Here is a 55,218-nt window from a genome sequence, read left to right on the forward strand (position 1 = left end):
ACGCCCGGTGCACTGAACGGACAGGCGACGAACCGCTCCGAGGTCAGCGCATGGCGACGGTGATATCCCCTCGCCAGTGCTGGGCCTGCAAGGTACAGCTCTCCGGTGACACCGACCGGGACAGGCCTCAGTCGTGCGTCGAGGACGAAGAGTTCGAAGCCGTGCACCCCCGTACCGATGGTCACCGGTCGTCCGGCTTCGAGGTGGGCCACGGTCGCGATGTCGGTTGTCTCGGTGGGGCCGTAACCATTCCGCATCTGCCGGCCGGGGGCCCATCGATCGATGAGCTCACCGGTGACAGCTTCTCCTCCGACACCGAGGACGATCAGTTCGTCGAGCCCGGTGGGATCGAGCGCTGTGAGCATCGTCGGCGTGATCAACGCATGGGTGATGTGTTCGGAGGCAAGCAGATGCGTCAATTCCTCCGGCGACAGATCCGGCGGTGAGATGACCAGTGTTGCCGCTGCCGAGAGCGCTGCGATCTGCTCGCCGATGGCCATGTCGAAGCTCGGGGAGGTGTTGTGCAAGAACCGAGCGGACGGATGCATCGTGTAGTTCAGGCGACGTTCCGCCGCGAGGTTCGCCAGGCCGCGGTGGGTCACCACAACCCCTTTCGGCGCCCCGGTCGATCCGGAGGTGTAGATCATGTACGCGGCATGATCGATGTCGACGGACACGTCGTCGGTGCTCGCCGACGCGTCACTCGCGGGCACGGGATCGTCGACGATGATCCAGTGCACCGTGCTGGGGAGGTGGGCGCGGTTGGCCGCTGTGGTGAGTCCCAGGCGAGCACCGGAATCGGCGAGCATGTGTGCGATTCGTTCCGGGGGATACGCGGGATCCACCGGCAGGAACGCGGCACCGGTCTTGATCACCGCCCAGGTGGCGCGCACCGAGTCCAGCGAACGGGGAACAGCTATGGCGACAAAAGACTCCGGAGTGGCGCCCCGCGACAGCAGGTGCTGCGCCAGCGCGGTGGACCAGTCATCGACCTCTCGGTATGAGTGTCCGACTCCCTGCCACTGCAGCGCGACGCCGTCCGGGTTCACCTGAACTGCGGCGCCGATCAGTGCACCGAACGTCTCCGGCGGCACCGCTGTGGGGCCGAGCGCGGGGACCAGGCTTTTCGTCTCGTCGGAATCGAGGATGTCGACGTCACCGATGGGTAGCTCGGGGCGATCGGTGAGCGCGGCGAGCAAGCGCACGAAGCGGGACGCCATCGACTGCGCTGTGTGCACATCGAAAATATCGGTCGCGTAGCGCAGTTCGCACTGCAGCGTGCCGTCGGCCTGTTCATCGATGTTCAGTGCCAGATCGAAATGGGTGGTCCCGTGTTCGAAGTCGAGGGCCCGGACGACCAGCCCGGGAAGTTGAACTGCGGTCCCTCCGTCGCTGGTGGTCACCGTGTTGGTCTGCACGCTGAGGGTCACCTGGAACACCGGCGAGAAGGACTGCGACCTCGGCACCGAGAGTTCGTCCACCAGTCGTTCGAACGGTACATCGGCGTTCGCATAGGCTGCGAGATCCGTCTCGCGCACCTGATCGACGAGGTCGCCGAAGCTGATCGCGGGATCCAGGATCGTCCGGAGCGGCACGGTGTTGACGAACATGCCGATCAGCTCATCCAATGCCGGGTCGGAGCGGCCGGAGATCGGCGTCCCGATGACGACGTCAGCAGTGCCGCACAGGCGCGACAACAGGGCGGCGTATGCCGCATGCACAGTCATGAAGATCGTCGCGTCATGCCGTCCGGCGATCTCGTGCAGGCGACCCGTGAGATCACGATCCACCACGAAATCGACTGCGGCTCCGCGGTAGCTGACAACCGGCGGCCGGGGCCGGTCTGTCGGCAGGGAGAGGACCGCAGGTGCGCCGCTCAAGACCTGCTTCCAGTACGTGATCTGTCTGGTTCCGGCCGCGTCGGGATCGTCCGACGCCCCCAGCCACTTGTTCTGCCACACCGCATAATCCGCGTACTGAACCGGCAAGGGTGCCCAGCCAGGGGCGACTCCCCGCCTGCGTGCCTCGTAGGCGATCGCCATGTCGCGGGCGAGTGGGGCCAGCGACCCGCCGTCCGCGACGACGTGATGCATGATCACCGCGAGCACGTGGCTGTGCGCGTCGAGTCGGAACAGCCGGAGACGCAAGCTCATCGAGCTGGTGATGTCGAATGGGGCGCCTGCCAGAGCGCCTATCGCCGACACCAGTCCGGTGCGGGAGAGTGGATGCGGGGTGAGATCGATGGTGACCTGCTCGATGGGCAACACCTGTTGCGCAGGACCAGCGTCGTCTTCCGGGAACACGGTCCGCAGAGATTCATGCCGGCCGGCGACATCGAGCAGCGCTGCTTCCAACGCCGGGGCATCCAAATCTCCGTCGAGGCCGACCACCAACGGGAGATGGTAGGCGGTGGCGGATGGATCGAAACGGTTGAGGAACCACATGCGGGTCTGCGCCGGCGAGAGAGGAATCCGTGCGGGACGGGGACCGGGGACCAGGGTGGCGCGCGCGGCCCCTGATGCCGCCGGACGTCGCGCGATCCCGCTGACCGTCGGGTTGTCGAAGATCTCGCGCACGGTGAGGCGGGTGTGCAGTTCCGCGTTCACCCGTGAGATGAGACGGGTCGCCGCAAGGGAATCACCACCGAGGTCGAAGAAGCTGTCGTCGGCGCCGACCCGGTCGAGGTCGAGCAGTTCGGCGAAGATCTGCGCGACGAGGATTTCCGCGGGTGTTGCTGGGGTCCGGAATGGGGCGGCCGATGCCAGATCCGGTTCCGGCAGGGCATTTCGATCGACCTTGCCTGCGCGGGTGGTCGGCATCCGGTCGAGCACTGTGATCACCGTCGGGACCATGTAGCCGGGAAGCGATTGCGCCACATCGGCCCTGACGAGAGCTGGTTCGACCGTCCTCCCCGGCGCGGCACAGATGTAGCCGACCAGGATCGTTTGATCTCGCCGATCCTTACGGGCGACGACCACCGCTGTGCCCACGTCGGTGCGGCGGTTCAGCAGGGCTTCGATTTCGCCGAGTTCGACGCGTTGCCCGCGGACCTTGACCTGCGAATCGCTGCGGCCCAGATACTCCAACTGGCGGTCGGCTGTCCAGCGGACAATGTCGCCGGTCCGGTACATGCGGCGGCCTTCGCCGATCGGATCGGCGACGAACCGTCCGGCGGTCAATGCGGGGCGGTCGACGTATCCGCGGGCCAGGCCCGGCCCGGCGAGGTAGAGCTCACCGGGGACGCCTTCGGGCAGCGGGCGCAACCAGCGGTCGAGCACCAGAGCCCGGACACCCTGCAGGGGGGCACCGATGGTGATCGCCTCCGGGGCGTCCAGGGCCTCGGACATGCTGACGACGATGGTGGCCTCGGTCGGACCGTAGCTGTTGAAGAACCGCATGCGGGTGCCGAACCTGGCAACGAGGTCGGGTGGGCATACATCGCCGCCGACAACGATCGCCTCGAGCGACTCGAGCCCGGTGGCGTCGAGAGTGCCCAGAACGGCGGGTGCACTGACGATATGGGTGACCGCGCCGCGGCGGATCACCTCGCCCAGGTCGTCACCTCCGACCACATCTGCGGGTGTGATCACCAGTGTCGCACCCGCGCTGAAGGCCAAGACCATCTCGAAGATCGAGGCATCGAAACTCGGCGAACTGACACGCAGCATTCGTGACGACGACGTCACGGCCAGTTCAGGACGCGCTGCTGCCGTGAAGGTCGCCAGGCCTGTGTGCGGAACGGCAACGCCTTTGGGCACGCCGGTCGAACCGGAGGTGTAGATGATGTACGCGACGTGGTCGCTGCGCAGGCTGATCCCGCGGTCAGCGTCAGTGATGGGAGCATCGGATTCGGATTCGACAGCATCGCTGACAGCGACCGAACCGATCTCGAACCACGGGATCGTCTGCGGCAGTGCAGCGGAGGAGTCGGTCAGGCCGATCGTCGCCGCCGAGTCGACGATCATGTGCTCCAGCCGCTCCGCCGGTAGGTGCGGGTCGAGGGGGAGATAGGTGGCCCCGGTCTTCGCGAACGCCCACAGGGCGCGAATGCCGGTGACGCCGCGCGGGAAGGCCGAGGCGACCACGGCCCCTGGAGTCGCGCCGAGACCGATCAGCCGGCGGGCGAGCCTGTTCGTGGACAGGTCCAGGTCGGCGTAGTCGATGCGAAGGTCGCCGGCGACGAGCGCAGACCGACCTGCGCTCACACCGCCCGTCAGGATGTCTGGGAGCATGATCGGCGAGAGCGCGGGGGCACCGAGAGCTGGTACCAGTGAACGTCTCTCCGCTGTGGTGAGCACATCGAAACCGAAGACCTGGGAGTCGGGAGAGGCTGCTGCGAATGTGCCCAGGAGATCGACGAACCGGCGGTGATGATGTTCGAGGTCGGCGTCGGTGTAGGACCGCCGGTTGGCTTCGAAATCGATACGGGTGTTGCCATCGACGCTGGGATACAGGTTGACCGAGAGATCCTGAACCGGACCGGTGGACAGGATCTGGAATCGACCGGAGACCGGGCCGAGTTTCACCTCGGAGGGAAAGTTCATGATGTTGATCGCGGGCCCGTAGAAGCCGCGCGGGTCCTCGTTGCCGCCCAGGTCGCGCCGCAGATCCTCGCTACGGTATCGCTGATGTCGGAGGGCGCCGGTCAGATCGAGCTGAACCTGTTCGACCAGCTCGGCAACGGTCGTGGTCGGCGATATCTTCACCCGGATCGGGACGACGTTCGAGACCATGCCCCCGGAACGGCGCAGTACTGCGCTGGTGCGGCCGGAGACCGGGAGGCTGAGCACCACGTCGTCCGCGCCGGTCAGGTGCGATACGTACGCCCCGAGTGCTGCGATGAGCATCGGGGTCTGGAACGACTTCGTCTGCTGGGCGGCGATGTCGAGCGCGGAGGTGAGCTGCGGCGAGAGCAGGCCGCCGATCCTTCGGGGGCAGACATCCGGCGCCGCGGTTGTCGGTGACAGGCTGACCGGGTCCGGCAGTCCCGCAGCCTTTCCCATCCAGTAGGCCCGGTCTTTGGTGAAACGCGGCGAGGAGCGGTAGGCGTCCTCTGCCGTGTTGAGCTCGGTCAGGGGTGGTACCGACGGCGGATTCGGATCGCGGCCCTCCAGCGCTGCGGTGTACAGGTCGGAGGCGCGGTTGATCAGGAGAATTGCGCCGTAGCCGTCGATGACAATGTGGTGGATGCAGGAATACCAGTAGTAGTGCTCGTCGCCGAGACGTAGGACTGCGCCCTTGATGAGCCGGTCCCGCAGGAGGTCGATCGGTGCCGAGTAGTTCGCGACCATCCAGGCCTGCGCAGCAGCTACGGGGTCGGGCTCGTGCCGTAGGTCGATTCTCTCGAACCTGTCGGTGAGCGAGTCGTCCACCAGTTGAAAAGGCGCACCGTCTATTTCGATCAATCTGAGCATGCCGCAGTCGATCTCGTGCATGCTGGCTCGCACCACGTCGTCGAGGAGGTCGACGTCCAGAGGCCCGTTGATCTCCGCGTAGTTGGCGATGACGATCGGGGTGTCGGGCAACAGGTGCTGGGCAAACCAGATTCCGCGCTGAGCCGCGGTCAGCGGAAAAGCGGCGCCGTCGGCTGCACTGGTCGATCGGGCGGCGGGGCTGATCTGCGATGGATCTACCGATTGCACGTGACGCTCTTTCGTATCTTCTCCGACCGCTTAAATCACCGGCCGGAGGCACCGTTGTACCGCCGACGTTAGGGAAAGCTTCGCTAAGAATAGTTCGGTAAGGCTAAGTTTGCATGACGCCCATTATTCGGTCAAGCTGAGCGCGATAGATGGCTGTGGCGTTGCCGTGAGGCATCGGCCCGAACGAATGAAAAGGGCAGTTCATGCGAGTTGCGACCTTCGGCTACCAAACCTGGGGCCACAAGACCCTCGACGCGTTGATCAACTCATCCCACGACGTGGTCCTGGCGGTGACACATCCGCCGAGCGAGCACTCCTACGAGAGCATCTGGTCCGATTCTGTCGAGGATCTCGCCCGAGCCAACAACATCCCCGTTCACCTGGCGCAGCGTCCCGACAACGAACTGATCGAGCGGGTGAAGCATGCCGAACCCGACATCATCGTCGCCAACAACTGGCGCACATGGCTGCCACGGGAGCTGTTCGACCTGCCCCCACACGGCACCCTGAACCTTCACGACTCCATGCTGCCCAAGTTCACCGGGTTCTCGCCGGTCATCTGGGCACTCATCAGCGGGGCGCCGGAAGTCGGTCTGACCGCCCACCGGATGGACGACGACCTCGACACCGGTGATGTTCTCCTGCAGCGTGCGGTGCCCATCGGCCCGACGGATACGGCAACGGATCTGGTCCGGGCGACGATCGACATCATCCCGGCGGTGCTGCTGGAATCTCTCGATCTCATCGAGTCCGGTACCGCGGTGTGGACGCCCCAGAACCTCGCCGACCGGACGTTCTTCCACAAACGTGCGGACCGCGACAGCCAGATCGACTGGTCGTGGCCCGCCGAGGACATCGAGCGCCTGGTACGAGCTCAATCGGATCCATACCCGAACGCCTACACACACTTTGGTGATCGGCGCATCCGCATCACCAAGGCCTCCGTGTCAGCGGGTGTGTACGGCGGTACCCCCGGCCGGGTCTTCATCCATGAAGGTGACGGCATGGTCATCGTCGCGGGTTCGGACGCGTACCGCGGCGCGAACCGGGGCCTGGTCATCGAGCGGTTGCGTACCGAAGACGGCGTCGAGCACGCGGGCAAAGACTTCTTCCCACGCGGAGGCGGCTATCTGACCTCGGTCTGACCGGGTTGGTCCGGCCTGCTGTCTGTCTTCGCCGAAGTGTTTGCGGTTCTGCCGCAGTCGGGAAAGGATACGGAGACCGAGGAAAGGGGCCGACGGGCGATGACAGCACCAGGACGACCGCATGTGGTGATCGTGGGAGGCGGGTTCGGTGGCCTGCACGCGGCCCGGCGACTCAAGAACGCCGACGTCGAGGTGACGCTCCTGTCCCGGGGAACGAGTCACGTCTTCCAGCCGCTGCTGTATCAGTGCGCGACCGGATTGCTCTCGGAAGGATCGATCGCAAGTCCGCTGCGACACCTGCTACGTCGCCAGCAGAACACTCATGTCGCGCTCGGGGAGGCGACGTCGATCGACGCAAAGGCGAAGATTCTCACCGCCAGCCGGGTCAACGGTTCGACGTTCGATCTGAAATACGACTACCTCGTCGTTGCGGCAGGCATGCAGCAGGCCTACCACGGACATGACGAATACATCGACTGGGCGCCGGGTATGAAGACCCTCGATGACGCGCTGACGATCCGCCGGAAGTTGGTCAGCGCCTTCGAGATGGCCGAGTCCCTGCCCACCGCTGAAGAACGCAAGCCCTGGCTGACGTTCGCGGTCGCCGGTGGGGGACCGACCGGGGTCGAGTTGGCCGGGCAGATCCGCGAACTCGCGGTGCACGCCCTCACCCACGAGTTCAGGTCGATCGATCCGCGCGAGGCGAGGGTGTTGTTGTTCCACGGTGGCGACCGCGTGCTGGAGAGCTTCGACAAGAACTTGTCGAAGCGGGCATTGCGCACTCTCGAAAAGGTCGGGGTGGAGACACATCTCGGTGTCCACGTCACGGACGTGACCCCCAGGGACATCGAAACCACCGCGAAGGCCGAGCCGAAGACGAAGACTCGTTACGACACCAGGACGGTCGTCTGGACCGCCGGCGTCGAGGCGGTGCCGTTCGCCAAGGCGCTCGCAACCGAACTGGGGGTGCCGCAGGATCGGAGCGGGCGGATCGCGGTGGAAGCCGATCTGTCGGTACCGGGCCACCCGAACATCTGGGTCGTGGGCGACATGTCCTCGCGCGACAACCTGCCGGGCGTCGCCGAGGTGGCAATGCAGGGCGGACGGCATGCGGGAAAATTGATCGCTGCAGAACTCGCGTCGGGGGCGAGCACGACGCGGGCGCCTTTCAAGTATCGAGACCTGGGCAATGCCGCGTACGTCGCGCGTGGTCACGCGCTGATCCAGGCCGGACCAGTGCACTTGTCGGGGAGTCTCGGCTGGATCTCGTGGGGCGTCATCCACATCGCGTTCCTGGCCGGCGCGCGAAATCGCGTCGGTACGTTGCTGAACTGGGGCGCGACCATGATGACCAACTCGCGACGAGAACGCGCCGTCACGTTCGGGGATTCGCGGATAGCCCGCAATCAGTACTTTAGAAATGCAGAAAAGGAAGCCAATCAGTAGGGGTACCGACGACTTCGACGTTGCGGACCGACGCGTCGCGTCAGGTGGCGAGCCCCAGTGAGGCGAGCATCAACGCGAACAGAAACCAGCCGGCGCCCTGCCAGATCGGCCAGCTTCCCGCTCGTTTCCATACCCGGTACGTCTGAACCAGAGCGCCGATTCCGCCGCAGAGCAGGATCACGGTGACGCCGAACGTCCACGTGAATCCGCCTGATCCGGCTGTGCGCGCGACGACCAGCCAGATGGCGGCGACCACGACGACCGCCACGACGTACAAGGCTGCGCCCCGGAATGCAGCGGGGTCGTTCCATCGTTTCTCGACGTCGTTGGTCATCAGGGTCTGGCTTTCGCGCTTCTGGTCATATCACTCTTCTCGGCCTCGGTAGATCAGTTCGGTTATGGGGTACCCGGTGAGGGTGCTCGAAAACAAACCAGCACCGGTCGGGACCGGAGACAGCAGCCTTGAGCAGGGCGTCGAGGCCACTTCATGGCTGTCCTGACAACCGCACCCACCTTCGGGGTCGAAGAGGAACTGCTACTCGTCGACGCCGAATCCGGGGCGCCGTTCATGGAGGGCACGGCTGTGCGTCACGTGGCGAACTCCCTGGGCCTGGATCTCGATCTCGAACTGACCCCGTGCCAGATCGAGACCGCCTCACCCATCCTCGATACCGCAGAGGAGTTGAACAGGTTCGTGGTCAGCAGCCGGCGGACAGCCGACCTCGCCGCGCGAGAGATGGGCGGCAGGGTGCTGGCCTGTGGGGTACCACCGGCGCCCGGTGATGCCCATCCGGTGTCTGCCAACGAACGCTATGGGCGTATCGCAGACAACTTCGGGCTGCTCGCTCGAGAACAGGGCGTGAGTGGATGTCACGTCCATGTCGCGGTTCCGGACCGCGCTCGAGCCATCGCGGTCGGCAACGGACTTCGCCCCTGGCTTCCGGTGTTGTTGGCACTCACGACGAACTCGGCGATCCACGACGGCGTCGACTCGGGCTACAGCAGTTGGCGAACGGTTCTCTGGTCGCGATGGCCCAGCGCCGGACCTCCACCACACTTCGATTCGGAGTCCGACTACGACGCCGCGGTCACCCGCCTGCTCATGGTCGGTGCAGCACTCGACAAAGGAATGATCTACTGGGACGTACGACCGTCACGGGACTATCCGACGGTCGAGGTCAGGGTCGCCGACGTGCCGGCCACCGCGTCCGAAACCGTCTTGTACGCAACCGTTGTCCGCGCATTGGTGATGACCGAACTGGCCGCGATCGAGGGGGATGGGCCTGCCCATCCGACCATTGATCGGGAGCTGTTGCGCCTCGGCAAGTGGCGCGCCGCCCGCGACGGTATCGCAGGCTCGCTGGTCGACCCTGTCGGCGGAGACATGGTTGCCGCCCGGACGGCGGTGGATGCTCTCATCGAGCATGTCTCGGACGCCCTCGATGTCCTGGACGAGGGAGCGGCTGTCCGGGACGGGGTGGCGAGCGTGTTCGCCGAGGGTAACGGAGCGGTCCAGCAGCGTCGGGTCTTCGCCGAGTCCGGGGTCCGGGCCGTCGTCGAACATGCTGCGCGGCAGACGATCGCAGCTGGGACGTGGGCTTCGTAGCGGGTCCGGGCCGCGGCGAGACGTCAGGCGGCGGTGAAGGTGCTCCGATACTCGCTGGGTGAGGTGTTCATGATGCGGGTGAAGTGATGACGGAAGGTCACGACCGAACCGAATCCGACCATTCCTGCGATGCGTTCGACCGGGAGATCTGATGTCTCGAGCAGTTCCAGGCTGGTGTCGATCCGCCGCGCGATCAACCATTTGATCGGAGTGGTCCCGGTGGCCTTGGTGAACTGCCGCAGATAACTTCGCCTGGACAACATCGCCCGGTCTGCCAGTTCATCGAGGCTGATCGGTGAATCAATGTGTGCCAAAGCCCACTTCATACTGTCGGTGATGGCGGTGTCGTCGTCGAGGGCGGGTATCGGACTCTCGACGTACTGCGCCTGACCTCCGGAGCGGTGAGGCGCGGCCACCAGGCTCCGGGCGACATCGTTCGCAATCTGTGGACCGTAGTCGCAGCGGACGAGATGTAGTGAAAGGTCGAGGCCGGCTGAACACCCGGCGCTCGTCAACACCGAGCCCTCGTCGACGTAGAGCGGTCGCGGGTCGACATCGATTGCGGGATAGCGCTCTTGGAGCATCGTGGTGTAGCGCCAGTGGGTGGTTGCCCTCTTGCCGTCGAGGAGGCCGGCGGCAGCGAGGACAAACGCACCGGAACAGAACGAGACGACTCGGGCGCCGCGGTCTGCCGCCTCCCGGACGGCGTCGACGAGTCGCGGTGAGGCGGGAGCGCGGACATCCGCGATGCTCGGGATGATCACGGTGTGCGCGGCAGCAAGCGCGCTGAGGCCGTGTGGTGTGCGCAGTGTGGCGCCCCCCACGACGCGCACCCTCTCCCTGGTCTCGGTGCACAACCGTAGCTCGTACCAGGGCTGACCGACCCCGGGCCAGAAGAGATCAGACAGTTCCGAGAGGCCGAAGATCTCCGCGGCGATTCCCATCTCGAACGCCGTCATCCCGTCGTACGCGAGAACGGCCACCTGTCGCGGCTCGGGATCATCGTTCTTGCTCATGTCACTATCTTAGCGATAGTAGGCATTGGTGCCACTGTCGGACGCGTCGGCCGTACCCGATGATCAATGCATGGGTACAGAGAACCGCCAAGCGGTACAGAAGTTCTGGAGCACGATCCGAGCGATCGCGGCAGGTGTCAGCGCAGGGAATGCGGTGCGCCACAACGTCGCGCCGGCAGCGAACTCGTCAGCAATGGCCGCCCAGCCACCGGAGCGAGGGGCAAGGCGCAGCGGATGATCAGGCGGGTCAGGGCTCCTGCGGCCGAGTGGGGTACTGCGACATCAACGTCCGCGCAGAGGCCTTGTCGCCGTTCATCGCAACGATCAGTTCGTCGATCGAATTGAACTGTTCCTGCTTGCGTACGAGGTGGGTGAGCTCGGCGATCGCGTTCGCGCCGTACAGATCCTCGTCGAAGTCGATGAGGTAGGCCTCGACCGTGCGTTCGCGGCCGTCGAAGGTCGGATTCTCACCGACCGAGACGAGGGCCGGCAGCCAGGTGCCCGGGTGCAGGGAACCCCGGGGCGGGTCGCCGTCCGCCAGCGAAAACCAGCCGAAGTAGACGCCGTCTTCGGGAATCCGGCTTTCGTCTTCGGCGGCGATGTTCGCGGTGGGGTATCCCATCGGGGCCCCGCGGCCCTCGCCACGAACGATTTCACCCGCTGCGTATCCGAGAAGGTTCACTCCCTGAGCGTAGCGGGACCGCGCTCTTCCGGTTCGAGACCATCGTCGTCGACGAATACCAGGTCGCCGTCATCGAGCGCGACTGCCCAGCGCCGCGGCCTGGTCTCGCGGCCTTCACCCAGGTCCACGGTCGAGCCTTCGACGGGAGGCCCGAAATCGTCGACGATCTTTCCGGACCGGTCCTGTTCGACCACCACTCTGGAGCCGACGGCGAAGGCAGGTTCGTGATCGCCCACGCCGGAGTGGTCGTTCGGCGCCGGGTTCGGCTTGGAGGTCATGGCACACCCTTTCTAACGTAAGTGGGCCTACCTTAAGCACAAAGCATCGCTGATTTGCTTCATTGAACCCACGAATGGGTCACATCCTAGGTGTCGAGAACCTGAGCCACCCGCTGCTCGAGTCCGTCGATGCCGGTCAAGTTGATGCCGAATCGGTGGTCGAGGAGCTCGACGACCTCGGCGGATGACTGCAGAACCGTCTTCCTTGAGGTCCCGCCGCGGCCGTGAACGGAAAGATTTCGTCCACGAAGGTTCCAGCGGGCATCGTCGGTGACCCGAGCGACCGTCATCCCGACGACAAACCCCGAGGCGGGATGAGTCGACACATACCAACTGCCGACCTCGAGGTCGATCTGCGGCACGGGGGTCGGGGCGAAGGTGTACAGGGGTCGCCACGCGTCGCGCACCAGTGCCTCGAGCATTGATTCGTCGCCGTGTCGAACGATACGGTACGGCTCGTGCCGAGTCGGCTGTGCCTCGTCGAGAACCATGCGAATCGGCGACGACAGCGTTTGACCGCCGAAACCGACGTCGACGAGATACTCGAGCCCGGTGCCCGGGACGGTCACCGACAACACCTGATGTGTGCGGGCCGGCATCGGTGCGTCCGCGGGCATCATCCACACCACGCGGCCGGCGAACGCCTCGACCGTGAACCCCAATTCCGCCAGCACGTACCGCATCAGGCCGTTCTGCTCGTAGCAGTAGCCGCCGCGACCACGGCTGACCAGCTTTTCGAACAGTGCGCCGGCACCGAGATCCATGACCGGAACCCCCATTAGTGGGTCTATGGTCTCGAACGGGATAGTGCGGGTGTGCGCGGCCACCAGTGCGTGCAGCGTCTCCAGGGTCGGTGTGGCCGATCCAGTGTGCCCGACCCGTTTGAAGTATGCATCGAGATCGATGGTGGACGAAGTCGTGCTCAGCGCAGTGGTGCTCATGTCAGTGCTGCTCATCTCTCGATGGTGGAACCTCAAGTCAACGTGAAGTCAACCCCGAGCGCACTGATTCGGTGGACGAAAGACCAAAACTCTCACGGACTCAAACCCGTGGCAACGTTCCGATGCTGTCGTAATGTCACCGACGGTTCGGCACCACCGCCGGCCGCAGAGAGTGCGGGGAGTCGTCATGCCGCTGCTTCCGACCAGTTCAGACACGGAACCGGCCCTCTACTACCGCCATTGGCCTGCTGAACAGCCACGCGCAACGGTGTTGGCGCAGGCGGGCGCACGGCTCATCGAGCATGGGCCCACCGATTTCCCGCTGGTCGTCATCGGGCACAGCCGGGGCGCCACGGCTGCGACAGTCATCGCCGACGAGACACTGGCTGCTATCGACGGTCTGGTGATCAGCGGCGGTCCGTTGGCATCGTGGGAACCCGAAGGTGAACACCTGCTCAACGATGTGGCGCATGTGCTGGTCGCGAGGGATATCGTCGAGTTCGTGTTGGGCATACAGAAATGACTCTGGAGATCTCGGAGCAGCATCGCAAGGCGCTGGCCGAACTGGGGCAGTTTCCTCTGATCGACGCGATCGTAGGTCGCCGTTCGCGGAGGTTCCCCGTTGGTGGCAGCATCCCGGACGGACCGCTGGCCTACGAGTCGACCGAGCCGTCACGCTCGATCACGGACGTCGAGCGGGCGCTCATCGTCAGTGTGCTGGCCGGCGTGACGGGCTGGAACTACGGGATAACGCGCCACCCCGGGTATGCGCCGAAGGTGCCCAACTACCCGGGGTCGGCGGGCGGAAGGACGTTCCCGTCGGCGGCGGCCTTTCACACGAGCCAGTTGTTCTTCACCGACGACTCGGGAACCTACTTCTTCGGCTCGCGCGATGCGGCGCCGCACCAGGACCTGACCGCAGGGCCGGCCGATCTCGCATCCTGGATCTCGTCGACCGCCGACAGCTATCGGCAACTGTCGTCTGAGCGCTTGGTGCTGCCGCGGGAAGAGCCGTACATGGAGGGCCACAACACCTGGATCGCGAACTGGCCCGGCAGTCTGCTGGCGTTCCCCGTCGCCGATCTCTCCGAGCATCTGGTGGCCAACCTCAATTTCTTCGCCGCCAACGGATACGTCATCTACGACGACGTGCACGACAACGCCATCCCCGGCATCGAGAAGTTCTCGTCGCTGCCGCACTTCGACGATCCGGTGCCGCTCTCGTTTGTCGAGCAGTACACGTTGGCCGAGGCGAGCGCCGAGCTGGCGACCGCCACCAACACCGGAGTACTGCTCCTGCAAGGGCTCGGCCTGGGCGGCTGGACGTTCGACGGCCTCGACCGGCTCAGCGTCCTCGGTGCCAGTGGCGACCCGAAGGCGCCGGGTCTGGGATTCTCGTACGACACCGACGATCGCTGGCCGTTCCCGAATGCGACCGGGCTCGAGGGGGTGTTCGAGACCCTCGTGCCACCCTTCGTCGACTCGGTCACCGCCGGCGTCGAGAAGTACTACCAGCGCAAGTTCGGCCCCGGCGGACCCGGACATCCGAACACCCCGGGACCGTGGTCGGACTCGCCGAAAGTACGCTCGGAATACCTTCCGGCACAGGGTCTTCAAGAGCTGGTCACCCTGCAGGCCGAGTACATCTACCAGCGGTTCGGGAAGCTGCCCGGCACCGTGCCGACCATCCATGTGCTGATGTACCTGCAAGCACAGAACCTCGACCGAGGTTTCTACGATCAGAAGTTCGGGCCCGGTGCCTACCTGCCGACCCATACCCACCACGATGAAGTCTGGAGCTGACAACCTGATGTCCGACCCTGTGAAGGTCTCTGTAGTCGTAGGAAATCCGAAGTCGCAGTCGCGGACCCGTACCGTCGCCGAGGCGCTGGTTCCGGCACTACTCGATGAGGGGACCTACGACCTCGAGGTCATCGAACTCGCCGATCTTGCCGACGAATTGTTCCAGTGGGGCTCGGAGAAGGTCACCGCCGCGAAGACGTCGGTGGCGGCCAGCCATCTGGTCATCTTCGCCACCCCCACCTACAAGGCGTCCTACACCGGCCTGCTGAAGGCGTTCCTCGACCAGTACGGCGCCGACGGCCTCAAAGGTGTGGTGGCGATCCCGGTGTTCACCGGCGGCGACCTGACGCACTCGTTGGCTCCGCAGACGACTCTCGCGCCGCTGTTGCTCGAGCTGGGTGCCGCGATACCCGGCCGTGGGCTGTACTTTGTGATCGATGATCTGCCGCAGCTCGACGACTTCATCAAGAAGGCAGCTGCGGATTACTCGGCGGTCTTCGCCTCACTCGCCAACGTGGGGCGCGCGGTCGGCTGATCCGGTTGTCGCGCCCGAACGGTGCGAAAGTGGGACGATCAACGGTGTGACCGATGTGATCGAGCCCCGCGGGGCAAAAGAGAAGCGGGAACTCTCCCCGCACGTCGTCGTGTTGTTCGGGGCCACAGGCGATCTGGCGCGCCGCAAACTCCTGCCCGGGCTGTTTCACCTGTTCATGTCCAAACTGGCCCCGCCGATGCGGATCGTCGGAACCTCGCTCGACGACATGGACAGCGAAGGCTTCCGGGCGATCGGGGTCAAGGCGTGCAGTGAGTTCTCCAGCCGGGTCTTCACCCCGGAAGCCGCCGCCGAGTTCGGTGCGACCTTGACCTACGTTCCGCAGGGTGAGGGCGCCGAGGCGCTGGCCGCAGCGGTGCGAGAGCAACTCGACGTGCTGGGCAGCGAGGCACGGATGCTGCATTATCTGAGCGTCCCGCCCAAGGCCGCGATGGCGGTTCTCGAGATGCTGCACGAGGCCAACCTCGTGAAGCGATCACGCGTGATCATGGAGAAGCCGTTCGGCACCGACCATGACAGCGCGGTGGCGCTGAATGCGTCGATCCACCAGTGGTTCAAAGAAGAACAGATCTTCCGAATCGACCACTTCCTCGGTAAGGAATCGGCGCAGAACATTCTCGCCTTCCGGTTCGCCAACGGCCTGTTCGAACCGATCTGGAACCGGAACTTCATCGACTACATCCAGATCGACGTGCCGGAAAAGCTGTCGCTCGAGGGGCGTTCACACTTCTACGAGTCGACCGGTGCGTTCCGGGACATGGTGGTGACCCACTTGTTCCAGATTCTTGCGTTCGTCGCCATGGAACCGCCGACCGCGTTGGCCCCAGGGCCCATCGGTGAGGAGAAGAACAAGGTCTTCCGCTCGATGCGGCCGCTCGATCCGCACAACGTGGTGCGCGGTCAGTACGCCGGTTACCGCGACGAGCCCGGTGTTGCTCCCGAATCGGAGACCGAGACCTTCGTGGCGCTCAAAGCCGAGATCGACAACTGGCGCTGGGCAGGTGTGCCGTTCTACTTACGCACCGGCAAGAGTCTCGGCGAAGGCCAGCGAATCATCTCCATCGCCTTCCACGAACCGCCGAAGAGCATGTTCCCGGAGGGATCCGGTGTGGGACAACATGGCCCTGATCACTTGACCTTCGACCTGGCCGATGCGTTCAAGGTGTCGCTGTCGTTCTACGGCAAGAAGCCCGGCCCGGGTATGAAACTCGACAAGCTGAGTCTGCAGTTCGCGATGCAGGACACCGATCAAGTCGGACTCGTCCTGGAGGCATACGAGCGATTGATCCTCGACGCGATGAAGAACGATCACACCCTGTTCACGACCGCGGAGGGCATCGAAAGGCTATGGGAGGTCTCGGCTCCATTGCTCGAGAATCCGCCGCCGGTGCGTAGCTACGACCAGGGCTCGTGGGGTCCGAACGCGATCCACCAGCTCATCGCCCCGCACGCGTGGAGACTTCCTTTCGAACGGATCTGGCGGGGTCGCAAGGAAACCTGAACGCCGTTGGTCAGGCCCGTTCTCGAACGCTCTCCGCTGCATACTCTTTCATCAACTCGCGCTCCTTGGCGGCGTTCGGATAGCAGAACAACACCACGAGGCCGCCGACCAGGACCACGGCGATCGCGGCGCCGTAGGCCAGGAAGTCGCCGTGTACGAAGGCTTCTCGGGCCGCGGACAAGATCTCGTCGGCGTTGTCGGGGTAGCGAGCGGCCAGATCCTCGGCGCTGGAGAACGACTTGGTCAGTGCTGCCTGCGTCTGGTCGGTGATGGTGCTCGCGTCCGGTGACCCCGCGATCTGTTTCGAGAGGTTGTGTGCGTAGCCGGCGGTGAGGATGGCACCGAGGATCGACTGCATGATGGCCCCGCCGAGGTCGCGCTGGAGATCGGACATGCCAGAGGCCATGCCCGCCCGGGACAGTGGTACAGATCCGGTGAGTGAACGCGACGCCGGAGTCCCTGCGATACCGACCCCGAGCCCGATGCAGATGTAGACGAAGGCGACCCGCCAGTAGTGTGCTGTCTCGGTCCACAGGACCATGGCCGCGACCATACCGACGGCGATGATCGCGATTCCGAGGAGCAATGTCAGCCGGGATCCGCGGGCCTCCACCAGCCGTGCCGAGAACGGTGCCACCGCCACCATGCTGATCGCAGCAGGCAGGACCGAAGAGCCTGCGGCCAGGGTCGAATAGTGGAGCACGTTCTGCAGGTACTGCTGGCCGATGTACATCGCGCCCATCAGGGTTCCGAAGACCACGACACCACCCATGGCCGCGACCCAGAACGTCGGACGAGCCGCGATGTTGAGATCGAACAGTGGGGTGCTCGCGTGGCGCTGTCGGATGAAGAAGGCGAGACCCGCACCCACCGACACCGCACCCAGAATCGCGGCGACCAGGCCTGCTCCGGCCATGGGGAGAAAGTTGAGGCACAGCACCATTGCGCCGATGAACAGGATCGAGAAGACACCGCCGAGATTGTCGACCTTCTCGCTGGCGTCTCCGCTGTCCGCGGGCACCAACTTCCACGCGGCGACCAGCGCGACCACCGCGAGCGGCAAGGTCACCAGGAAGACCGAATGCCAGCTGAAGACCTCGAGCAGCCCGCCGGAGAGCACCGGTCCGAGCGCCGAGATCGCGCCACCGAGTGCTGACCACGCGGCGATTGCCTTGGTGCGGCTGGCCCCCTGCCACAGTGCCGTGATGATCGCGAGGGTGGTCGGATAGGCCAGGCCCGCAGCTATACCGCCGAGGAGCCGACCTGCGAAAAGCACCTCGATGCTGGGCGCGAAGCCCGCGATCAGCGATGCCGGGATCGACAGGCTCATGCCGATGACGAGCATCCGCTTGCGTCCGTGCCGGTCGCCGAGCGCACCGAAGTACAGGACCGAGGCAGCGAGCCCGAGCGAGTAGCCGACGGCGACCAGGTTCAGGCCCACGGCACTTGCGTCGAACGCCTTTCCTATGTCGGGCAACGCGACATTGGCCACCGCGAGATTGATGTTGGCGACACCGGCCACCAAGATCAGGGTGCTGAGTACCATCTTCGCCTTGGGCGGCGCCCTGTCGACGATCTCGGCCGCCATCGATGACTCCCCTCGCCGGCGCTTGACGCACCACCTGAAGACCGCGCTGATCTGCACAGTTCGGAACGAGAGTATCGCGAAAGGGTTTGCGGCGAGCGTTGTTCTACCCGGTGTAGCGATTGACCGGCTCGGGCAATCCGAGGTGACCGGCGCTTTTGTCTCAGGCCTTGTCGAGCACGGCGCGGATGATGTCCGCCAGTTCGAGTGGGGCATCGCTCTGCACGGAGTGACCGGATCCAGGAACGGTGATGACGTCGATGTCGGGCAGTCGTCTCCGGTATTCGTCGACATCGGCATCGGCCACGAAGTGGGAGGCGCCACCGCGTACCAGCGTGTACGGAATCGTGCTCGCGGAGAGAGCATCCCAGAGGGGCTCGGAATCGATGCTCTCCCGCAGGCGGTCGTACCGCCACTGCCAGCGCCCGTCGGCGAGCTGGCGGGTGTTGTGGATGACTCCGCGCCGGATCGATGACCTGCTCCGGTTGGGTGCGGCCATCGCCGTCAACTCGATCAGCTCATCGAGGTCGTCAAACGTGTCCGGACCCCCGCTGGCCAGGGCGACCGTTCCCCGATCCTTGCCACTGAGCTGCTCGAATCGTCTTGGCGACTCGGGACTGACGTCGACGAGGACCGCCCGCGGGATGAGACCGGGATCGTGTGCCGCGATCGCGATCGTCGTCAGTCCGCCCAGCGACATCCCGACCACGAGTACGGCCTCGGGCGCATGTTCGCGAATCGTTGCGGCAACCAGCGGAGCGTTGGGGAGCGGGCGATAGTCATGGTCGTCGCGCCAGGCCGAATGACCATGTCCTGGAAGGTCTATGGCCAGCGCCGGTACGCCGAGGGCGAGCAGGACGCTGTCCCAGGTGTGCGCGTTCTGGCCGCCTCCGTGCAGCAGGGCGATCCGGGGTGAGTCCGCGGTCCACTTCAATGCGCTCACAAGGTGACCGTCGACCTTCGTGCCGACGCGCGTCACTGCCGGCAATGGAGACGGCGGGAGGCCGATCTCGTTCGCGTTGTCAGGTAGCAGGTCGAATTCGGTGGGCATCGGGGTCCTCTCGGCGGCGAGATCTCACCCGTAGGCTACGGGCATCGGATGCCGACGTGTCCGGTCAATTAAGGAATGCCGGCCGCAACGTCGAAAAACTCCACGCCGTCCTCTCAAGTCGGAAACTCTGGTGCGCCCATGGTGCTTCCGGGTTCCGACAACGTCGTCTCAGGAGCGGAGCGACCGCACGATCCTGCGGAGGGTGCGCCAAGCGTCCTCGGTGCTCTGAGCAGGTGTTTCCGACGCCGCGATCCACAGTGCAGCCTCGTTCATCGCACCGGTCAGAAGAGCGTTGGCCGCTGGGACCGACGCGACGTCGAGGAGACCGGCGGCGTCGAGTTCGGTGAGAACCGCCAGCAGCAATCGCCCGGAGTTGTCGGCGTCTTGGGCTCGCCAGACATCCCAGCCCAAGACCGAGGGCGCGTCGATGAGCATGATCTGTCGCCGGTCCGCTCGCACACTCGCCTCGAGGAACGTGTGGCAGCCGGTCTCCAGTGCCTCCCATGGGTCACCGATGCCGGATGTCGCGTCGTCGACCGCCTGGCCGACGCGACGCTGCGTCTCGGCGTGCACCGCCCGGAACAGACCCGACTTGCTGCGGAAGTGGTGGTAGACAGCACCTCTGGTCACCTCGGCGGCCGCAGCCACGTCTTCCAGGCTGACCGCGGTGAATCCGCGGGAACCGAAGGCGTCGATCGCGACGTCGAGGATGCGCGCCGCGGTCAGCTCGCTCTGCTCTTTGCTCGCCCTGCCCATGAACTACACCTTTCCGAATCCTCACCCGTTGCCAAACTATACATACGCCGTGTATGTATAGAAATGCGGTTATACATACACAACGTTTCTAAGGAGAATCGTCATGGCACTCACCAGCTTCTATCCCGTCCTGATGACCAGCGAGGTAACCGCGACCGCGCGCTTCTTCCGCGACCATCTGGGGTTCGACGTCACCTTCGAGGCGGACTGGTACGTGAGCATGAGACGAGATCAGTTCGAACTCGCGGTACTCGACGCCTCGCACGAGACGATTCCCGACGGCCGCCGCGGAATTGTGTCGGCAGGCGTGTTGCTCAATCTCGAGGTCGACGATGTGGACGCCGAGTATCGGCGGCTGGTGACCGACGGGCCACTCGAGGCCTTACTGCCGATCCGGTCGGAGGATTTCGGTCAGCGCCACTTCATCGTGGCCGGCCCGGAGGGGGTCCTCATCGATGTCATCACGCCGATCGAGCCGAGCGAGGACTTCGCGGCGGCGTTCGCGGTGAACGCAGCCGAGGTGCGCTGACCGCCGGCTGTGCTGGAACCCGACTATCTCGCGATCAGTCGGATCGGTTCTGCAGCAGACTCACCCAGTTCTCGGGGACGTGCCCTCGGGGGCCCGGAGCAGTTTCGTCCGCGGGCCGTGACTGCGGGGGCGCCAACGCCGGTCCGTTGTAGTAGTCGTTGGTCTCGTAGTTCCAGAACCAGTCCTCACCGGGTTCGAAGGAACGGATGATCGGGTGACCGCTCTCCGTCGCGTGTTTCGACGCATGCCGGGACAGCGAGTCATCGCAGCAACCGATGTGCCCACAACTGGCGCATCGGCGCAAATGGAACCACCACCCACCGGTACCTTCGCAGTCGAGGCAGCCGGTCCCGCTCGGCGGGACGGTGGGGTCGATGTCGGGCGTAGTCATGTCAGGCAGACCTCTCGTCTCTTCTGTCCGAACGCGGCCATGAGATGCGGTCCGGACAAATCCTTCATACAAGACCGCCGGAGTTCGCGCGTACCAGTCGGCGCGGCAGCCCTCGAGGATCGCTGGGAGCGCATCGTGCCCGATCAGGAGTGGGTCTGCGAAGTGGGACGTCGGCGAGAGGCGGCTCGATACAGGCGGTTCAGCCTGCCGGCGACCGCGTGGTCGATCAAGTCGGCGAGGTCGGCCAGATGCGTCGCGAAGGCGGCAATCTGCCGGTCATCGAACCGTAGTCCGAGTCCTGCGGTGGCCGTCTCCACGACATCGCGTGCGACGTCATCGCTGTAGCCGGTGAGGCCGCGGAGCGAAACGAACGGGCCGATGTCACGGGTGCCCGGAAATCGCCAATCGAGCGAACTACGCAGGGCTGCATATGGTTTGAATGACCTGAGGAGGTCGATCTCCGCGGCCAGAGCGGTTGTCTGCCGGCGCGTGAGCTCATCGCACATGGCTGACCGCCTCGCGTCGGTTCACCAATTCCAGTTCCAGCTCGGCGCGGCCGGAATCCGGCTCGAACCCGACGCCGTGAGGCGCCCCGAGCGACGACCGATTCTGGTACGTCGCAATCAATCCGACCACGATGGCCGGTCCGAAGATCACCAAGAGTTCCATGGCAGTAACTATCCGTTCAAAAACTTCTTGCCAACAGTGGCTGAATTGACAGTATTGGCAAACTTTCTGCCAAACCCGCTGAACCGCGATGGCTGTGCAGGTCAGGACAGTGTTGAACACCCCGGTCGGTGCGGGCAATCGATTTATTAGGCGGGTGCCGCGTCCGCTGCCGATGCGAGGGTGGGCGACTCGACGAGCTCGAGCTCGCCGAGATAGGCCGTGGTGGCGATCAAGGGGCGAGCCTGAGCGACGCTGATGCCGTCGGCGACGGTATCGGCGCGCAGTGCGGCCACGGCTTCGGCCGCTATCCTCCCCGCGGCGTCGACTCCCACCGTGCCGATCCGAGCGGCATGGGCGTCGATCACCGCACACAGTCGGGGACCGGTGCCGGCCGGGTTGGAGGTGGGGGTGAGGTCGGCGATCGAATCGGCGACGACGCGCAACCGATTGGCCCGGCTCACGGCCCGCACCACCGGGGTCCGCTTCTCGACGGCAGTTCCGGTCTCGGAAAGATATTGCCGCGCAGCGTCGTCGGCTGCCCGATAGGCCAGCAGACCTTGTTCGCGCAGGTCTGCGATCTCGGACTCGCCGGCGGGGGTGGAACCAGCGGTGATCCTGGTGGTGACCGCCACCAGGTAACGCACGAACACATCTTGGGCATTGTTGATCGCTGCCCGCGCTGTGGTCGCCACACCTCGCGGCCACATCACCACCGACACGACGACCGCGACCGCGCATCCGATCGCGATGTCCTCGACCCTGATCAATCCGATTCGCCAGCCGGTCGGGTCGAGCACGTTGAACAGTGTGATGACCAGAACGGTGAACGCCGCCTGTCCGGCAGCGAACGAGATGACCTTGGGGATGTACGCGGCGCCGAATGCCGCTATCGGCAGCGCGATCCACAGTGCGACCTCGTTCGTACCCAGTACGGTGACGATGAGAGCGCCCACCACGAAGCCGGCGGCGGTGCCGAGCACGGCGCGCGCGACATTGGATCCGGTGGTCAGCGCGCTGGTCCGCAGGACCGACATCGCACCGAGAACCACCCAGAAACCGTGTTGCACAGGCACGACATGGATGAGCGCGACAGCGGCAGCCAGGCCGAATCCGGTACGCAGCGCATTGCGGGCGATGACGGAGTTCTTGATCACCGTGGACGACACCGACATCCGGGTTGCGGCGTATTCAGAGAGGACGAGATCGGCCACACCCGTTGGCGGTAACTGACCGCCCAGTATCTTGCTCACCATGGGTCGTGCATCGGCGGTCGAGGCCCATGCGACCGTACGTCCGATCAGGGCGATCGTGCTGCAGACCGTGTGGGCGCTCAGCAACCGCACGCCGGTCGATTCGGCGTCGGCCTCACTCTTGTCGGCGACGATCAACTCGATGTGGGCCCCGAAACGATTGTGCAGCAGCGAGGTCAGTGCGCCCACTGCGTCGCTGAGCGTGGCCCGCGACGACGCGGTGTCGACGGTGAGCACGTCGGCCGAGCGTTGCAAGACCCTGACTGCGTGCTCGCGCATGGGGTCTGGCAATGGCGACTGCGGTTTGCCCACCTGCGAGGTGAGCCATTCGAGATCGTCGACCACCCGGATCAGCGCCCGACTGCCCGCGGTCAGTCCGGATGGTCGGGTATCGGTGCCGAGATATATCTGACGCAGCCGGTCCATGGCTGCGGCGATGTCAACAGGATCATCCTCGGTCGGTTGCGAGTCGAGATGGCCGGCAAGGCCGGAGCACACCTCGCGGGCCCGCTCGCGGAGTTCGTTGTGGTGCCGAGGCGGTAGTAAGAACAGCGCTGCGGGGACGCTGAAGACGAGCGCGAGTGTCCAGCCGAGCAACCGGTCCGACAGCGGTCCCGCAGGGGAGGCGACCGGCAACACGAAGAGCAACAACGCCGCTCGCTGGGCCGCCGAGAAACTCGAACTGAGAATGGCCGCGTAGGAGACGACCACGCCCACCACGAGCATCGACAGCGCACCGAGCCAGCCCGGTTTCGCCAGGAACGTGGCAGCCGAGATGAACGCGTAGCCCACCACGGCCAGTGCCGTGTAGCTCACGGCCCGGCGTCCCCGTGTGCCCGGGAAGTCCACGAGCACAAGGAGCGCGAACGAGCCGAAGATGGTGAACAGCGGGGTTTGCGCTCCGCCCACCTGCAGAGCGATCGCGGCACCGACAGGGACGACGATCGCCGGCCGTATCGCTCGGCGTAGAGCGTCGAATCCGGGGTCACGCCGACGCACGGCGTCTCCGAACGCCGGCAGGGATCGGTGGACGCGGGTGCCCATGGGCGAATCGTAACTGCAAACCAGACGCGCGTCCTCAGGTCCGACGCCGACGGGCGGCCGTATGCGGATTCGCCCGATGCAGTGGACACTTGAACGCCGCCCATTCCCAGGATTGTTGGTGGGCAGCAAACCACGGAGGTCGTGACTGTTGACAACAGTCAGTTGGCAGTTCTCGGAGGGCATTCCCGCTGGCAGCGCCGCACGCTCGATCGTCCCCTGCCCGGGCGGATTGCGACAGATGTTGCGTGATCGCCGCCGCGTCCGCATTCGATCAGTAACGTTGGAGTGCGTAAGCGATCTATCACCGGCACAACAGAATCGAGAAGCACATGAGCGACAGCATCTACCGGGTCACCGAAATCGTCGGTACCTCGACGGTCAGCACCGACGATGCGATCAAGGGTGCAGTCACCAGGGCCAACAAGTCGTTGCGCAACGTCGACTGGTTCGAGGTCAAGGAAACCCGCGGCCACGTCGAGAACGGCGAGATCGCGCACTTCCAGGTCACTTTGAAGATCGGGTTCAAACTCGAGGACTGACGTCAGTCGACGGCGCCGAGCCGGCCCGACAACCGCTCGAGCCGCTCCAGGCTCGGGCCCTCGAGTCCGACGATGGTGGCGGTCTTACCCTGTGCTCGGTACTTGCCGAGGACGGCGTCGAGACTTGCCACCGTCGAAGCGTCCCAGACGTCGGCGTCGCTGAGGTCGATGATCACTGTATCCGGGTCACCGGCGTAGTCGAACTGGTAGACCAGGTCGTTGCTGGAGGCGAAGAACAGTTCGCCGCGTACCCGATACCGGCGTACCTCGGCCGTGTCCGCACCGCTGGGGTCGATCTCTGTGGCTGCATCGACCGACGTCAGATGGGCTACCCGCCGCGCGAACATCACCATCGCGGTCAGCACACCGAGGACGACACCGATGGCGAGGTTCTCGGTCGCGACGGTGGCCGCCACGGTCACCACCATGACCGTGGTCTCGGCGATCGGCATGATGCGTAGCGTCCGCGGATGGACGCTGTGCCAATCGAATGTTCCGACCGACACCATGACCATCACGGCGACCAGAGCGGCCATCGGGATCACCCCGACCACGTCGCCGAGCACCACCACGAGGATCAGCAAGAAGACGCCTGCCAGGAACGTCGACAACCGGGTGCGGGCCCCGGATTGTCTGACGTTGATCATCGTCTGCCCGATCATCGCGCAACCGCCCATGCCGCCGAAGAAACCCGTGACCAGGTTCGCGATGCCCTGGCCCCAGCCCTCCCGGGTCTTGTTCGAATGCGTGTCGGTGATGTCGTCGACCAGCTTCGCGGTCATCAACGACTCCATCAAACCGACCAGCGCCATGGCCACGGCGTACGGCGCGATCACGGAGAGGGTGTGCATCGTCCACGGCACATCGGGCAGCAGGAGCGACGGCAGCGAATCGGGGAGCGCTCCCTCGTCCTCGACGGTCGGGACGCTCCAGCCGAAAACGGTGACGACGCCGGTGATGAGCAGGATGGCGATGAGCGGTGACGGTACCGCCGACGTGATCCTGGGCAGCAGCACGATGATCGCCAATCCGGCCGCGACGAGTGGGTAGACGAGCCACGGTATGTCGTCGCCGAACAGGTGAGGTAGTTGTGCGATGAAGATGAGGATGGCGAGAGCGTTCACAAATCCGGTCATCACACTGCGCGGCACGAAGCGCATCAGCTTGGCGATGCCGATCAGACTCAAGACAATCTGTAGAAGCCCTGCGAGCAGCACTGTCGCGATCAGGTAGTCGAGACCGTACTTGCTGACCACCGGGGCGACGACCAGCGCGACGGCACCCGTCGCCGCGGAGATCATCGCAGGCCGACCACCGACGAACGCAATGGTCACAGCCATGGTGAAAGACGCGAAGAGACCGACCCGTGGATCGACCCCGGCGATGATCGAGAACGAGATCGCTTCGGGGATCAGCGCCAGTGCGACAACGAGTCCGGCAAGGATCTCGCGACGCAGCTGAGACGGGGAGCGGAGTAGTGAACGCACTGTCGCCGGAGGCATCTGCGAATGCAGGACAGGCTTGGAAGTGGGCACGGCAGAACTTAACCCTTGAGGCGTCGCCGGTGCGAACCGAGCAGTTCCGATTCCGCCCTGAAAACCGGCAGATATGAGATCGCCGAGGGGTATCTTCCCTTGGGCGCTCGGTATTTGCCGGTTTTCAGGGCAATGAAGCTGAATGCGCCGATGATCCGTCTGATCACCATGGACTTCGGTGTCTACTCGACCAAGGAACTGCTCCAACGGGGTTTCAGCACATGGCAGATCCGCCGGGAAGCAGACAACGGCGTGCTCGTCGCGCTACGGCGTGGTTGGTACGCGACAGCAACTGCGGACCCTGATGTGGTCACCGCCGTCCGGCTCGGTGGGGTGCTCGGCTGCGTGTCTGCATTGCGAAAACACAAGCTGTGGGTGCCGCCCGGTTACGAGCGGGTGCACACACGACCGACCAGGGACGGAGAACTGAAGAGCGCCCGGGCTTGCGTCGGCTTTGGACGCCCGCCTGCAGCGCTGACTGCGGTCGATCCGATTCCCGTCGCCCTCCTACATGCCGCGAAGTGTATGAGAGCCGAGCACTGGATCGCCACGTGCGACTCGGCGCTGAACTCGGCCGGGTTGACCGTCTCGCGCATGGCGTCGGAGATCGGTCCATCGGCACGCCGGATTTCATCCTTGTTGGACAAATGCGACCCGGACTCCCAGTCAGGCACCGAGTCGATCACTAGAGTCCGCCTGAGAGCCCACGGATTTGCTGTTGTCGTCCAGCCGTCGATCTCAGGTGTGGGCCGGACCGATCTGAGGATCGGGCGGCTACTCATCGAATGCGACAGCGTTCAACATCACACCAGCTTGGAGAGCTACCACAACGATCGCCGACGAGACCGTCGAGCGCTGGTGGACGGCTGGCTGACCCTGCGCATCACCTACGATGACGTGCTCTACGGCTGGGAGGCAGTTCTCGCCGATATTCGTGCGATCACCCGGCCGGATCGCCATCGCAGACGCGAGCGGCCCTGAAAACCGGCAGATATGGGACCGCCGAGGGGTATGTGCCCCCGGGCGCTCGGTATTTGCCGGTTTTCAGGGCGACATCATCACATCGCCAGATGGGTGACCCGGCCCGCGACCACGGTCGCCGCGACTCCGATGTTCCTGAGCAGATGTGCGGTGTCCGCGGTGCCGGCCGTGGAACTCAGCGGATCTTCGTCGACGAGGACGACGTCCCCTCGACTGCCGACACCGATCGTGCCCTGGCCATCGGTGCTGGCCGCGAGCGCTTGTGCGGCGGTCAGCGATTCGTCCGGATTCCAGGGATCGTCGTCGCCGGCCGCGCGGTGGACGGCGGCGGCCATGGCACCCCACGGGTCAAGAGGTGACACCGGCGCGTCGGAGCCGAGCGCCAGCTCGACCCCACCGGCGAGCATCGACCGCAACGCGAAACAGCGGTCGGCGCGGTCGGGCCAGCATTGGTTGGTGACGTCGCGGTCGTCGAGGAGGTGACCAGGCTGCACGCTGGCGCGGACCCCCAGCGCACGCATCCGGGCGACATCTTCGAGCCGGATCAGCTGCGCATGTTCGATGGAGCCGCGGGTGCCGGTCGATTCGAATGCGGTGAGGGCCTGATCGACGGCGGCGTCACCGATGGCGTGCAACGCTATGTCGAAGCCGCCGCGGCGTCCGCGGGCGAGCAGGGTCTCCAGCTCAGCGAGCGAGTACACCCGTTGGCCGCGTGGGGATTCCAGGGCATGGGCATCGGCGTACGGTTCACAGCAGTACGCGGTCCTGGTGTTGAGTGACCCGTCGGAGAAGATCTTCAGCGACCCCTGGGTCAGTAACCCGCCGCCGGATGAGAACTCGGTGCCGGTGCGCAGACCTGCGGCGATGACGTCGTCGAGGTGCTCTGCGTAGGTGACCGGGCGCACGCGCAGTTGGTCGATCCCGGCGTCGAAGCGGCGTGGCCAGTCGAGGTGGTTCGCGGCCATCTCGAAGTCGACGACACCGACCACCCCGGTGGCTGCGGCGTCGGCGACGGCGGCGCGGAGCATGAGGTCGGCGTCGCCGCCGGCGGCGGTCAGTCGGGCAACAGTGGGCTGCAGATCGAACCACTCACTTTCGAGCAGCGGACCCGTGCGTGGCCCGACGCCCAGGAGTGCCAGTGCTGTGGAGTTCACCCAGCCGGTGTGAATGTCGGCGCTGCCGAGGATCACCGGATGCGCGCCGCTGACGGCATCGAGTTCGGCGACAGTGGGAGCGGTGGGCCACGTCGCAGGTCGAAATCCATAGCCGACGATCGCTCCGCCCTGCCACGGCGCGGGGAGCGACGCGACATAGTCGGCGACGATCCGGGTCACCTCGGCGGTGCTCGCGGTCCCGGAGACATCGAGTTTCGCCCGGGACTGCGCCCACGCGGTCAGATGGACGTGCGCATCCCACAGGCCGGGAATCGCCCAGCGTCCGGAAGCGTCGAGAACGGTGTCATCCGGGCCCGGACGCAGATCTGCACCCACTTCCGTGACGACGCCGTCGCTGATCCTGATGTCGACAGGAGAGTCCGGTGCGGCGTTCGTCCGCACCGGAACCAGGCGCGCCCGGCGAATGAGAGTCGATGTTGGCACGGTTGACCACTTTTCAGGAGAAAGGGGCGTGGCGCAACGTACGTCGAGATCGGCGAGTGCCCCCGCCGTTACTAGGAGTTCCTATAAAGTCGAAACATGAGTTCATTGCTACGGGCCAGCACCGTCGACGGTGTCTTGCGGAGATCCGCCGCGAAGTTTCCGGACCGTGTTGCGCTCCGGTTCGGCGATCGATCGTGGACGTACTCCGAACTCGACGCAGCGGTGACGCGGGCGGCTGCGCACCTGCTGTCTCTGGGGTTCGTCTCCGGTGACCGGATTGCGGCTTACGGCACCAACTCCGATGCCTACGTGATCGGGTTTCTCGCCTGTGCGCGTGGAGGTTTGATCCACGTCCCCGTCAACTATGCGTTGAAGGAAGGGGAGTTGACGTACCTGATCCAGAACTCCGGCAGTCGCGCTGTGCTGGTCGACCCTGCGCTGCGGTCGAACCTGGCGGTTGTCGCGGCCGAACTGGGGATCGATCAGGTCATCACCCTGCGGGACGAGAAGGGTTCATTCCTCAATGCGGTGTCGGCAGGGGAGGTGCCGGTGGTGTCCGTCGACGTCGACGAATCGACGCTGGTGCAATTGCTGTACACCTCTGGGACCACCTCGAAGCCCAAGGGCGCCATGATGACCCACGGCGGCATGGTGGCCGAATACGTGTCGTCGGTGATTGCGCTGTCGTTCACTGCGACTGACAACCCGCTGATCGCGATGCCGCTGTACCACTCAGCAGGCATGCATGTGTTCATGCTCCCGTACCTGGCGGTGGGCGCTACGGTCAGCTTGCTGGAGACCCCCAACATCCCTGAGATCCTGCGGCTGATCGAACAGGAGAAGATCGGCTCCCTGTTCCTGGCGCCGACGGTGTGGGTGCCGCTGGCAGGGCATCCGGATCTCGATACCCGGGATCTGTCGTCGCTGACCAAGGCACAGTACGGCGCCTCGATCATGCCGGTGACGGTGCTGGGCCGGCTGCGGGAACGCTACCCGGCAATCAAGTTCTACAACTGCTTTGGCCAATCCGAAATCGGTCCGCTGGCAACGGTTCTGCAGCCGGAAGACCATGCCGATCGTCCCGCTTCCTGCGGTAAGGCGGTGTTTTTCGTCGAGACGCGTGTGGTCGACACGGAGGGCAATGACGTTCCCGACGGTACCGCCGGTGAGGTTCTCTATCGCTCGCCTCAGCTGTGCCAGGGGTACTGGGACAATCCCGAGGCCACTGCAGAAGCGTTCCGGGACGGCTGGTTTCACTCCGGCGATCTGGTCACGCAGGATGCCGAGGGTTACATCACGGTGGTCGACAGGATCAAGGATGTGATCAACACCGGCGGGATCCTGGTGGCCTCGCGAGAGGTGGAAGACGTGATCTACACCCACCCAGGGGTCGCAGAGGTCGCAGTGGTCGGAACCCCCGACGACAAATGGATCGAGGCGATCACCGCGGTGGTCGTGCTGCGCTCTGATGCCGGTGAGGTCGCGGCCGAGGACCTGATCGCCCACGTCAAAGAGCAGATCGCTCCGTTCAAGGTCCCCAAACGCGTGGTGTTCGTGGACGAGCTTCCGCGAAACCAGAGCGGAAAGCTGCTGAAGCGGGAGTTGCGGGCGGAGTTGTAGCCCATCACCCACCCGTTTTCGCACCGCCCACCGGCAACAACCGGTGGGCGGCACGAATTCGGGTGGGCGGTGGCCACGACACCGCGGCTAGGGTGGATGTCATGGCCCGCACAGTTGCAACGAACACCGACGTCGATCTCGCTTCCCTGCTGGATTTCATCCGGCCGCGGCACAAGATGCTGCTCAGCACCGTCCGGAAGAACGGCGGCCCGCAGCTCTCGCCGGTCACCGGCGGCGTCGACGACCAGGGGCGCATCGTGATCTCGACGTACCCGGGTCGCGCCAAGGCCAACAATGCGTGTCGGGACGAGAACGTCAGCGTCTGCGTGGTGTCAGACGAGTGGAATGGAGCCTGGGTGCAGGTCGACGGGACCGCGGAGGTTCTGAACATGCCAGAGGCCGAGGACGCGTTGGTCGACTATTTCCGCAGCATCTCCGGCGAGCATCCCGACTGGGACGAGTACCGGGCCGCGATGCGACTGCAGAACAAGTCGTTGATCCGGGTGACCCCGACCAGATGGGGACCGTTGGCAACCGGTGGCTTCCCGTCCGACATCGCCGCCAGGCTGGACGCGCAGGACCGATAGCGGCTCGAGTCGTCAACTCGGCGCCAGGGCTTCCAATGGCTGGTTGGGCACGTGAATCCAGCCTTCACGTTCGGCTACGAGCATGCGCGCGGCATCGGGCAATTCGGTCATACCGAGGGCCGCTGCCCGCGCGATCACTGCGGTGATCACCGCATCGAAAGCGTCGTCACTGCTGGTGCACAACGCGCGGTGCGGTCCGAAATCGAGCCAGGGTGCGAGATCACACAGATCGTCGATGAGCCGGGCGAGAACCTGGTGGTTGGTCTTTCCCTTGTACCGGTTGTGGCTCAATCCCCAGATCTTCAGCGCCGCAGCCGGGTATGCCTCGACCGCGGTGCCGTTCACACGGCCGGCGTCGAATCCGGGGCCATCGGCCCGGGCGAGTAGTCGGACCGCCCTGAGTGCGACGTAAGCGATGCGGTCGGCCGATACGCTCAAAGGGACCAAACCCGTTCGGGCCCTTATCCATTCATCGGTCATCCGACGTACGAAGCGAGTGACGCCGGGTTGGGTGAACAACTCGTTCTCGCTCGAACTGTCGTGGACGTGATGTGCCGACACCACGTCGACAAAAGCATCGGGCCAGCCGAACGGCGCATCGATGCCGGTCCGGTCGGCGGTACGCAGTGCGGCCAGGATCATCTCGTCGGTGACCGTGGTGCGGACGTCGATGACCGTCGCACCGGCAGGAGACCAGTCGATCGTCGCCATCGCGGTGCGCTCGGGCTGGGAGGCCAGGTCGATGCCGAGGGTGCGCATCGTCAGTCGGCAGGGGTGTTGTCGAAAACGTCTTGCACGATTCGCATGGCCGACATCGCGGCCGGGGCACCGCAATACCCGCTGGTGTGTATGACCGCTTCGGTGATCTCTGTGCGGGACAGTCCGTTTCGAAGTGCTCCCCGGACATGCCCGGCGAGTTCCTCATGCGCCCGCAATGCGGTCAGCAGGCCGATGTTGAGCAGGCTGCGATCGCGCCGCTCGAGGCCGGGTCGGGTCCAGACACCACCCCAGACGAGGTCTGTGATGGCCGTCTGCACAGCCTCGGATTCGGTTCCCCGCGTTCGAGCCAGGGCCCTGTCGACGAACTCGTCGCCCATCACCTCACGGCGGACCCGCAGTCCGGGTTCATAACGTGAGTGGCCGTCGCCAGTGGTGTCGTCAGAAGTCATGTTGACGATCCTTCCACGGTGTGTGTGCGGACGGTTCACGGGCGCACACCGACGTACACGCCCTCGGGGCGAAACCGCAGCCGCGGCTCCTGATATTCCTCCAGCGCATGGGCAACCCACCCGGCGATGCGAGCCAGCGCAAAGATGGTCTCGGAGGCATCCGGTCCCATCTCGAAGCGCACAGCCAGTGCGGCCAATGCCATGTCGGAGTTCATGAAACCCGCACCGGCGCGCTGCAACTGCGGACGTAGTTCCTCGAGGGCACGGCCCACGGTGGGATCGCCACCGGTGGTGGCCCCGAGCATCCCGAACAGCGCCTCCGCGCGCGGATCGCGATGCCGGTAGACGACGTGCCCACAGCCGGGAACCGGTAGTCCTGCGGTGGTGTAGGAGGCGAGTGCCTCGACAGGGTCTCGGAGCGCTGCTGTGAGGAAGCGATAGGCCGCAGTCGCCGCGCCGCCGTGCAGGGTCCCGTCAAGTGCGCCGAGGCCCGCGCTGATCACCGAATAGATGCTCCCGCGTGCGCTTGCAGCGACCCGGGCGGCGACGGTGCCGGCCGACAGGTCGTGATCGGCGAGCAGTACCAGCGCGGCATTGAGAACCCGGACACGCCTGGGGTTGGCAGGAACGTCCGTGAGCCGTGGCCAGAGTTGCGCAGCGAAGCTGTTGCCCCGGACGGGGCGGTCGTCGAGAAGGGGAAGAGCGCTCAGCGAGTTGGCGTAGATGTCGCGGGTCCGGGCCACGACGTCCACGGGTGCGTTCTGGTGGCGGAACCTGTCCCGAGAGCCGAGGACATCCACCACGATGCGGATGACATCGATGCGCCGATCCTGTGCGCGCCGGAGGCCATCGATCTGCCGAAAAGTGCGTTGCGACAACAGCTGTGGTTCCCGATCCGGGCTCACGTTCCACAGTAGTTCCGAGACTTTTTCGAAGTCGCGTTCAGCAGCGAGCACGGTGGCATCGTGGCCGCGATAGTAGAGGCGATCGTCGTCGATGAGCGTGAGGTGGGTACGGATCCGCTCGACCATCCCGGCCGGCGGCCTGCTGACCGACCGCCGCGTGAGTGCATCGACATCGTCGACGAGGAAGACGCTCCCGCGCACACCGTCGATCCGCCCACTGGTGAGGTGACCACGACTGACGTAGGCGTACACCGTTTGTGGTTTGACCCCGAGCATTCGGCACACCTGAGCGGTGGTCAGGTAGTCGCGGCCGTCGTGGCGAAGCGGTGTGGTGGGGCCGCGTCTTCGCCCAGCGGATGTACCAGCCATCTCTCCTCCTCAAACATTGATTTCATCAACATTGACACACCTCACCCCCTGGGTCGAATGTTTCTGTAGGACAACGTCAGAACATGGATCGGAGAATGCGATGTCGATGATGGTGGCACCACCGGGTTTGAGCAACGTTGTGGTGGCCGATACGAAGGTCGGCGATGTCAACGGAGATGAAGGCTTCTATCAGTACCGGCAGTACTCGGCCATCGAGCTCGCGACCAGCCGGAGTTTCGAAGAGGTATGGCACCTCTTCGTGTACGGCAGGCTTCCCGACCCCGGCGAGTTGGCCGCCTTCTGCGCCGTGACCAGAGCTCTTCGCACCATCCCACCCGAGCTGACTTCGCTGCTCCGAACGGTGGCCCTCGCGGGCGGCGAACGCCAGTTGCTCGCCGGTTTGCGGACGATCCTGTCGGCTACAGCACTAACGCGCCACAGTCTCCCGATGTGGGACTCGAGCCCGGAGCAACGGGTCGCCGACGCACTGGCCGTCGCCGCCGTCACCCCGACCATTCTTGCCGCGCTGCATCGGATCCGAAGCGGGGAAGACCCGGTATCACCCCGCGACGATCTGTCGACCGCGGAGAACTGGCTCTACTGCCTGTCCGGGAACGAACCCGAGCCCAGGGCGGCGCGGGCCATCGAGCAATACCTGATTGCGACGATCGACCACGGCTTCAACGCCTCCACATTCACCGGCCGGGTCATCGCTTCGACCGGTGCCGACGTGGTCTCCGCGGTCTGCGGCGCGATCGGGGCATTCTCCGGTCCGTTGCACGGCGGTGCTCCGGACCGGGCGCTCGATGCGCTCGACGAGATCGCCGAGGTCGGTGATGCCACTACCTGGGCCAACGAGCAACTGGCGCAGCGCAGCCGGATCATGGGCTTCGGTCACGCCGTGTACCGAACCGCTGACCCGCGCTCGGACATGCTGCGCGACATCGCGATCGATCTGGGTGGCCCTCTGGCCGAGTTCGCGGTGCAGGTGGAGAAGGACGTGGTCGCAGTCCTCGCCGAGGCATACCCGGACCGAAGTCTTTACGCCAACGTCGAGTTCTATGCCGGTGTCGTGATGGACCGATGTGGGGTGCCGCGGACGATGTTCACACCGACCTTTGCTGTCAGCCGAGTCGTCGGCTGGTGCGCGAACATCCTCGAGCAGGCCGAGGACCGGAAGATCATTCGGCCCAGTGCCAGGTATGTCGGCCCGCCTGTGGAGTGAGCACGGTTGCTCAGTTGCGGTGCAACGGAAGGATCGAACGGACGGTCTCGCTGCGAAGCCAGAGGCCGGCCCAGACGATGGCACCGGCGAGGATCGGCATGAACACGCCCGCGGCAAAGGGCTCTGTCGGGAACTCATCGGTGCGCAGATCGTTCGCTCCGCCGGGGGCTTGTGTGGGGCACCACCCCCGTGCGCTCACCCGGTGAAGGGAAGGGCCAACTCGCAGGGCACCGCGCGCGGATGCTCGGGATCGAGGGCGTTGAGCACGAACGTGGCCGCGCGTCGCGATCCGGCGACGCCCGCGTGCTCCGAATAGTCCTGCGAGCAGCCGTCCTGCACGACGATGTTGGTGGAGTTCGCGGCCCGCAGAGATCCGCTTGTGTAAGGGACGATGAGCTCGTCGAAGCGGGTCATGATGTTGGTGTAGGTGATATCGGGATCGAGGATGCCGCCCGCCTGCAGCCTTTTCATCATGTCCGATCCCTTGGACATCTGGAGGCAGGCCCCGCAGAGCAATCCGATGGTGTCCTGCTGGAGTTGATCGACACCGAGCGCCTTCGCGTAGGCCGTCAGTTCGCCCGCGGCGGCCACGTTGGTGCCGTTCCACAGCGGTGCCAGCGAGATGTACTTGTCGACCTTGTCGGCGCCGCCGAGGAACTTGATCCAGTATGTCGGCATGAGGGTGCCCTGCGAGTGGCCGACGATGTCGACCTTCTTCGCACCGGTGGACTTACGAACCCGGTCCACGAACGCTGACAGCTCTGCGGCGCTCTTCTCGATGGGAGCGAAGCCGCCGATCGCACTGATCGGCCAGGGAGCTCCTGGAATCGTTCCGTAGTTGAGGGTGTAGACGCAGTAGCCGTTGTTGGCGAGGAGCGGGACGTAGGTGCCCCAGTTCGTCTGTGCGCCGCCGCCGGTACCGTGCACCAGCACGACTGGCTCCGGGTGTTGGGGCGACGGTTTGCAGTTCCAGTCGTTGGCCCCCGGCAGCGAACCACCCGGGTTCGCCAGCTCGTTCGGGATACCGGCGAAGAAGTTATAGGTCACGGGCAACGGATCCTTGGCGGCCGCGGGTCCGGTGCCGAGGACGGTTCCGACGCACAAAAGTATCGAGGCGATCATCACCCCGACCGCCCGCGCCTGCCGCATCCTGCTCCTGCCGATGAACTCGCAATTAATCACTACTGTCTGCAAGTTAGTCGGAGCCGGAATCGCCGCGCTACGGATTCGCAGATTCGATCCCTGACCGTGACCGGTCAGCGACTGTCGTACCGATTCCGCGAGGCGTAGACGTCGTCCATGTTCGACTGCACGACTTCGATCAACCCGACGAGACGGTCGGCGACTTCACGCCCGAGTGGGGTGAGGTCGTACTCCACCTTGGGTGGGATTGCCTCGAGAACCGTGCGGGTGATCATGCCGTCGCGCTCGAGATTCTGGAGGGTTTGCGAGAGCATCCGCTCGCTGACCCCATCTACTCGCCTGCGGAGCGCGCTGAACCGATAGCTGCCCTCACCGAGGGCGGCGAGCACGAGGATGCCCCAGCGCCCAGTGACACCTTGCAGGGTTTCACGCGAGGAACAGTCTCGGGCGAACACGTCCGCCTCGAGCGAACTGCTGGTGTCCTCGGTCATTCATCCACCATAACCCAGGGATGACCTGGATGGTTACCGGATGGCTTGCGCTTACTAATAGTAAGTGCATACTGTTGGGGAAGCGCGACAGCGAACCTTTTTTAACCAATCGAATTGGAGCACCAGCCATGACCACAGCGATAACCGGAGCCACCGGACAACTCGGCAGCCTCGTCGTCACCGATCTCCTCCAGCGGGGTGTCGCTCCCGGCGAGATCGTCGCGATCGTCCGTGACAACGCGAAGGCGGCGCCCCTTGCAGAGAAAGGTGTCACTGTTCGCGTTGCCGATTACAGCGATCGGGCGGCATTGAAGTCCGCGCTCGACGGGGTCGACAAGCTGCTGCTCATCTCGGGCTCCGAGGTGGGGCAACGGGTTCCCCAGCACATCAACGTCATCGAAGCCGCCGAGGCGGCCGGCGTCTCGCTGATCGCGTACACCAGTCTGCTCAAGGCCGATTCGAGCGGCGTTTCCCTGGCGCCCGAGCATCTCGCCACCGAAGAACGACTGGCAGCCTCGTCGATTCCTTCGGTGCTCCTGCGCAACGGCTGGTACTGGGAGAACTACGGATCGGCACTGCCCCAGGCCATCGAGTCCGGAACGCTCTATGGCGCGGCGGGCGACGGTCGGCTGGCCGCGGCCTCCCGCGCAGATTATGCGGCGGCAGCAGCTGCGGTCCTGACGCTCGATGACCAGGGTGGCAAAACCTACGAACTCGGGGGCGACGAGCGATTGACATACGCAGAGTTCGCGAAGATCGTCGGTGAGGTCGTGGGTAAGGATGTCGCGTATGTCGATCTCTCCGAGAGCGACTATGCCGCAGCGCTGGCGGGGGCAGGCCTTCCAGAACCCGTCGCGACGATGCTCGCCGGAGCGGATGCAGGTATTTCGCGCGGCGAACTCGACACCGAATCGGGAGATCTGCAGACGCTGATCGGCCGACCGTCGACCCCTGTGGCCGACGTCATCAGGGCCGCTATCGCGTGATACGGGCGTAGAGCTCGGCCAGTTCGTCGACCGCCTGGGCCACATCCATCGCCGCGGCACCGGACCGTCGCAGCGCTGCCGACAGGGCAGTGGTGTCGAGTTCGGACAGGACGTCCAGCGGCGGGGGGTGTGGCAGTGCGGGCAACTGGCGGCCATCGCCGTAGAAGTCGACGTCCGAGGGTGCGGGAGCGTCCGATTGCTGCGCGTCGGGACGGTCGCCGTCATCCCGCAGATGCGCCAGGAGCAGCGGCAGGTCTGCACCCATGATGGTCAACAGGGTCGCCGGATCCTTGTCGATCGACGCGGCCAGCTCGTAGCTGACGGCCAGGACGTGGATGCAGCGGTCGTCGTCCACTGGGCACGTGCATTCGGTGCGTATGTCCGTCGAGTCCGCAGGAATCACCAGTGATCCCAACAAGTCCGGTTGCTTGCCGCGGGTCACGGAGACGAGTTCGTCGGCTTTGCCCCGTTCGCGGAGCATGGAGACCACAGTCGCCGGATCGGCCGGGCCCGCCTCGATCTCGACCTCGAAGGGGTCGAGCTGGCTGCCCTGCACCAAACCGGTCACCCGGCCGGACCTGACCACCAGGTCGATGACGTTGCGGTCGCGAAAGTACGTGCGGGCCTTGGTGATCTTGCGCAGTTCGGCGGGGGTCTCGACGGCCAGCAGGAACCCCTTCGACCACGGCGTCAGTCCGTAACCGCGGGCTGCCGGCTTCTTCTTCGCACTCACTCGCTCACCGCCTCGTCGCTCAGCCGCATGAGCTCGTACAGCTCGTCATTGTCCGAGGCCGCGAGCCAGCTCTCACCGGTGGCCACGGTGAGTTCGGACAGCTCGCGTTTGTCGCGGATGAGCTGGTCGATCCGTTCCTCCAGCGTGCCGACGCACACGAACTTTCGCACCTCGACCCGACGTTGCTGCCCGATCCGGTAGACGCGGTCGGTGGCCTGGTTCTCCACGGCCGGGTTCCACCAACGATCCAGATGTACAACGTGATTGGCCGCAGTCAGGTTCAGCCCGGTGCCACCGGCCTTGAGCGATGCGATCATGACCGGTGGGCCGTCGTTCTCACTGAACTCGGTCACCAGGGTGTCGCGCGCGGAGCGACTGAGGCTGCCGTGCAGGAACGAGACCCCCGCGCCGATGCGGTCTGCCAGCCATGGCTGCATCATGTCGCCAAAGGCGGTGAACTGGGTGAAGACCAGCGCGCGCTCGCCGTCGGCGACGATGTTCTCGAGCATGTCGGCCAACAACTCGACCTTGCCCGAGCGGTGCTCGTTCCGACGCATGATGGGTGAGCCGTCACCGAGGTAGTGCGCCGGGTGATTGCAGATCTGTTTGAGGCGCGTCAACGCCGCGAACACGGTTCTGCGCCGCTCACTCCCGCCCTGTGGGTCCTCACCCTTGCCCAGGGCGTTCATCAGCTCGTCGATGACCGCCCGGTAAAGCGCAGCCTGCTCGACCGTGAGGTTCGCCCGCACGGTCAGCTCTGTCTTCTCGGGAAGGTCGGAGATGACGGCGGGGTCGGTCTTGACGCGGCGCAGGATGAACGGCGACGTGACGGCATTGAGCCGACGCACTGCGCCCTTGTCCCGCTCGCGTTCGATGGGTTCCGCGTAACGCGACTTGAATGTCGATGCGGTGCCGAGCAATCCGGGGTTCACGAGGTCGATGACCGACCGCAGATCCTCCAGCCGGTTTTCGACCGGAGTGCCGGTGAGGGCGATTCGGTGTCGGGCGGTGAGAGCGCGCACCGCCTTGGACTGCGCGGTCGCGACGTTCTTGATGTGTTGCGCCTCGTCGACGACAAGGCGGTCCCACGTCATGGGGCTCAGCATCTTCCGATCGCGAGAGGCGATGGCGAAGGTGGTGATGACGACATCTGCCCGAGCCGCAGCAGGGCCGAAATGTGGCTGGCGCAGCCGAGCCGGTCCGTGATGGATCAGCACCGAGGTATCGGGCGAGAATCTGGCGATCTCCCTTTCCCAGTTGCCCACCACCGACATCGGACAGATCAGCAGCGTGGTGCCCGGTTCTTCGTCAGGATCAGCGGCTTCCGCCTCGGACCGCATCAATGCCAGCACCTGGATGGTCTTGCCCAGTCCCATATCGTCGGCGAGCACGGCTCCGATGCCCAGGGAACTGAGATGGCGGAGCCATTCCATGCCGCGCTGCTGGTAGGGTCGGAGTTCGGCGTTGAGCGAGGTCGGGGCAGTGAGAGCAGGTGGTGCCATCCGGCCGACGCGTTTGATCTCGTCGAGCCAGGACAACCCGTCGACCCGGGTCACCGGCAGCGGCAGCCGATCGTCGCCGTCGGTGACCAGATTGAACAATTCGCCCATGTCCGCGGGCTGACCCGATTCGGCAAGGGCGCGTTGGGCCTGGATGAAGGACGCCGACCGCGAGAGCGCGGAGTTGTCGGCCCGGATCCACCTGCCGCGGACCTTGACCAGGTCTCCCTTCTGCCGCGCCAGCGCATCGAGTTCGGAGGCGTCGAGCACGTCCTCGCCGAGCGCCAGTTGCCACTGGAAGTCTCGTATCTCGCCGAGCCCGACCACGACGTTGCGCTGCCTCGAACCGCCTTCCGGTTTCCCGCGCAGCGCGAGCGTGGGACGCACATGCGCGATCGAGCGGGGAAGGAGTACCTCGAAGCCGGCCTCGGCCAGGGCTGCGACGCCGGTGTCGAACAGGCTCAGCACGACGTCGGTGGTGAGTAGGAAGTCCAACGAATGATCATCGTGGAGCGCGGATTTCAGATCAGGGAACGCGCGTACCGCACGGGCGACATCGGTGGTGATCTGATCGATCTCGTGGGTGTCGAGACGGCGTAGTTCAACCGGTTCGTCCGGACGGTCGAGGGTGCGCCTGCACACCTGCAACCGCCAGCGGGTGTCTTCGTAGTCGTCATCTTCCCCGTCTTCACCGCCCGGCTCGTTCAGTCGGAGCACCAACGACGACTCACCCTGACGCAAACCGTCGGCCCAATTCGCCCACGCCGATGCCGCCGACGCGGCCTTGTCCGCCGACATCGCCGGTGCGTCGGTGTCGGGGAGCAGGGCGCGAACGAAGGAAGAACGCACGGACGACGGCCGGACGTCGGTACAGCTGTTGCGGCACAACTGGTCTGTGATCGCACCGCAGAAATCCATGATCGCGGTGGATTCCCCGTTGTCCAGAATCACCGGAGGCGCAGCCGCGACGGCTGTGGACAGCCAGTTGCGCCAGCTCGCGGTGGTCAGAGGTGCCCAGCGCACCGCCCACTCTCCGGCCACCCAGTTGACCGAGGGCGCGACGGCCCCAGAGCGCACGAATCGGTCGGTGGAATCGACCAGGAATCGGTAATAGCGCAGTTCGCCGCCGACCTCGTCCGGCGAGTCGATCGATTGGAGCAGTTCCACGGTGGCCGCGGGGCCGAGGGTGAGTGAGGCGATCTCGCGGCGCAGGGGCCCGGGGCCGGCCAGTGCGATCGTGCGACGCAGCGCCCGTTTGCCGATCGCGGCCTCCATCGGTGCGGGCAGACCGTCGGGAACCCGATCAGTGCACGGCTCACCGTCGGCGTCGGTGAACCACAGTGACAGCCCTATGCCCGAGCGCCACAGAGCATGTGCGGCGGGGGTCTCGGTCACTGGTTCATGGTGTCAGGTGCGGGGGCAGCTGACACAGAACAGGTTGCCTTCGGGATCGGCCATCGTCGTCCACTCCACCCACGGGACCTCGTCGAGGACGTCCCACTTGCGGACGGCACCCAGCGCCTGGACCCGTTCGACCTGTTCCTCCCGGCGGCCGGTTTCGGTACTCAGGTCGAGGTGGATCCGGCCCGGACCGGACGACATGTCGTTGCTCTGGTGGAAGAACAGCGGAACCCCACCCGGTGCCGCCGAGACATACACGAAGTCATGGCCGTCGCCGCCCGCCACCTCGCCACCGAGAACAGAGATCCAGAACGCGGCGAGTGCCGCCGGGTCGGCCGCCGCGAAATTGACGGCACCGATCGTCATCGTCGAGACGGGCGCGGATGGTGTGGCGGCATCGGTCATGCGGTGACGATAGGCCGAGGTACCGACATCGCCGGTCGCCCGACTCCCGCCGCGGCGACCTCTCGTCAGACAGGGCTCAGCTGAATTGCGGGGGTGTACTTCTCCCGGTGAATGCGACGTGGTGACATCCGCCGGCGTTTGAGCGCTTTGACGCCTGCTTCGACCATCGCCGGTGGGCCGCACAGGTACGCCGAGAAGCTCTTGCACGAGGGAAGGTCGGCAATGACGGCGTCGCCGACATAGCCGGTGCGGCCGGACCACTGACCGCGACTGAGGCAGGGTGTGTAGTTCACACCCGGATGGTTGGCAGCGAGGGTCTGCCAGTGCTCGACGTCGTAGAGGTCCGACTCGAACCGGACGCCGTGATAGACGTGTATCTCGCGCTCGGGATCGAGTTCCAGGGCCGCGGTGGCGATGGATTTCAGTGGTGCCAGTCCGGTGCCGCCGGCCAGGAGGATCAATCCCAGATCCCGATCGTCCGGGGTGAAGCAGAAGTCGCCCCACGGCCCGGTCATCGCCACCGGGTCGCCCACGGTCATGCCGTCGAAGATCCAGCCGTCGGTGGCCGCACCGCCAGGCTGTCGACGGATGTGGAACTCCAGCTCGTCGTCCTGTCCGGGCGGGTTCGCCATGGAGTACGGACGGGTGGTGCCGGTACCCGGAATCGACAACTCGACGTACTGGCCTGCGGTGAACTCGAGGGGCTCATCGAGCAGAACGGAGACCGTGAGGGTGTCGTCGGCGACTTGACGGATCGAACCGACAGTTCCGGAGATGTCGCGGAGCACATGGTGGCGTGCGCTCGAATCGACCGTCACAGAATCGATCTCCACGTTCGAGGTCGGTACCGACTGGCACGAGAGGACGAATCCCTGTTCCTGCTCGGTGCTCGAGAGCACGGTGTCGAGCGGCGGTGGTGTGTCGACCGTACCGGTGCTGATCCGCACCTTGCAGGTTCCGCACGTGCCCTGGTTGCACGAGTTCGGAATCCACACCCCACCTCGCAGGAAGGCGTCGAGCATCTTCTGGTCCGGGCCGCACTCGACAGAGGTGCCGCCCGAGTCGATCCGGAATGTCCGTTCCGACATCTCACACCTCCCAGGTGGTGTGCAGCGACGTCGGGCCGCGAAAACCCCAGCCCCAGAACTCGACGGCACTGTCGGTGTCTCGTTCGAGATTGGGGATGGACTCGAAGAGCTCCTCCAGGCCGATCCGGCACACGTGATTCGCGAAGTAGATGCCGGCACAGGCGTGGTTGCCTGCTCCGAATGCCAAGTGCGGCAACGGCGGGCGGGTGAGGTCGTAGTCCGACGGTGCGTCGTAGATGGTGGCGTCGTGATTGGCGGATCCGTAAGACATCAAGACCACCGAACCTTCCGGGAGGTCGACGCCGGCCACCTCGACATCACGCGTGCTGATGCGAGCGGTTGCCGACCAGATCGGTGAGGTCCAACGCATTCCCTCGGCGATGGCCCGTGGGATGAGTCCTGGCTCGTCGACCACCTGCTCGAGTTGATCCGGCCTGGTGAACAAACCGACCAGCGTCGATGCCATGGCATGCCCTGGTTCTTGCATCGCGCCGAGGAGGTAGACGTAGAGCGTCGGGTAGATGTAGTCGCGGTCGCGGGTCTGGCCGGCCGGCATCCCGTCGTGGAGCCAGTGAGAGATGGCGCTGTCGTCGGGGCTGTCGATCCAGTGGTCTATCAGTGGGTCGACGATGGACCGGATCTCGCGCTTGGCGTCGTCCGCTTCAGCGAACCCCTCTGGATTGGTGAACTCGCCGTCCTCGTCGACACCGGCGTTGGTGAACGAGTTCGAGAGCTTGTGGAACCACTCGCGGAGTTTGTCGGAGCTGACCGTCTGGAGCCCGAGGAGGTCACCGAGAGCGCGGACGCTGACCGGCTCGCAATAGTCCGCCACCAGCTCTGCACGGCCGTTCTCCTCGATCTCGGCGAGGTACCGCCGAGCGATGGGTCGGACGAGGTCGTCGATCCAGCGGTCCACCTCCTGTGGCTGCAGGGCCGGATCCACCATCGACCGGAGATCGTCGTGGATCGGGCCATTCACCCCGATGACCGCGGGATGACCGAAAGTGCGTCCACCGGCTTTGGTGATGACGGCTTCGAAGTCTGGGCTGGTCGCTATCGACCGGCAGATCTCCGCGGTGGTGGCCACATACGACCCGAGGACGGGCAGATAGGCCAACGGCGCCTCGCTGCGCAACCGCTCGTAGACCGGGTAAGGATTGCGCTCGAGTTCGGTCATGGTGATGTCGTCTATCCAGGACAAAGTGCTGGTCATCGCTGTCTCCTTGGCTGATGTGGAGGGTGCTCGTTGGAACTGGTGTGACGAGACAGTAGGGCCGGGGTGGCCGTCGCGGCGACACCCGATACGCGAGGTCGGTACGGATTGCGCGACGATTGTGATCTCCATCGCACAACTGCTGGCACGCCCCGTGAATCGCGGGTTCAATCGGAGATGCAGCCGCAGCCCCGGTACGCATGAACGGAACCGAGAGCCCAGATGTCCCCACCGAGCAACACCCACATCAGTGATTGGGAAGCCGCGCACCTGGCGGTCGAACAGGTGTACTTCCCCCATGAACTGGCGGCGTTGTCCTCGCCCGACCTGTTGGCACTGAACTTGCGGACCGTCGACCTCGGGCCGGTGACGATCGGACGGCTGAACTGGGGAACCGATGTCTCGATCGCCTGTGACTACCCCGGGGCATACGAGATCAACATCCCCCTCACCGGTCACCTCGACTCGCGGTCAGGGTCGGTGAGCACGGTGTCCGAGCCGGGGCAGGCGACCGTTTTCACCGCCGGGCGGCCGTCGACCATCACGAGGTGGTCTTCGGACTGTCAGGTGGTCGGGGTGAAGTTCGAGGCCGACTACCTCGAGCGTGAAGCCGATCGGGTGCAGGCCACAGCGCTGCGGTCCCGATTGGTGCTCCCGGATCAGCTGGATCTGACCGGACCAGACGAACGCAGCTGGTTCGCGCTTGTCCGTGCGCTCACTGCGCAGCTGCGCGAACCCGCCGACCTGTTGTCGAATCCTCTGGTGGGACCGCAGTTGGCCAGCGCTGTGACGACGGCGTTCATCGTGGCGATCTCCCCTGACACACCTGGCACCGGGCTCCGGCCGCGCATGGTCAAGAGAGTCCTCGACGCGCTCCATGACGATCCGGCCAGGGAGTGGACGCTGGCCGACATGGCCGAGCTCGGTGGGTCGAGCGTGCGGCGGCTGCAAGAAGGGTTCGCCGAACACGTGGGGGCCAGCCCGACCGCAACGCTGCGAGACATCCGGCTCAGTCGGGCCCACGCCGACCTCACCATGCGAGGTGGTGCGACAACTGTGTCGGAAGTTTCTGCGCGATGGGGCTTTTCGAGCCCGAGCCGGTTCGCTGCGGCCTATCGTCGGCGGTTCGGGGAACCACCCTCGCGCATATCCCGTCCCTGAGTCGAACACAAGAATTCACCGGCCGATGTTCCAAACCATGGAATGTCTGGGGCATCCGGCGTAGTTGTGGGAGACATGACTGATCTCTCAAGCAAGGCAAAGACGCTGCTCGAACTCCACCAGCCAGGTAACCCGGTGATCCTGCCGACGGTGTGGGACGCATGGTCGGCGAACCTCGCCGTCTCTGCGGGTTTCACCGCACTGACCGTGGGCAGTCATCCGGTGTCCGACTCGATCGGCAAGCCCGACAACGAAGGCATCACCTTCGACGAGCTCACCACCCGCATCAAGCAGATCACCGACGCCGTTGACGTCCCGATCTCGGTCGACATCGAAGCGGGGTACGGCGAAGATCCCAAGCGCCTCATCGAGGGCCTGATCACCGCGGGCGCTGTTGGCCTCAACATCGAGGACACCGTCCACAGCGAAGGTGGCCGGTTGCGCGAGGCCCAGGAGCACGCCGACTTCGTGGGTGCCCTGCGCGCAGCGTCGGATGCCACCGACGTGCATGTGGTCATCAACGCCCGCACCGACCTGTTCGTCAAGCAGGTCGGTGACGAGTCCGACCGGGTCGAGCGAGCCATCGAGCGGCTGAAGCTGGCTGCCGCGGCCGGGGCCGATGTGCTCTACCCGGTCGGCTTCCACACCGACGAGGTCCACAAGCGGCTCACCAGCGAGCTGCCGCTGCCGGTCAACGCCATCGGGCACCCGGTGAGCAACGAGAAGTCCGCGCTCGCGGCTCTCGGGATCGCCCGGGTCAGCTTCGGCCCGCTGTTTCAGCTGGTGCTGGCCGAGCGCGCGAACGACGTCCTCGCTGCCTGGAAGTAATCCCCGATGATGTGCCCTTTCGGCGGACCCCACCTGGGGTTTTGTTCGCCAAAGGGGCACATTTTCGGTGTGTGGGTCAGCCGAGCTCGACCCGCTTGATCCTGTCGTCGCCGTCTTTCGGGTCGCCGCGCCCGTCGGTGTTGTTGGTGAGGAACCACAGCGACCCGTCGGGCGCGACCGCGACATCGCGGAGGCGGCCGAAATCACCTGCGTAGAGGTCGTCGCCGGCGGCGGGATCGCTGACCGGGACTGCGCGTAGGCGTTCGCCCTTGAGGTTTGCGATATAGAGGGTGTCCCCGGCGATCGTCATCCCACTCGGGCTGGCGTCGTCGGGACTCCACTGCTGGACGGGATCGACGAAGACGTTGTCGCCGCGGACGTCGCCGTTCATCCCCTCGACCGCCGGCCATCCGTAGTTGCCGCCGCGGGTGATGACGTTGAGTTCGTCCCAGGTGTCCTGCCCGTACTCGGACGAGAACATCGTGCCGTCCGCGGCCCAGGCCAGACCCTGCACGTTGCGGTGGCCCAGCGACCACACGGGACTGCCAGGAAAAGGGTTGTCCGCCGGAACCGAACCATCGGGGTTGATCCGCAGGATCTTTCCGGAAAGACTGCCCAGATCTTGCGCACTCGGCCGGTCCTGGGCGTCGCCGGTGGTGATGTAGAGCATGCCGTCGGGTCCGAACGCGATGCGTCCACCGTTGTGCGTGCGTCCACCGGGGATGCCCGCGATCACTTCCTCAGGTGCGCCGAGGCCGAGCGTGCCTGCAGACCCGGTCAATGGGTAGCGCACGACCCGATTGTCACCAACTGCGCTCGTGAAGTAGACGTAGAGATCCCTGTTCTGGACCCCCAGCCCGAGAAGGCCGCCCTCGCCGGCCGGGGCAACGTCTGTGACGGTCCCGACGACCCGGGTCGAGTTGCCAGTCACCTCGAGGATGTCGCCCGAGTCGCGTTCGCTGATGAGCGGGGCGCCATCGGCGAAGGCGATCGACCAGGGTGCGTCCAGTCCGGTGACGAGGTCTTCCGGAACCGCGTCGCGCTGTGCCGCCGGTGGGGCAGAAGACGACGAGTAACCCGGCGGATACGGGGTCCCCGACGTTGTCACCGTTCCGCTTCCGGAATCGCCGCCACACCCGGCTATCAGCGTCGCTCCGGCTATCGACATGATCAGTCCGGTTCTGGTTCGCATGACCACCTTCGGTGTGTGATGTCCGTTTCCGACCGTTACCGAAAACGGTACGCGAAGCGCAGTGGGCACATCTCATAGCGAATTCACGGTGGGTTCACATCTCACCGGTGGTTTCGATGCAGGACGATGGGGGCGACAGTGGACGGTCACGGCAGTAGAGGAGAGGCGCCAGTGGTGGAGACGATCGCGTGGAGCTGACGCTCGTCGGAGTGGTCGCGATCATCGCGATCGTCGCAGTGGCCGTCTTCGCCGGACGACTCGGTGTCGCCGCCCCTCTGCTCCTGGTCATCGTCGGCGTCGGACTCAGCTTCGTGCCCGGAGTCCCGGACCTCGAGGTCGAGCCGGAGCTGATTCTCGCCGGAGTGCTGCCCCCGCTGCTCTATTCGGCCGCGGTCAACATGCCCGCCCAGGACTTCCGCCGCAACTTCAAACCGATCAGCGCGCTCGCGGTGGTGCTCGTCGTGGTCACGACCCTCGGAACCGGCTGGTTCTTCCACGCGCTGATCCCCGATATCGGCTGGCCGGCGGCCCTGGCCTTGGGTGCGGTGATCAGCCCCACCGACGCCGTGGCGGCGACCTCGGTCGGCAAGAAGCTCGGCTTGCCCTCACGGGTGGTCGCCGTGCTCGAGGGCGAGGGGCTGGTGAATGACGCGTCCGCTCTGGTGTTGCTCCGCTCGGCGGTCGCAGCCCTGGGCGGCACGGTCACCCTGTGGGGCGTCGCAGGTGACTTCGTCTTCGCGGTGCTGGCAGCCGTGGTCGTCGGTGCGATCGTCGGCTACGTGAACGTGCGGATCCGTGGTCTGCTCAATGATTCGGTGCTCACGACGGCCATCTCGCTCGTGGTGCCGTTTATCGCATACATACCCGCGGAGGAGGTCGGTGCCTCGGGAGTGCTCGCGGTGGTGGTTGCGGGCCTGATCACCGGGCACCTGGGATCGCGGTATCTGAGGGCGCAGGATCGGCTCGCGGAGACGACCAACTGGCGCACCCTCGCGTTCTTGCTCGAAGGCGCGGTGTTCCTGTTCATGGGGATGGAACTGAAGAAGGCCGTCGAGCAGGTGCAGGAGAGCGAGTTCAGCACCTGGACCGCGGTGGCGATCGGCCTGGTCGCTTCGGCCATCGTGATCGCCTTGCGGATCGCCTTCGTCGGCCCGATGGTCGGGTTGCTCCGCCGCGACACCCGGCGCGCATCGGACGCGGTGTCGCGGCTCGACGAGATCCAGGCTCGTCTCGACGCCCGAGAGCCCGACGAACGGTTCACTGCACGGCGGCTCGAGTACATGGAGACACGAGTGGCCCGAGTCTCGGCTGATCTGGCGTTCCACCTCAACGAGACGCTCGGTTGGCGCGGTGGGGTGGTGCTCGGGTGGGCCGGGATGCGAGGTGCGATCACGGTCGCCGCCGCGCAGACCCTGCCCCAGGACACCCCGCACCGACCCCAGCTGATCCTGATCGCGTTCGTCGTCGCGGCGACGACCCTGCTGCTGCAAGGGTTCACGCTCCCGAGCGTGATCCGGATGGCGAAGGTGGCCCCGGACGATCCAGAGCGGCTGCGCGACGAGTACGCCCAGCTCGTCGATGAGTTGCAAGAAGCCGCGACCGCGGCGATCGATGATCCCGACGTACTCGAGCAGGCAGGTGGCTCGGTTCCGGAAGTGGTCATCGAGCTGGTGCGCGCGGACAGCATCGTCGGTCGCGTGAGATCGAGTCGCGATGCCGCGGACGCCGAAGACACCGAGGCCAACAAACAGGGTCGGGAACGATACTTCGCGCTACGCCTGCTGGTGCTGGCAGCAGAACGAAAGGCACTACTCAAAGCCCGGAAGCTGGGTGTCTACAGCTCCCAGGCCCTGACCCATGCCCAGAACCTGCTCGACCTCGAGGAGGCCCGGCTGCAACAGCTCAGCGACGACGAGTCGGAGTGAGCAGTCAGTAGCTGGCGTTCGGGTCCACCCTGGCGAGCATGTCGTCACCGCCGGCCGCGAAGCGTCGCAGGTTCTCGCCTACCCACGGTGCCAGCGTCCGTTTGAGACCCGACGAGGGATTCGCCACATGCGGGGTGATGATCACGTTCGGCAGATCCCACAGCGGATTGTCGGCGGCGGGTGGTTCGGGATCGGTGACGTCGAGCGCGGCGCCCGCGATCGCGCCGTCGACCAGTGCCTGATGCAGGGCATCTTCATCGACGAGTGGTCCGCGGGCGACGTTGATCAACCACGCGTGCGAGCGCATGGCGGCCAGCGACTCCGCGTTGATCATGTGCCGGGTCTCATCGGTCGAGGGCGCCGCCAGGACGACGTGGTCGCACCGCGGCCACACCTCGTCGAGCCGATCGAACGGCAAGGTCTCCATCGCGCCCTCGACGTCTCGCCCGGAACGGTTCACGGCGATCACCGCGGCGCCGCACGCGGCAAGCCGCGGGATCAGAGACCGGGCGATACCGCCTGCGCCGACGATGGCGACCGTCGACCCGTGCAGTGAACGCACCGACGCGTCGACGGCGTCCTTGTCCCAGCGCGTACGCACTGCGGTATTGATCTGCCGAAGGCCCGTCAGCAGCAGGGCGAGGGCGTGTTCGGCGACGTTCTCGGCGTAGAAGCCCGACGCGTTGGTCCAGATCCGCTTCTCGTCGAGCAACCCGGCGTTCAGAAACGACTCGATCCCGGCCAGGCGCAGCTGCACCCACTCGATGTGATCGGGGAGCGGTTCGGGGAAACCGGCCACGTCACCCGTCCAGACAAGTACCCGGGCGTCGTCGAGCCCGGTCAACTCGCCTCCCGCAGTCAGGATCGCCTCGGAGATGTACGGGTCGGTGTCGGGAAGCAGGGCGACGGTTATGAGCCCGCCGGATGTCGGTTCGGCGGCGGTCATACGGGCTCCTTCAACGTCCGGGCCGCAGAGGTCGCCAGCTCGTCGGCGATCTCGTTGTAGTGGTCGCCCGCGTGGCCCTTGACCCAGCGCCACTCGACGTCGTGCCGCTCGCACTGGGCGATGAGTTCACGCCACAGCTCACTGTTCTTGACGGGCTTCTTGTCCTTCGTCTGCCAACCGTTGGCCTGCCAGCCCGCAGCCCACTTCGTGATGCCGTTCCGGACGTAGGTGCTGTCGGTGTAGAGGATCACCGTCGATCGCTTGGTGACGGCCTCGAGTCCCTTGATGGCGGCGGTGAGTTCCATCCGGTTGTTGGTGGTGGCCGGTTCCGGTCCGGAGATCCGTTTTTCGTGGTTCTTGTATCGCAGGACGGCACCCCAACCGCCGGGACCGGGATTGCCGAGGCATGCGCCGTCCGTCGAGATCTCGACCGGAATGGTCACATCGTTGTCGTCCGCCATGGCGAGAAGGCTACCGTCGCCTCAAGACAAGTGGAGGAGGCGGATGGTGACCATGTTCGACCTACGCGGGCTCGACGCCCCGATCGTCGGTGCACCGATGGCAGGCGGTCCCAGCACTCCGGCGCTGGCCGCTGCGGTCAGTGGTGCCGGCGGACTCGGCTTTCTGGCGGGCGCCTTGCTGGGAGCAGAGAAACTCGCCGCGGATATCGACACCGCGCGGAACCTGACCAGCGGTCCACTCGGGGTCAATTTGTTTGTGCCGCAGTTCGACACCGGAATACCGGAGAAGATCGCGGCGTACGCCGCGGAGCTCGCGGAACTGGCCTCGCAGTTCGAGATCGAACTCGGCGAGCCCCGCTACACCGACGACGACTACCCGGCGAAAGTCGAGGTGCTCCTGGACCTCAAACCCGAGGTCGTCTCCTTCACCTTCGGCTGCGCGAGTGCCGGCGACATCGCCCGGCTGCGGGCCGCGGGAATCACGACCGTGGCAACGGTCACCACGGAAGCCGAAACCGAGATCGCGAAGGCCCGTGGGGTCGATGCGTTCGTCGCGCAGGGGCCGGGCGCCGGAGGGCACCGCGGCACGTTCGATCCACTGGCGCAACCGGCGACAGACTCACTCGAGGTCCTCCTCGCGGCGGTTCTCGAACGCGCTGATGTGGTGATCGCGGCAGGCGGTATCGGCACCCCCGAAGAGGTCGAGCAGGTGGTGGGTCTCGGGGCGGTGGCAGCACAGGTGGGAACGGCGCTGCTGCTCAGCGACGAGGCCGGCACGAATCCGGTGTCGCGAGCAGCGCTCCACGATGGGCAGTTCACCGAAACCGCTGTCACAAAAGCCTTCTCGGGGCGCTATGCCCGAGGCCTCAAGAACCGGTTCATGGAGAACCACGATCAGACGGCGCCCCTGGCGTACCCGCAGATCCACTATCTCACCGGTCCGTTGCGCCGCGCCGCAGTGAGGGCGGGCGATGCCCACGCGACAAACCATTGGGCCGGTACCGGCTTCACCAATGCCCGACCGGATGCCGCCGCCGCCATCGTCGAATCGCTGAGCAGCCGCGTCCGGCGATGAGCGAGACGGTGGCGTTGTCTCAGCCGAAGGGGTTGTCTCCCGGCATCTTCGGGGTCGGATTCGGGCTCGCGGGGCTGTCCGGTACGTGGACGATCACCGCTGCACACACCGGACTGCCCGTCGGTGCGGCCGACGCGCTGTGGATCGTCACCGCTGTTGTCTTCGTGATCAACGTCCTCCGCTTCTGCGCTCGAGCGGGCAACCCGGTCCACTACGTGGAGCACTTCCGGCACCCGATCACCGGACCATTCGTCGCGCTGGCGCCGGCAACCGCAATGTTGTTAGGGGACCGGCTGTTTGCGGAATCTCCATCGGTTGGACGCGGTGTGGTGATCGCCGGCTTCGTCGTCGCGGTGGTGTTGGCGCTCGGCTTCATCCACAACGTGCTGCTCGGGATGGGTTCGATAGAAGACCTGCACTCGGGTCACCTCCTGCCGATCGTCGCGGCCGGCTTCGTCGGCGCACAGTCCTTGGCGACCATCGGTGCACCGAACACCGCTGTCGGAGTGTTCGGTGCAGCGGTCTTGGCCTGGTTCCTCGTCGGCGCCGCGCTGGTGGCACGGCACGCCTTCTTTGCGCCGCTACCGGATGCGCTGGTGCCCACGATGGCGATCTTCGCGGCCCCACCCGTGGTCGGGGGCAACGCCTGGTTTGCGATCACGGCACCGGACAGCTCCGACGACCGGATCCAGATCGCACTGCTGGGTATTGCGGTACTGCTCATCGGTAGTCAGCTGATGCTCTTGCCGCGATACCGCAGAGTGCGCTTCTCCCTTAGCTTCTGGTCCTTCACCTTCACGGCTGCTGCGGCCGCGACATATGGGATCCACTGGTTGGCGCTGACGCATCCGCCGGGCGAGATCGCTTGGATCTGGCTGCTCTTCGCGGTGGCGACGCTGATCGTGGGCGGTATCGCACTACGGTCGTTGGCACTGCTACGGCCGAGTCGTCAGGCGTAGCCGCGCACGTGGTCGATGATCAACTCCGGCACGAGATGGTCGTCGTGCCCGTCGCTGCGGTCTGGGAAGTCGAACACGGCGAGCATCATCTGCATCGGGTACGTCGGTGGATCGGGGCAGCGCCGAACGAACTCGTCGTCGACGTAGAAACTGACGGAGTCGGGAGTCCAGTCGACCGCGTAGGTATGGAACTCGGTGACGTCGATGGGCGTGGGCAGCGCCACGAAGTCGTCGACCAGAGCGGGATCGCGGAATGGATGCACACCCGTCCCCACTGCTGCTGATGGTTGAGATGTGATGGAGTCACCGAAGATCTCGGCCACGCAGATCTCGCCGCTGCGGGACGGGACGTCTTCGAGGCCGACCATCCACCACGCGAACATCGATCGTGGCGAGATGGTGGCGCGCATCCGGGTCTCGAGGTATCCGCCTGACGGAGTCCAGCCGGCCAACGCGGGTTGCTCTTCGCGTACAACGGCGCCGACGTGTGGTGGCTGCTGGCCAAGTGTGCTGCCCACCGGTCCGGAACCGTTGCCGGACTGGACGGCCGAGACGCGGAGTGGGTCGTGCTCGTCGGCCAGCCACAGTCCTTGGTCGCGAGGGATGCTCAGGTGCAGGCATGAGTCGGAGAGAGACCACGTCGCTGCGGTTGCCGCCCGGGAACTCCAGGCAGGCAGATAGTGCGGAAGCCAGACGTCCAGGTCGAGTTCGGGGCCGTCGAACTCTTCGGCGAACACCAGGGTGCGGCCGGAAGACTGAGCGCCCACCGACGACTACTGCCCGTCGGTGGAACCCTCGGTCCCACCGAGTGCATGACCGCGATTGATCTCGTGTCCGTGCTCGCCGGCCTCGTATACGGCGAGCTGCTTACGGAGTTCCTCGGTTTCGCCGATCGGTTCCGCGTCTTCGAAAGGAAAAGTCATCAGTCCTCGCAGGTGTGGGTGCTTCTCACTCCACCGTACGTCTACCGGGTGCCGGTACACGCGTGGTTCGGCACCTCAGACCGGCGCCGCGAGGGCGGCGAGCGCGCGAAGAACTCTCGTGCTCAGGCGACCAGTCGCGGGATGAGGCGAACATAGAGGACCATGCCGATCACCTCGACCAGCGTCTGGGTGACCACGACGACCGCAGCGATCTCGAAACCGGCGGGCAGGGCCAAGGCCAGTGGCAGCACCACCAGTGAGTTTCGGGTGGCACCACTGAAGACAAGCGCCCGTCTGCGCCCGGTGTCGAGACGGAACGCGGCTGCAAGTGCTGTTCCGAGAAGCGCCATCACGACCAAGAACGCAACGTAGAACGGCACCACGGACAAGACATCGGAGAGATTCCCGTCGAGTGTGGGCACCTGGGACGCCACCACCACGAACAGCACTGCGGACATCAGCGGGACCATGGTGGTGTTCACCGCCTCGGTGACGCGCGTGTCTGCAGGTCTGCGCGTTGCCCACCATTGGGTGGCCCAGGCCAGCGCCAGTGGGACCACGATGAGGACGACGAACGCGACCACGAAGGGCCGGAACTCCACGATGTCGGCCAGCTCGGAACCGAGGAAGAGCCACAGAAACAGTGGGAGCAGTGCCATCTGGGCCACCAGTAACAGTGGGGTGGCCGCGATCAGGCGGGTACTGCTGCCCCCTGCCAGCCCCGTGAACACGATGACGTAATCGACGCAGGGGCACAGCAGTACCAGCAGCACACCGATCTGCACGGCTTGTTGCGCAGGCAACATCGCGAACATCACCGTGACGACCAGGGGCACGATCGCGAAATTGATCACCAGCAGCGCGGACAGGAACTTGGTGTCGCGTAGCGCTTTACCCAGGTCGGCGATCGGCACCTGGAGAAATGTGACGTACAACAGCGCCCCGAGCAGCGGGTTGATCGCATGTTCGAGGATCGGGCCGAGATCGGTTGCCGCCCAGCCCACTGCGCCGCCCGCGGCGATGGCGATCAGGTAGATCGCGACCTGGTGTCGCTCGAGGCGGTCGGCGAAACCGCTCACCTCAGGGCGTCACCAGGACCGAGCACTCCGCATGGTGGATGAGGCTCTGGCTGACCGAGCCGAGTATGGCGCCGGACAGTTTGCCGTGGCCTTTGCTGCCGACGACCACCAGCTGGGCGTCTTTCGACAGATCCTTGAGGCCCTTCGCCGGCCCGACGTCGGTGTAGACCTTGTGGACATGCGCGCCGGGGAACTCCTTGCGCAGCGGCGCGACGATTTCGTCGAGCTTTTCCTCCTGCGTCGATTGCAGAAGATGGAGGAGGTTCCAGTCGACAGGACCTTCGCCATAACCGAGGCCGACGGCCGCTCCGGTCTCCCACATGTGGGCGACGGTCAGTGGCGCACCGAGAACCTCTGCGGTGGCAAACGCGGCACGCAGGGCGCGCAGCGAGTTGTCGGACTTGTCGACACCGACGACGACGGGGAGGGGCTTACCCGTCCGCGTCGCCTGCGCCTCTCGCCAGACCAACACCGGGCATGTGGCCTGGTTGACTATGCGGATGACGTGGCCGCCGAGGATGAGGTCACTTGCAGCACTGGACCAATGAGAACCGATGACGATGAGCCGGGCCGTGTCCGATGCCACCGCGAATGCCTTGGCAGCCGCCTCGTTGACAACCCGTCTCGTCACCGTCAGCTCGGGGTGGGAGGCGCGGATCTCTGCTTCGGCAACGTCGAGTTTCTTGTCGCCGTCGGCGGCGAGTTCATCGGCGAGCGCGTCAGGACTGAACACCATGGCATTGGCGAAGTACCACTCGAGTCGCGGGATGGCATGCAGCAACTGCAAGGGTGAGCCGCTCTTCGCGGCGTAGTCCGCGGCCCAGCGTGCTGCGCCGAGCGCGGCCTCCGATCCGTCGATGCCCACGACCACCGCGCCTGTGTCGGTACTCATCTCACGTCCTCGTTTCTGGCGGCCGGGTCGTCGGTTTCTGGGCGATCCCCGGCGCTCGGTGTGCACCGAACTGGACATGACAGTACCGGTGGCGGGGTCACACACCCTGCTCACATCGAATTAATCCGCAGTTCATGACCCATTCATCTATTTAATCCCTTTGGCCATAAATGGGAGATCAAGGATGCGAGATTCTCTGGACAGCTGGATAATTGAGTTATGACCATCACAGGCAGTGACCTACCAGCCGGGCATCTCGAAATTCTCGACTTCGCCCGACGCTGGTATCCGTACGGCGGCGGGACCGCTGAAGACATCCTCGTCGAGTTCGGCATCGCCGAACGAGAGTACTTCCGGCGATTGAGCGACATCCTCGATGGCAAGGAGGGGGCGGCCGTCGAT

The 55,218-nt window shown here is 65.2% G+C and carries 54 protein-coding genes (2 of these 54 only partly in view); 21 read left to right on the top strand and 33 right to left on the bottom strand.

The features are described from left to right. Positions 1 to 5,642, bottom strand: the start of a protein-coding gene (locus J3S28_RS00535; protein ID WP_207835733.1) for a non-ribosomal peptide synthetase. The gene continues 6,001 nt to the left of window position 1, outside the view; only the first 5,642 of its 11,643 coding nucleotides appear in the window; its start codon is at positions 5,640 to 5,642; its stop codon lies beyond the left edge, outside the window. A 203-nt stretch (positions 5,643 to 5,845) separates the two neighbouring features. On the opposite strand from J3S28_RS00535, the gene J3S28_RS00540 reads away from it, so the two are divergent. After that, positions 5,846 to 6,787 carry a methionyl-tRNA formyltransferase gene (locus J3S28_RS00540; protein WP_207835735.1) on the top strand — a complete coding sequence of 314 codons (942 nt, stop codon included), beginning with the start codon at positions 5,846 to 5,848 and terminating at the stop codon, positions 6,785 to 6,787. A gap of 99 nt (positions 6,788 to 6,886) precedes the next feature. After that, positions 6,887 to 8,233: an NAD(P)/FAD-dependent oxidoreductase gene (locus J3S28_RS00545; protein ID WP_207835745.1), complete on the top strand. Its 1,347-nt coding sequence runs from the start codon at positions 6,887 to 6,889 to the stop codon at positions 8,231 to 8,233. Between the two features lie 40 nt (positions 8,234 to 8,273). Here the strand turns inward: J3S28_RS00545 and J3S28_RS00550 are convergent, their stop codons facing one another. Next, on the bottom strand, positions 8,274 to 8,567 hold the full coding sequence (locus tag J3S28_RS00550) for a hypothetical protein (RefSeq protein WP_207835747.1): 294 nt from the start codon (positions 8,565 to 8,567) through the stop codon (positions 8,274 to 8,276). Positions 8,568 to 8,729: 162 nt separating this feature from the next. Between J3S28_RS00550 and J3S28_RS00555 the strand changes: the two genes are divergently transcribed. After that, positions 8,730 to 9,839 carry a carboxylate-amine ligase gene (locus J3S28_RS00555; RefSeq protein ID WP_207838021.1) on the top strand — a complete coding sequence of 370 codons (1,110 nt, stop codon included), beginning with the start codon at positions 8,730 to 8,732 and terminating at the stop codon, positions 9,837 to 9,839. Between the two features lie 23 nt (positions 9,840 to 9,862). Here the strand turns inward: J3S28_RS00555 and J3S28_RS00560 are convergent, their stop codons facing one another. Next, a complete protein-coding gene (locus J3S28_RS00560; protein ID WP_207835749.1) occupies positions 9,863 to 10,855 on the bottom strand; it encodes a helix-turn-helix domain-containing protein in 993 nt (330 codons plus the stop codon). Positions 10,856 to 10,925: 70 nt separating this feature from the next. Here J3S28_RS00560 and J3S28_RS00565 point away from each other — a divergent pair, with 70 nt between their 5' ends. Then, positions 10,926 to 11,093 (top strand): hypothetical protein, encoded by a 168-nt coding sequence (locus J3S28_RS00565; RefSeq protein WP_207835752.1) that lies wholly within the window; start codon positions 10,926 to 10,928, stop codon positions 11,091 to 11,093. Positions 11,094 to 11,102: 9 nt separating this feature from the next. Here J3S28_RS00565 and J3S28_RS00570 read toward each other — a convergent pair whose 3' ends face one another. The 3 genes from J3S28_RS00570 to J3S28_RS00580 all read right to left on the bottom strand — a co-directional run bounded on the left by J3S28_RS00570 (position 11,103) and on the right by J3S28_RS00580 (position 12,771). Beyond that, on the bottom strand, positions 11,103 to 11,537 hold the full coding sequence (locus J3S28_RS00570) for a riboflavin kinase (protein ID WP_207835755.1): 435 nt from the start codon (positions 11,535 to 11,537) through the stop codon (positions 11,103 to 11,105). Beyond that, positions 11,534 to 11,815: a hypothetical protein gene (locus J3S28_RS00575; RefSeq protein ID WP_237340900.1), complete on the bottom strand. Its 282-nt coding sequence runs from the start codon at positions 11,813 to 11,815 to the stop codon at positions 11,534 to 11,536. The genes J3S28_RS00570 and J3S28_RS00575 overlap by 4 nt, the downstream gene beginning before the upstream one ends. A gap of 86 nt (positions 11,816 to 11,901) precedes the next feature. Then, a complete protein-coding gene (locus J3S28_RS00580) occupies positions 11,902 to 12,771 on the bottom strand; it encodes an arylamine N-acetyltransferase family protein (RefSeq protein ID WP_237340901.1) in 870 nt (289 codons plus the stop codon). 172 nt (positions 12,772 to 12,943) lie between these two features. Here J3S28_RS00580 and J3S28_RS00585 point away from each other — a divergent pair, with 172 nt between their 5' ends. Genes J3S28_RS00585 through zwf form a run of 4 tightly spaced genes read left to right on the top strand, consistent with a single transcriptional unit; the run spans position 12,944 to position 16,613 of the window. Then, positions 12,944 to 13,279 carry a hypothetical protein gene (locus J3S28_RS00585; RefSeq protein ID WP_207835758.1) on the top strand — a complete coding sequence of 112 codons (336 nt, stop codon included), beginning with the start codon at positions 12,944 to 12,946 and terminating at the stop codon, positions 13,277 to 13,279. Beyond that, a complete protein-coding gene (locus J3S28_RS00590) occupies positions 13,276 to 14,559 on the top strand; it encodes a hypothetical protein (protein ID WP_207835760.1) in 1,284 nt (427 codons plus the stop codon). Before J3S28_RS00585 ends, J3S28_RS00590 begins: the two co-directional genes overlap by 4 nt. After that, positions 14,543 to 15,094, top strand: coding sequence for an NADPH-dependent FMN reductase (locus J3S28_RS00595; protein WP_237340902.1), 552 nt, complete (start codon positions 14,543 to 14,545; stop codon positions 15,092 to 15,094). The genes J3S28_RS00590 and J3S28_RS00595 overlap by 17 nt, the downstream gene beginning before the upstream one ends. A gap of 46 nt (positions 15,095 to 15,140) precedes the next feature. Beyond that, the gene (gene zwf / locus J3S28_RS00600; RefSeq protein ID WP_307796712.1) at positions 15,141 to 16,613 is read left to right on the top strand and encodes a glucose-6-phosphate dehydrogenase; all 1,473 of its coding nucleotides are present in this window, start codon (positions 15,141 to 15,143) and stop codon (positions 16,611 to 16,613) included. Positions 16,614 to 16,623: 10 nt separating this feature from the next. Here zwf and J3S28_RS00605 read toward each other — a convergent pair whose 3' ends face one another. From J3S28_RS00605 to J3S28_RS00615, 3 genes are all read right to left on the bottom strand, one after another. Further along, positions 16,624 to 18,201 carry an MFS transporter gene (locus tag J3S28_RS00605; RefSeq protein ID WP_207835762.1) on the bottom strand — a complete coding sequence of 526 codons (1,578 nt, stop codon included), beginning with the start codon at positions 18,199 to 18,201 and terminating at the stop codon, positions 16,624 to 16,626. A gap of 160 nt (positions 18,202 to 18,361) precedes the next feature. Next, positions 18,362 to 19,249: an alpha/beta fold hydrolase gene (locus J3S28_RS00610; RefSeq protein ID WP_207835790.1), complete on the bottom strand. Its 888-nt coding sequence runs from the start codon at positions 19,247 to 19,249 to the stop codon at positions 18,362 to 18,364. A 168-nt stretch (positions 19,250 to 19,417) separates the two neighbouring features. Continuing rightward, complete coding sequence (locus J3S28_RS00615) at positions 19,418 to 20,005, bottom strand: TetR family C-terminal domain-containing protein (protein WP_207835792.1); 588 nt, start codon at positions 20,003 to 20,005, stop codon at positions 19,418 to 19,420. Between the two features lie 103 nt (positions 20,006 to 20,108). On the opposite strand from J3S28_RS00615, the gene J3S28_RS00620 reads away from it, so the two are divergent. Further along, on the top strand, positions 20,109 to 20,534 hold the full coding sequence (locus J3S28_RS00620; RefSeq protein WP_207835803.1) for a VOC family protein: 426 nt from the start codon (positions 20,109 to 20,111) through the stop codon (positions 20,532 to 20,534). Positions 20,535 to 20,568: 34 nt separating this feature from the next. Here J3S28_RS00620 and J3S28_RS00625 read toward each other — a convergent pair whose 3' ends face one another. From J3S28_RS00625 to J3S28_RS00640, 4 genes are all read right to left on the bottom strand, one after another. Then, a complete protein-coding gene (locus tag J3S28_RS00625; RefSeq protein ID WP_207835806.1) occupies positions 20,569 to 20,925 on the bottom strand; it encodes a UBP-type zinc finger domain-containing protein in 357 nt (118 codons plus the stop codon). Between the two features lie 143 nt (positions 20,926 to 21,068). After that, positions 21,069 to 21,431 (bottom strand): hypothetical protein, encoded by a 363-nt coding sequence (locus J3S28_RS00630; RefSeq protein WP_207835809.1) that lies wholly within the window; start codon positions 21,429 to 21,431, stop codon positions 21,069 to 21,071. Continuing rightward, positions 21,421 to 21,594, bottom strand: a complete 174-nt coding sequence (locus J3S28_RS00635; protein WP_207835812.1) for a hypothetical protein — start codon at positions 21,592 to 21,594, stop codon at positions 21,421 to 21,423. Before J3S28_RS00635 ends, J3S28_RS00630 begins: the two co-directional genes overlap by 11 nt. Before the next feature lie 146 nt (positions 21,595 to 21,740). After that, a complete protein-coding gene (locus tag J3S28_RS00640; RefSeq protein ID WP_207835818.1) occupies positions 21,741 to 23,888 on the bottom strand; it encodes an FUSC family protein in 2,148 nt (715 codons plus the stop codon). A gap of 329 nt (positions 23,889 to 24,217) precedes the next feature. On the opposite strand from J3S28_RS00640, the gene J3S28_RS00645 reads away from it, so the two are divergent. Further along, the gene (locus J3S28_RS00645) at positions 24,218 to 24,427 is read left to right on the top strand and encodes a dodecin (protein WP_207835821.1); all 210 of its coding nucleotides are present in this window, start codon (positions 24,218 to 24,220) and stop codon (positions 24,425 to 24,427) included. Positions 24,428 to 24,429: 2 nt separating this feature from the next. Here the strand turns inward: J3S28_RS00645 and J3S28_RS00650 are convergent, their stop codons facing one another. Next, complete coding sequence (locus J3S28_RS00650; RefSeq protein ID WP_207838032.1) at positions 24,430 to 25,929, bottom strand: SulP family inorganic anion transporter; 1,500 nt, start codon at positions 25,927 to 25,929, stop codon at positions 24,430 to 24,432. A gap of 183 nt (positions 25,930 to 26,112) precedes the next feature. Between J3S28_RS00650 and J3S28_RS00655 the strand changes: the two genes are divergently transcribed. Then, the gene (locus J3S28_RS00655; RefSeq protein WP_237340903.1) at positions 26,113 to 26,943 is read left to right on the top strand and encodes an endonuclease domain-containing protein; all 831 of its coding nucleotides are present in this window, start codon (positions 26,113 to 26,115) and stop codon (positions 26,941 to 26,943) included. Between the two features lie 77 nt (positions 26,944 to 27,020). Here the strand turns inward: J3S28_RS00655 and J3S28_RS00660 are convergent, their stop codons facing one another. Continuing rightward, positions 27,021 to 28,541, bottom strand: a complete 1,521-nt coding sequence (locus J3S28_RS00660) for an amidohydrolase (RefSeq protein ID WP_307796714.1) — start codon at positions 28,539 to 28,541, stop codon at positions 27,021 to 27,023. A gap of 96 nt (positions 28,542 to 28,637) precedes the next feature. Between J3S28_RS00660 and J3S28_RS00665 the strand changes: the two genes are divergently transcribed. Both J3S28_RS00665 and J3S28_RS00670 read left to right on the top strand, forming a co-directional pair. Beyond that, positions 28,638 to 30,161 (top strand): acyl-CoA synthetase, encoded by a 1,524-nt coding sequence (locus tag J3S28_RS00665; protein ID WP_207835823.1) that lies wholly within the window; start codon positions 28,638 to 28,640, stop codon positions 30,159 to 30,161. A gap of 101 nt (positions 30,162 to 30,262) precedes the next feature. Continuing rightward, positions 30,263 to 30,748: a PPOX class F420-dependent oxidoreductase gene (locus J3S28_RS00670; protein ID WP_207835825.1), complete on the top strand. Its 486-nt coding sequence runs from the start codon at positions 30,263 to 30,265 to the stop codon at positions 30,746 to 30,748. 12 nt (positions 30,749 to 30,760) lie between these two features. Here J3S28_RS00670 and J3S28_RS00675 read toward each other — a convergent pair whose 3' ends face one another. Genes J3S28_RS00675 through J3S28_RS00685 form a run of 3 tightly spaced genes read right to left on the bottom strand, consistent with a single transcriptional unit; the run spans position 30,761 to position 33,191 of the window. Then, complete coding sequence (locus J3S28_RS00675; RefSeq protein ID WP_207835827.1) at positions 30,761 to 31,507, bottom strand: DUF429 domain-containing protein; 747 nt, start codon at positions 31,505 to 31,507, stop codon at positions 30,761 to 30,763. Between the two features lie 2 nt (positions 31,508 to 31,509). Further along, the gene (locus tag J3S28_RS00680; RefSeq protein ID WP_207835837.1) at positions 31,510 to 31,917 is read right to left on the bottom strand and encodes a carboxymuconolactone decarboxylase family protein; all 408 of its coding nucleotides are present in this window, start codon (positions 31,915 to 31,917) and stop codon (positions 31,510 to 31,512) included. 35 nt (positions 31,918 to 31,952) lie between these two features. After that, a complete protein-coding gene (locus tag J3S28_RS00685) occupies positions 31,953 to 33,191 on the bottom strand; it encodes a citrate synthase (RefSeq protein WP_207835839.1) in 1,239 nt (412 codons plus the stop codon). 100 nt (positions 33,192 to 33,291) lie between these two features. On the opposite strand from J3S28_RS00685, the gene J3S28_RS00690 reads away from it, so the two are divergent. Next, a complete protein-coding gene (locus J3S28_RS00690; RefSeq protein WP_207835840.1) occupies positions 33,292 to 34,416 on the top strand; it encodes a citrate/2-methylcitrate synthase in 1,125 nt (374 codons plus the stop codon). 10 nt (positions 34,417 to 34,426) lie between these two features. Here the strand turns inward: J3S28_RS00690 and J3S28_RS00695 are convergent, their stop codons facing one another. The 3 genes from J3S28_RS00695 to J3S28_RS00705 form a co-directional block, all read right to left on the bottom strand. Continuing rightward, positions 34,427 to 34,615, bottom strand: a complete 189-nt coding sequence (locus tag J3S28_RS00695; protein WP_207835851.1) for a hypothetical protein — start codon at positions 34,613 to 34,615, stop codon at positions 34,427 to 34,429. After that, positions 34,612 to 35,565 (bottom strand): esterase/lipase family protein, encoded by a 954-nt coding sequence (locus J3S28_RS00700; RefSeq protein ID WP_207835862.1) that lies wholly within the window; start codon positions 35,563 to 35,565, stop codon positions 34,612 to 34,614. Before J3S28_RS00700 ends, J3S28_RS00695 begins: the two co-directional genes overlap by 4 nt. Positions 35,566 to 35,672: 107 nt before the next feature. Then, entirely contained in the window at positions 35,673 to 36,050 is a 378-nt protein-coding gene (locus J3S28_RS00705; protein WP_084893137.1) for a winged helix-turn-helix transcriptional regulator, read from the bottom strand. 128 nt (positions 36,051 to 36,178) lie between these two features. On the opposite strand from J3S28_RS00705, the gene J3S28_RS00710 reads away from it, so the two are divergent. Then, positions 36,179 to 37,036 (top strand): SDR family oxidoreductase, encoded by an 858-nt coding sequence (locus J3S28_RS00710; RefSeq protein WP_207835864.1) that lies wholly within the window; start codon positions 36,179 to 36,181, stop codon positions 37,034 to 37,036. Here J3S28_RS00710 and J3S28_RS00715 read toward each other — a convergent pair. From J3S28_RS00715 to J3S28_RS00735, 5 genes are all read right to left on the bottom strand, one after another. Beyond that, positions 37,026 to 37,769: an SWIM zinc finger family protein gene (locus J3S28_RS00715; RefSeq protein WP_207835881.1), complete on the bottom strand. Its 744-nt coding sequence runs from the start codon at positions 37,767 to 37,769 to the stop codon at positions 37,026 to 37,028. The genes J3S28_RS00710 and J3S28_RS00715 overlap by 11 nt on opposite strands. After that, the gene (locus J3S28_RS00720) at positions 37,766 to 40,663 is read right to left on the bottom strand and encodes a DEAD/DEAH box helicase (protein ID WP_207835882.1); all 2,898 of its coding nucleotides are present in this window, start codon (positions 40,661 to 40,663) and stop codon (positions 37,766 to 37,768) included. Before J3S28_RS00720 ends, J3S28_RS00715 begins: the two co-directional genes overlap by 4 nt. Positions 40,664 to 40,675: 12 nt before the next feature. Then, the gene (locus tag J3S28_RS00725; protein ID WP_207835885.1) at positions 40,676 to 41,074 is read right to left on the bottom strand and encodes a VOC family protein; all 399 of its coding nucleotides are present in this window, start codon (positions 41,072 to 41,074) and stop codon (positions 40,676 to 40,678) included. A gap of 65 nt (positions 41,075 to 41,139) precedes the next feature. After that, positions 41,140 to 42,162, bottom strand: coding sequence for a 2Fe-2S iron-sulfur cluster-binding protein (locus tag J3S28_RS00730; RefSeq protein ID WP_207835888.1), 1,023 nt, complete (start codon positions 42,160 to 42,162; stop codon positions 41,140 to 41,142). 1 nt (position 42,163) lies between these two features. Continuing rightward, positions 42,164 to 43,375, bottom strand: coding sequence for a cytochrome P450 (locus J3S28_RS00735; protein WP_207835890.1), 1,212 nt, complete (start codon positions 43,373 to 43,375; stop codon positions 42,164 to 42,166). A 222-nt stretch (positions 43,376 to 43,597) separates the two neighbouring features. Here J3S28_RS00735 and J3S28_RS00740 point away from each other — a divergent pair, with 222 nt between their 5' ends. Next, positions 43,598 to 44,536 carry an AraC family transcriptional regulator gene (locus J3S28_RS00740; protein WP_207835893.1) on the top strand — a complete coding sequence of 313 codons (939 nt, stop codon included), beginning with the start codon at positions 43,598 to 43,600 and terminating at the stop codon, positions 44,534 to 44,536. A 75-nt stretch (positions 44,537 to 44,611) separates the two neighbouring features. Next, complete coding sequence (locus tag J3S28_RS00745; protein WP_207835895.1) at positions 44,612 to 45,364, top strand: isocitrate lyase/PEP mutase family protein; 753 nt, start codon at positions 44,612 to 44,614, stop codon at positions 45,362 to 45,364. 76 nt (positions 45,365 to 45,440) lie between these two features. Here J3S28_RS00745 and J3S28_RS00750 read toward each other — a convergent pair whose 3' ends face one another. After that, positions 45,441 to 46,556, bottom strand: coding sequence for a PQQ-dependent sugar dehydrogenase (locus J3S28_RS00750; protein WP_207835904.1), 1,116 nt, complete (start codon positions 46,554 to 46,556; stop codon positions 45,441 to 45,443). A 188-nt stretch (positions 46,557 to 46,744) separates the two neighbouring features. Here J3S28_RS00750 and J3S28_RS00755 point away from each other — a divergent pair, with 188 nt between their 5' ends. Beyond that, positions 46,745 to 48,481 carry a cation:proton antiporter gene (locus J3S28_RS00755; RefSeq protein WP_207835915.1) on the top strand — a complete coding sequence of 579 codons (1,737 nt, stop codon included), beginning with the start codon at positions 46,745 to 46,747 and terminating at the stop codon, positions 48,479 to 48,481. A 4-nt stretch (positions 48,482 to 48,485) separates the two neighbouring features. Here the strand turns inward: J3S28_RS00755 and J3S28_RS00760 are convergent, their stop codons facing one another. Continuing rightward, positions 48,486 to 49,427: a D-isomer specific 2-hydroxyacid dehydrogenase family protein gene (locus J3S28_RS00760; RefSeq protein WP_207835918.1), complete on the bottom strand. Its 942-nt coding sequence runs from the start codon at positions 49,425 to 49,427 to the stop codon at positions 48,486 to 48,488. Beyond that, positions 49,424 to 49,888, bottom strand: coding sequence for a ribonuclease HI (gene rnhA, locus J3S28_RS00765; RefSeq protein ID WP_207835926.1), 465 nt, complete (start codon positions 49,886 to 49,888; stop codon positions 49,424 to 49,426). Before rnhA ends, J3S28_RS00760 begins: the two co-directional genes overlap by 4 nt. Positions 49,889 to 49,931: 43 nt before the next feature. Between rnhA and J3S28_RS00770 the strand changes: the two genes are divergently transcribed. Continuing rightward, complete coding sequence (locus J3S28_RS00770; protein ID WP_237340904.1) at positions 49,932 to 50,963, top strand: nitronate monooxygenase; 1,032 nt, start codon at positions 49,932 to 49,934, stop codon at positions 50,961 to 50,963. Continuing rightward, positions 50,960 to 51,922 carry an SLAC1 family transporter gene (locus tag J3S28_RS00775; RefSeq protein WP_207835928.1) on the top strand — a complete coding sequence of 321 codons (963 nt, stop codon included), beginning with the start codon at positions 50,960 to 50,962 and terminating at the stop codon, positions 51,920 to 51,922. The genes J3S28_RS00770 and J3S28_RS00775 overlap by 4 nt, the downstream gene beginning before the upstream one ends. Here J3S28_RS00775 and J3S28_RS28670 read toward each other — a convergent pair. The 4 genes from J3S28_RS28670 to J3S28_RS00795 all read right to left on the bottom strand — a co-directional run bounded on the left by J3S28_RS28670 (position 51,913) and on the right by J3S28_RS00795 (position 54,816). After that, the gene (locus tag J3S28_RS28670) at positions 51,913 to 52,689 is read right to left on the bottom strand and encodes a glycoside hydrolase family 16 protein (protein ID WP_207835931.1); all 777 of its coding nucleotides are present in this window, start codon (positions 52,687 to 52,689) and stop codon (positions 51,913 to 51,915) included. The two genes, J3S28_RS00775 and J3S28_RS28670, sit on opposite strands and share 10 nt — an antisense overlap. A 6-nt stretch (positions 52,690 to 52,695) precedes the next feature. Beyond that, entirely contained in the window at positions 52,696 to 52,845 is a 150-nt protein-coding gene (locus J3S28_RS00785) for a hypothetical protein (RefSeq protein WP_170135210.1), read from the bottom strand. A 122-nt stretch (positions 52,846 to 52,967) separates the two neighbouring features. After that, on the bottom strand, positions 52,968 to 53,924 hold the full coding sequence (locus tag J3S28_RS00790) for an arsenic resistance protein (protein WP_207835933.1): 957 nt from the start codon (positions 53,922 to 53,924) through the stop codon (positions 52,968 to 52,970). 1 nt (position 53,925) lies between these two features. After that, positions 53,926 to 54,816, bottom strand: coding sequence for a universal stress protein (locus J3S28_RS00795; RefSeq protein WP_207835935.1), 891 nt, complete (start codon positions 54,814 to 54,816; stop codon positions 53,926 to 53,928). A 219-nt stretch (positions 54,817 to 55,035) separates the two neighbouring features. Between J3S28_RS00795 and J3S28_RS00800 the strand changes: the two genes are divergently transcribed. Then, positions 55,036 to 55,218, top strand: partial view of a DUF3263 domain-containing protein gene (locus J3S28_RS00800; RefSeq protein ID WP_207835937.1) — the 5' portion only. 54 nt of this gene lie beyond the right edge of the window; only the first 183 of its 237 coding nucleotides appear in the window; it begins with the start codon at positions 55,036 to 55,038; the stop codon falls past the right edge of the window.

This window comes from Williamsia soli (assembly GCF_017377795.1).
Lineage (GTDB): Bacteria > Actinomycetota > Actinomycetes > Mycobacteriales > Mycobacteriaceae > Williamsia > Williamsia soli.

Bases quoted from the DNA above. Each gene is read 5' to 3' on its own strand.
- J3S28_RS00635 (WP_207835812.1), bottom strand. From the start codon at position 21,594: ATGGAACTCTTGGTGATCTTCGGACCGGCCATCGTGGTCGGATTGATT.
- J3S28_RS00625 (WP_207835806.1), bottom strand. From the start codon at position 20,925: ATGACTACGCCCGACATCGACCCCACCGTCCCGCCGAGCGGGACCGGC.
- J3S28_RS00725 (WP_207835885.1), bottom strand. From the start codon at position 41,074: ATGACCGATGCCGCCACACCATCCGCGCCCGTCTCGACGATGACGATC.
- J3S28_RS00730 (WP_207835888.1), bottom strand. From the start codon at position 42,162: ATGTCGGAACGGACATTCCGGATCGACTCGGGCGGCACCTCTGTCGAG.
- J3S28_RS00605 (WP_207835762.1), bottom strand. From the start codon at position 18,201: ATGGCGGCCGAGATCGTCGACAGGGCGCCGCCCAAGGCGAAGATGGTA.
- J3S28_RS00650 (WP_207838032.1), bottom strand. From the start codon at position 25,929: ATGCCTCCGGCGACAGTGCGTTCACTACTCCGCTCCCCGTCTCAGCTG.
- J3S28_RS00640 (WP_207835818.1), bottom strand. From the start codon at position 23,888: ATGGGCACCCGCGTCCACCGATCCCTGCCGGCGTTCGGAGACGCCGTG.
- J3S28_RS00745 (WP_207835895.1), top strand. From the start codon at position 44,612: ATGACTGATCTCTCAAGCAAGGCAAAGACGCTGCTCGAACTCCACCAG.
- J3S28_RS00795 (WP_207835935.1), bottom strand. From the start codon at position 54,816: ATGAGTACCGACACAGGCGCGGTGGTCGTGGGCATCGACGGATCGGAG.
- J3S28_RS00615 (WP_207835792.1), bottom strand. From the start codon at position 20,005: ATGGGCAGGGCGAGCAAAGAGCAGAGCGAGCTGACCGCGGCGCGCATC.
- J3S28_RS00585 (WP_207835758.1), top strand. From the start codon at position 12,944: ATGCCGCTGCTTCCGACCAGTTCAGACACGGAACCGGCCCTCTACTAC.
- J3S28_RS00665 (WP_207835823.1), top strand. From the start codon at position 28,638: ATGAGTTCATTGCTACGGGCCAGCACCGTCGACGGTGTCTTGCGGAGA.
- J3S28_RS00775 (WP_207835928.1), top strand. From the start codon at position 50,960: ATGAGCGAGACGGTGGCGTTGTCTCAGCCGAAGGGGTTGTCTCCCGGC.
- J3S28_RS00710 (WP_207835864.1), top strand. From the start codon at position 36,179: ATGACCACAGCGATAACCGGAGCCACCGGACAACTCGGCAGCCTCGTC.
- J3S28_RS00595 (WP_237340902.1), top strand. From the start codon at position 14,543: ATGAAGTCTGGAGCTGACAACCTGATGTCCGACCCTGTGAAGGTCTCT.
- J3S28_RS00545 (WP_207835745.1), top strand. From the start codon at position 6,887: ATGACAGCACCAGGACGACCGCATGTGGTGATCGTGGGAGGCGGGTTC.
- J3S28_RS00680 (WP_207835837.1), bottom strand. From the start codon at position 31,917: ATGACTTCTGACGACACCACTGGCGACGGCCACTCACGTTATGAACCC.
- J3S28_RS00670 (WP_207835825.1), top strand. From the start codon at position 30,263: ATGGCCCGCACAGTTGCAACGAACACCGACGTCGATCTCGCTTCCCTG.
- rnhA (WP_207835926.1), bottom strand. From the start codon at position 49,888: ATGGCGGACGACAACGATGTGACCATTCCGGTCGAGATCTCGACGGAC.
- J3S28_RS00540 (WP_207835735.1), top strand. From the start codon at position 5,846: ATGCGAGTTGCGACCTTCGGCTACCAAACCTGGGGCCACAAGACCCTC.
- J3S28_RS00785 (WP_170135210.1), bottom strand. From the start codon at position 52,845: ATGACTTTTCCTTTCGAAGACGCGGAACCGATCGGCGAAACCGAGGAA.
- J3S28_RS00645 (WP_207835821.1), top strand. From the start codon at position 24,218: ATGAGCGACAGCATCTACCGGGTCACCGAAATCGTCGGTACCTCGACG.
- J3S28_RS00705 (WP_084893137.1), bottom strand. From the start codon at position 36,050: ATGACCGAGGACACCAGCAGTTCGCTCGAGGCGGACGTGTTCGCCCGA.
- J3S28_RS00750 (WP_207835904.1), bottom strand. From the start codon at position 46,556: ATGCGAACCAGAACCGGACTGATCATGTCGATAGCCGGAGCGACGCTG.
- J3S28_RS00575 (WP_237340900.1), bottom strand. From the start codon at position 11,815: ATGACCTCCAAGCCGAACCCGGCGCCGAACGACCACTCCGGCGTGGGC.
- J3S28_RS00740 (WP_207835893.1), top strand. From the start codon at position 43,598: ATGTCCCCACCGAGCAACACCCACATCAGTGATTGGGAAGCCGCGCAC.
- J3S28_RS00690 (WP_207835840.1), top strand. From the start codon at position 33,292: ATGTCGATGATGGTGGCACCACCGGGTTTGAGCAACGTTGTGGTGGCC.
- J3S28_RS00675 (WP_207835827.1), bottom strand. From the start codon at position 31,507: ATGCGCACCCTCGGCATCGACCTGGCCTCCCAGCCCGAGCGCACCGCG.
- J3S28_RS00760 (WP_207835918.1), bottom strand. From the start codon at position 49,427: ATGACCGCCGCCGAACCGACATCCGGCGGGCTCATAACCGTCGCCCTG.
- J3S28_RS00735 (WP_207835890.1), bottom strand. From the start codon at position 43,375: ATGACCAGCACTTTGTCCTGGATAGACGACATCACCATGACCGAACTC.
- J3S28_RS00630 (WP_207835809.1), bottom strand. From the start codon at position 21,431: ATGTGCGATGAGCTCACGCGCCGGCAGACAACCGCTCTGGCCGCGGAG.
- J3S28_RS00655 (WP_237340903.1), top strand. From the start codon at position 26,113: ATGATCCGTCTGATCACCATGGACTTCGGTGTCTACTCGACCAAGGAA.
- J3S28_RS00560 (WP_207835749.1), bottom strand. From the start codon at position 10,855: ATGAGCAAGAACGATGATCCCGAGCCGCGACAGGTGGCCGTTCTCGCG.
- J3S28_RS00770 (WP_237340904.1), top strand. From the start codon at position 49,932: ATGGTGACCATGTTCGACCTACGCGGGCTCGACGCCCCGATCGTCGGT.
- J3S28_RS00565 (WP_207835752.1), top strand. From the start codon at position 10,926: ATGGGTACAGAGAACCGCCAAGCGGTACAGAAGTTCTGGAGCACGATC.
- J3S28_RS00700 (WP_207835862.1), bottom strand. From the start codon at position 35,565: ATGCGGCAGGCGCGGGCGGTCGGGGTGATGATCGCCTCGATACTTTTG.
- J3S28_RS00550 (WP_207835747.1), bottom strand. From the start codon at position 8,567: ATGACCAACGACGTCGAGAAACGATGGAACGACCCCGCTGCATTCCGG.
- J3S28_RS00610 (WP_207835790.1), bottom strand. From the start codon at position 19,249: ATGCCCACCGAATTCGACCTGCTACCTGACAACGCGAACGAGATCGGC.
- J3S28_RS00620 (WP_207835803.1), top strand. From the start codon at position 20,109: ATGGCACTCACCAGCTTCTATCCCGTCCTGATGACCAGCGAGGTAACC.
- J3S28_RS00590 (WP_207835760.1), top strand. From the start codon at position 13,276: ATGACTCTGGAGATCTCGGAGCAGCATCGCAAGGCGCTGGCCGAACTG.
- J3S28_RS00685 (WP_207835839.1), bottom strand. From the start codon at position 33,191: ATGGCTGGTACATCCGCTGGGCGAAGACGCGGCCCCACCACACCGCTT.
- J3S28_RS00580 (WP_237340901.1), bottom strand. From the start codon at position 12,771: ATGAGCAGCACTGACATGAGCACCACTGCGCTGAGCACGACTTCGTCC.